The 57,671-nt window shown below is 56.2% G+C and carries 40 protein-coding genes and 2 pseudogenes (1 of these 42 running past the window's edge); 28 read left to right on the plus strand and 14 right to left on the minus strand.

What is annotated here, in order from left to right; all coding sequences use genetic code 11:
* The first annotated feature begins 667 nt into the window (after positions 1-667).
* The 13 genes and pseudogenes from sigW (at position 668) to ACFOTD_RS30595 (ending at position 16,710) form a co-directional block, all read left to right on the plus strand.
* Positions 668-1,225: an RNA polymerase sigma factor SigW gene (sigW, locus tag ACFOTD_RS30535; RefSeq protein WP_378123771.1), complete on the plus strand. Its 558-nt coding sequence runs from the start codon at positions 668-670 to the stop codon at positions 1,223-1,225.
* A gap of 115 nt (positions 1,226-1,340) precedes the next feature.
* A complete protein-coding gene (locus ACFOTD_RS30540) occupies positions 1,341-1,949 on the plus strand; it encodes a zf-HC2 domain-containing protein (RefSeq protein ID WP_378123718.1) in 609 nt (202 codons plus the stop codon).
* 182 nt (positions 1,950-2,131) lie between these two features.
* Entirely contained in the window at positions 2,132-2,977 is an 846-nt protein-coding gene (cdaA, locus tag ACFOTD_RS30545; RefSeq protein WP_378123719.1) for a diadenylate cyclase CdaA, read from the plus strand.
* Positions 2,970-4,427 (plus strand): CdaR family protein, encoded by a 1,458-nt coding sequence (locus tag ACFOTD_RS30550; RefSeq protein ID WP_378123720.1) that lies wholly within the window; start codon positions 2,970-2,972, stop codon positions 4,425-4,427. Before cdaA ends, ACFOTD_RS30550 begins: the two co-directional genes overlap by 8 nt.
* Positions 4,428-4,495: 68 nt before the next feature.
* A complete protein-coding gene (gene glmM / locus ACFOTD_RS30555; protein ID WP_378123721.1) occupies positions 4,496-5,836 on the plus strand; it encodes a phosphoglucosamine mutase in 1,341 nt (446 codons plus the stop codon).
* Between the two features lie 638 nt (positions 5,837-6,474).
* Positions 6,475-8,307: a glutamine--fructose-6-phosphate transaminase (isomerizing) gene (gene glmS / locus ACFOTD_RS30560; RefSeq protein ID WP_378123722.1), complete on the plus strand. Its 1,833-nt coding sequence runs from the start codon at positions 6,475-6,477 to the stop codon at positions 8,305-8,307.
* Between the two features lie 276 nt (positions 8,308-8,583).
* Positions 8,584-8,805 (plus strand): hypothetical protein, encoded by a 222-nt coding sequence (locus ACFOTD_RS30565; protein ID WP_378123723.1) that lies wholly within the window; start codon positions 8,584-8,586, stop codon positions 8,803-8,805.
* Complete coding sequence (locus ACFOTD_RS30570; protein WP_378123724.1) at positions 8,772-10,004, plus strand: hypothetical protein; 1,233 nt, start codon at positions 8,772-8,774, stop codon at positions 10,002-10,004. The genes ACFOTD_RS30565 and ACFOTD_RS30570 overlap by 34 nt, the downstream gene beginning before the upstream one ends.
* 93 nt (positions 10,005-10,097) lie before the next feature.
* Positions 10,098-11,711 (plus strand): discoidin domain-containing protein, encoded by a 1,614-nt coding sequence (locus ACFOTD_RS30575; RefSeq protein ID WP_378123725.1) that lies wholly within the window; start codon positions 10,098-10,100, stop codon positions 11,709-11,711.
* A 159-nt stretch (positions 11,712-11,870) separates the two neighbouring features.
* A pseudogene (locus ACFOTD_RS30580) lies at positions 11,871-11,966 on the plus strand (hypothetical protein); the annotation flags it as partial.
* 178 nt (positions 11,967-12,144) lie between these two features.
* Positions 12,145-12,264 (plus strand): S-layer homology domain-containing protein, encoded by a 120-nt coding sequence (locus tag ACFOTD_RS30585; protein WP_378123726.1) that lies wholly within the window; start codon positions 12,145-12,147, stop codon positions 12,262-12,264.
* A gap of 247 nt (positions 12,265-12,511) precedes the next feature.
* The gene (locus ACFOTD_RS30590; RefSeq protein ID WP_378123727.1) at positions 12,512-15,595 is read left to right on the plus strand and encodes a hybrid sensor histidine kinase/response regulator; all 3,084 of its coding nucleotides are present in this window, start codon (positions 12,512-12,514) and stop codon (positions 15,593-15,595) included.
* Positions 15,596-15,618: 23 nt separating this feature from the next.
* Positions 15,619-16,710 (plus strand): response regulator, encoded by a 1,092-nt coding sequence (locus ACFOTD_RS30595; RefSeq protein ID WP_378123728.1) that lies wholly within the window; start codon positions 15,619-15,621, stop codon positions 16,708-16,710.
* A 115-nt stretch (positions 16,711-16,825) separates the two neighbouring features.
* On the opposite strand, the gene ACFOTD_RS30600 is transcribed toward ACFOTD_RS30595, so the two are convergent.
* A complete protein-coding gene (locus tag ACFOTD_RS30600) occupies positions 16,826-17,659 on the minus strand; it encodes a phytanoyl-CoA dioxygenase family protein (protein WP_378123729.1) in 834 nt (277 codons plus the stop codon).
* Positions 17,660-17,764: 105 nt separating this feature from the next.
* Complete coding sequence (locus ACFOTD_RS30605; RefSeq protein ID WP_378123730.1) at positions 17,765-18,655, minus strand: AraC family transcriptional regulator; 891 nt, start codon at positions 18,653-18,655, stop codon at positions 17,765-17,767.
* Between the two features lie 230 nt (positions 18,656-18,885).
* Between ACFOTD_RS30605 and ACFOTD_RS30610 the strand changes: the two genes are divergently transcribed.
* Entirely contained in the window at positions 18,886-20,700 is a 1,815-nt protein-coding gene (locus ACFOTD_RS30610) for a family 43 glycosylhydrolase (RefSeq protein WP_378123731.1), read from the plus strand.
* Between the two features lie 95 nt (positions 20,701-20,795).
* Here ACFOTD_RS30610 and ACFOTD_RS30615 read toward each other — a convergent pair whose 3' ends face one another.
* The 5 genes from ACFOTD_RS30615 to ACFOTD_RS30635 all read right to left on the minus strand — a co-directional run bounded on the left by ACFOTD_RS30615 (position 20,796) and on the right by ACFOTD_RS30635 (position 24,483).
* Positions 20,796-21,086 carry a Dabb family protein gene (locus ACFOTD_RS30615; protein ID WP_378123732.1) on the minus strand — a complete coding sequence of 97 codons (291 nt, stop codon included), beginning with the start codon at positions 21,084-21,086 and terminating at the stop codon, positions 20,796-20,798.
* Positions 21,083-21,436, minus strand: coding sequence for a nuclear transport factor 2 family protein (locus ACFOTD_RS30620; RefSeq protein ID WP_378123733.1), 354 nt, complete (start codon positions 21,434-21,436; stop codon positions 21,083-21,085). The genes ACFOTD_RS30615 and ACFOTD_RS30620 overlap by 4 nt, the downstream gene beginning before the upstream one ends.
* A gap of 23 nt (positions 21,437-21,459) precedes the next feature.
* A complete protein-coding gene (locus ACFOTD_RS30625) occupies positions 21,460-22,233 on the minus strand; it encodes an SDR family oxidoreductase (RefSeq protein ID WP_378123772.1) in 774 nt (257 codons plus the stop codon).
* 102 nt (positions 22,234-22,335) lie between these two features.
* On the minus strand, positions 22,336-23,259 hold the full coding sequence (locus ACFOTD_RS30630) for a helix-turn-helix transcriptional regulator (RefSeq protein WP_378123734.1): 924 nt from the start codon (positions 23,257-23,259) through the stop codon (positions 22,336-22,338).
* A 207-nt stretch (positions 23,260-23,466) separates the two neighbouring features.
* Positions 23,467-24,483 (minus strand): LacI family DNA-binding transcriptional regulator, encoded by a 1,017-nt coding sequence (locus tag ACFOTD_RS30635; RefSeq protein WP_378123735.1) that lies wholly within the window; start codon positions 24,481-24,483, stop codon positions 23,467-23,469.
* 312 nt (positions 24,484-24,795) lie between these two features.
* On the opposite strand from ACFOTD_RS30635, the gene ACFOTD_RS30640 reads away from it, so the two are divergent.
* The 12 genes and pseudogenes from ACFOTD_RS30640 (at position 24,796) to ACFOTD_RS30695 (ending at position 47,758) form a co-directional block, all read left to right on the plus strand.
* Positions 24,796-26,253: an ABC transporter substrate-binding protein gene (locus tag ACFOTD_RS30640; RefSeq protein WP_378123736.1), complete on the plus strand. Its 1,458-nt coding sequence runs from the start codon at positions 24,796-24,798 to the stop codon at positions 26,251-26,253.
* Positions 26,254-26,336: 83 nt separating this feature from the next.
* Positions 26,337-27,221 (plus strand): carbohydrate ABC transporter permease, encoded by an 885-nt coding sequence (locus ACFOTD_RS30645; protein WP_378123737.1) that lies wholly within the window; start codon positions 26,337-26,339, stop codon positions 27,219-27,221.
* A 41-nt stretch (positions 27,222-27,262) separates the two neighbouring features.
* Positions 27,263-28,048, plus strand: coding sequence for a carbohydrate ABC transporter permease (locus ACFOTD_RS30650; protein ID WP_378123738.1), 786 nt, complete (start codon positions 27,263-27,265; stop codon positions 28,046-28,048).
* A 24-nt stretch (positions 28,049-28,072) separates the two neighbouring features.
* A complete protein-coding gene (locus ACFOTD_RS30655) occupies positions 28,073-30,814 on the plus strand; it encodes an alpha-mannosidase (protein WP_378123739.1) in 2,742 nt (913 codons plus the stop codon).
* A gap of 5 nt (positions 30,815-30,819) precedes the next feature.
* Entirely contained in the window at positions 30,820-32,685 is a 1,866-nt protein-coding gene (locus ACFOTD_RS30660; RefSeq protein ID WP_378123741.1) for an MGH1-like glycoside hydrolase domain-containing protein, read from the plus strand.
* Positions 32,686-32,730: 45 nt separating this feature from the next.
* Positions 32,731-36,435 carry a hypothetical protein gene (locus tag ACFOTD_RS30665; protein ID WP_378123742.1) on the plus strand — a complete coding sequence of 1,235 codons (3,705 nt, stop codon included), beginning with the start codon at positions 32,731-32,733 and terminating at the stop codon, positions 36,433-36,435.
* 175 nt (positions 36,436-36,610) lie between these two features.
* Positions 36,611-39,640, plus strand: a complete 3,030-nt coding sequence (locus tag ACFOTD_RS30670; RefSeq protein ID WP_378123743.1) for a hybrid sensor histidine kinase/response regulator — start codon at positions 36,611-36,613, stop codon at positions 39,638-39,640.
* Entirely contained in the window at positions 39,633-40,751 is a 1,119-nt protein-coding gene (locus ACFOTD_RS30675) for a response regulator (RefSeq protein WP_378123744.1), read from the plus strand. Before ACFOTD_RS30670 ends, ACFOTD_RS30675 begins: the two co-directional genes overlap by 8 nt.
* Positions 40,752-40,838: 87 nt before the next feature.
* Positions 40,839-45,059 carry an S-layer homology domain-containing protein gene (locus tag ACFOTD_RS30680; protein WP_378123745.1) on the plus strand — a complete coding sequence of 1,407 codons (4,221 nt, stop codon included), beginning with the start codon at positions 40,839-40,841 and terminating at the stop codon, positions 45,057-45,059.
* 251 nt (positions 45,060-45,310) lie between these two features.
* A pseudogene (locus tag ACFOTD_RS30685) lies at positions 45,311-45,376 on the plus strand (zinc-ribbon domain-containing protein); the annotation flags it as partial.
* Positions 45,377-45,451: 75 nt separating this feature from the next.
* Entirely contained in the window at positions 45,452-46,585 is a 1,134-nt protein-coding gene (locus ACFOTD_RS30690; RefSeq protein WP_378123774.1) for an FxLYD domain-containing protein, read from the plus strand.
* 24 nt (positions 46,586-46,609) lie between these two features.
* Complete coding sequence (locus ACFOTD_RS30695; protein WP_378123746.1) at positions 46,610-47,758, plus strand: S1C family serine protease; 1,149 nt, start codon at positions 46,610-46,612, stop codon at positions 47,756-47,758.
* A 164-nt stretch (positions 47,759-47,922) separates the two neighbouring features.
* Here ACFOTD_RS30695 and ACFOTD_RS30700 read toward each other — a convergent pair whose 3' ends face one another.
* Positions 47,923-48,930 carry an SEC-C metal-binding domain-containing protein gene (locus tag ACFOTD_RS30700; RefSeq protein ID WP_378123747.1) on the minus strand — a complete coding sequence of 336 codons (1,008 nt, stop codon included), beginning with the start codon at positions 48,928-48,930 and terminating at the stop codon, positions 47,923-47,925.
* Between the two features lie 118 nt (positions 48,931-49,048).
* Positions 49,049-49,984: a cation diffusion facilitator family transporter gene (locus ACFOTD_RS30705; protein ID WP_378123749.1), complete on the minus strand. Its 936-nt coding sequence runs from the start codon at positions 49,982-49,984 to the stop codon at positions 49,049-49,051.
* A gap of 316 nt (positions 49,985-50,300) precedes the next feature.
* On the opposite strand from ACFOTD_RS30705, the gene ACFOTD_RS30710 reads away from it, so the two are divergent.
* A complete protein-coding gene (locus tag ACFOTD_RS30710; RefSeq protein ID WP_378123750.1) occupies positions 50,301-50,489 on the plus strand; it encodes a hypothetical protein in 189 nt (62 codons plus the stop codon).
* Positions 50,490-51,135: 646 nt separating this feature from the next.
* Here ACFOTD_RS30710 and ACFOTD_RS30715 read toward each other — a convergent pair.
* From ACFOTD_RS30715 to ACFOTD_RS30735, 5 genes are all read right to left on the minus strand, one after another.
* A complete protein-coding gene (locus tag ACFOTD_RS30715; RefSeq protein ID WP_378123751.1) occupies positions 51,136-52,341 on the minus strand; it encodes a trans-sulfuration enzyme family protein in 1,206 nt (401 codons plus the stop codon).
* A 31-nt stretch (positions 52,342-52,372) separates the two neighbouring features.
* Entirely contained in the window at positions 52,373-53,203 is an 831-nt protein-coding gene (locus ACFOTD_RS30720) for a carbohydrate ABC transporter permease (RefSeq protein ID WP_378123752.1), read from the minus strand.
* Positions 53,203-54,078, minus strand: a complete 876-nt coding sequence (locus ACFOTD_RS30725; protein WP_378123753.1) for a carbohydrate ABC transporter permease — start codon at positions 54,076-54,078, stop codon at positions 53,203-53,205. Before ACFOTD_RS30725 ends, ACFOTD_RS30720 begins: the two co-directional genes overlap by 1 nt.
* A 90-nt stretch (positions 54,079-54,168) precedes the next feature.
* A complete protein-coding gene (locus ACFOTD_RS30730) occupies positions 54,169-55,527 on the minus strand; it encodes an ABC transporter substrate-binding protein (RefSeq protein WP_378123754.1) in 1,359 nt (452 codons plus the stop codon).
* A 170-nt stretch (positions 55,528-55,697) separates the two neighbouring features.
* Positions 55,698-56,381, minus strand: a complete 684-nt coding sequence (locus tag ACFOTD_RS30735; protein WP_282906614.1) for a FadR/GntR family transcriptional regulator — start codon at positions 56,379-56,381, stop codon at positions 55,698-55,700.
* A gap of 831 nt (positions 56,382-57,212) precedes the next feature.
* Between ACFOTD_RS30735 and ACFOTD_RS30740 the strand changes: the two genes are divergently transcribed.
* Positions 57,213-57,671 carry the 5' end (the start) of a sensor histidine kinase gene (locus tag ACFOTD_RS30740; RefSeq protein WP_378123755.1) on the plus strand. Its footprint extends 1,359 nt past the window's final position, so only the first 459 of its 1,818 coding nucleotides appear in the window; it begins with the start codon at positions 57,213-57,215; its stop codon lies beyond the right edge, outside the window.

Consider the following 57,671-nt stretch of genomic DNA (forward strand, 5'->3'; position numbering starts at 1 on the left):
GCAAGATGCACGGCAGTTTAAAGAACATGGCTCCAACAGAATTTGCGGCATGGGTCAAGACATTGGAAGACGCTTCAGACTATTACAGATCGGTGTAATCGCGCGAAATAAAGACCTACGCTGTAAAAATCTAATCATTGTAGGGCATGACTCCAGTTTTAGGGGGCCTAGCCGCATTTGCAGGTAAATGCAGAGCGCAATCCGAAAATCCGGCGATCGAAGGAAAATAACTGCACATTTGCATCTATATTGAAAAAACAGATCTGAGTCGGTAAAAAAGATGTATATTTGCAGGCAATGCTGCGAAAAAAGACGCTGGCGGGATAAGTTGGCCCATCGAAACGGTTGTCGGACGACGAGCCGTCGATGGGGGTTCCGCGCGGCGCCAGTTTCCCAAACTAAGTTGAACTGACCGATAGGGGCGAAAAGATGGATTGTGTAGGCGCGATGCATTTGAGCGTGCGAAGCAGAGAGGAATTCCGGACGCCCGCGTCTTGCTTTTTTCATACAGGTGCATTACCATTTTCTTGATCGCATCATGCGAAGGGTCTTCCCGACCCGACCGGGCCTTGGCGTCCTGCTCGCCGGCATCGCGATGCCGAGCGGACGAGACGGGCCGAGCGCCGGGCGACCGGCGAAGAAGGTGAGGGTTAACACGTTGAAGCCAATTGAGACGCGACTTGCGAAGCTGGCCCGCAAGGGGGATCAGCGCGCGTTCGCGGAGATCGTGGATTTATACAAGGACAAGCTGTACCATCTGGCTTACCGGATGATGAACAACCGCCAGGAGGCGGAGGACGTCGTCCAGGAGTGTTTTCTGCGCGTATACCGCAATCTGGACCGGTACGACGAGAACCAGAAGTTCTCGACCTGGATCTACCGGATCGCGACCAATCTGTGCATTGACCGATTGCGCAAGCGCCGTCCGATCTATTCGCTTGACGCCGAGTCTTCCGAGCACGAGGGACTCGACGGCTACGCAATGCTGCCGAGCGACGACCGGACGCCCGAGAGCGAGCTGATCCTGTCGGAGACGCAGCGCATCATTCGGGACGCGATCGACACGCTGCCGGTCAAGTACAAGTCGGTGATGGTGCTGCGCTATCTGCAGGACATGTCGCTGCAGGAGATCTCGGACGTGCTGGATATGCCGGTGACGACGATCAAGACGCGCGTGCATCGAGGCCGCGAATTCCTGCGCAAGAAGCTGGAGCACAAGCTTTAAGGATGCGGCCCATATTTTCGCCAAAGATGAAACCGTCTTAAGACGGGGAACGTACAGTATAGAAGCATTCGCAAAGGAGGCTTTATGTTCTCCTGTGCAGAAAGGGATGGCTATCATGAAGTGCAACGATGCCGTTAAGCGGATGCACGATTACCTCGACGGCGACCTGTCCCGCGAGGAGTCCGTGCTGCTGCAGCAACATCTTCGCGAATGTCCGGCCTGCGAGGCGCGTTACGGGGCGCTTGAGCGTACGGAAGCTTTGATATATGCCCATCCTGTCCCGGCTGCGCCGTCCCATCTGTCCGACGCCATCATGGGCGCGCTGCCCAAGAAGCGGAGTCCGAAGGCGTGGACCTCATGGGTGCAGCGGCATCCGGCGGCTTCGGCGGCGGCGATCTTCCTGGTCGTCATGCTGTCCAGCTTCGTCGTCATGTGGAATCAGGACGATCAGCTCAGCCTGAGCGGGGACCTGTCGCACGTCGTAATCGAGGGCAACAAGGTCATCGTGCCTGCGGGCCAGAAGGTCGAAGGCGATCTGACGATCAAGAACGGCGAAGCCGAGGTGCTCGGCGAAGTCGAGGGCAATCTGACCGTCATCGACGGCAATGTGACGCTCGCGTCGACCGCGCACATCGCGGGCAAGGTGAAGACCGTGGACCGGGCGCTCGACTGGGCATGGTATAAGGTGACGACCTGGTTCGACACGGTGGCCTACGGGACATGACGGCTGCCGTCCGGCGGCCTTGACAGACGGCCTCCCTGGACATCGGGGAGGTTTTTTTGTATTCTAAACAGGATCTGAACAGGATTTAGAAGTTCGTTTATAGAAAACAATATATACATATCCTAAGCGCAATCTGACAAGATTCGGGAAACCCGATCGAGACGCCAGACGGGGGGTGCGTCTTGGATTACTTCGAGAACTTAACGGTGTGGGGCGCCGTCAAGGACGCCGCCGACATCCTCATCGTCAGCTACCTTATATACCGGATGATCCTGCTGGTGCGCGGCACGAAGGCCGTCCAGCTTCTTAAAGGCATCCTGCTGCTCGTTATCACGTGGGCGCTGAGCACGTGGCTCAACCTGTATACGCTCAAATGGGTGATGAACCAGCTGTTCCCGTTCGGGATCATGACGATTCTGATCATATTCCAGCCGGAGCTTCGCAGAGCGCTGGAGCAGCTCGGACGCGGCACGCTGTTTAGCCGTTCCTCTCAGGAGGAGCACGATATCAGCCATCCGATCAACGAGGTCATTAAGGCCGTTCAATACCTCGCGCGGCGCAAGATCGGCGCGCTGATCGTATTCGAGCGGCGCACCGGACTCGGCGACTACATCGAGACCGGCATCAAGATGAAGTCCGCGATCAGCTCGGAGCTGCTCATCAACATTTTTATCCCGAACACGCCGCTGCACGACGGCGCCGTCATCGTAAGCGGCGGCGAGATCATGGCGGCGGGCTGTTATTTGCCGCTGTCGGAGAATCCGTTCATCTCCAAGGAGCTGGGCACCCGTCACCGCGCCGCGATCGGCATCAGCGAGGTGTGCGACGCGATCTCGGTCGTCGTCTCCGAGGAGACGGGACATGTGTCGCTCGCGCTGAACGGGCAGATCGTGCGGGATATCAAGGAAGAGTCGCTGATCTCCAAGCTGTTCGACGAGCTCCGTCAGACGAGCGCGAAGAAGGCGCGCCGGAGCTGGAACATTCGTTGGAAGTTCTGGCAGCGGAAAGGCGGTGACGGCCATGGATAAGTGGCTCAGCCATCCGAACGCCGTGCGTCTTATCTCGCTGGCTCTCGGCATTCTGCTGTGGGCCGTCGTCCACTTCAATCCCGATTCGACGCCGAACAACGTCGCTTCTCTCATCGAGACCCGCACGTTCACCGACGTGAAGGTGCAGGTGCGCGGACTGGACGACCAGAGCTATGTGCTGAAAAGCATGGACCCCGCCAAGGTTAAGCTGATCGTCCGGGGGACGCCAAGCGACCTGCTCGCCGCGCGTTCGGACGGCGGCTATATCGTGGAGGCCGATTTAAGCACAGTCAAGGCGGGTACGCATACGATAACGCTAAGAACGGATCTGCCCAGAAGCATTCAGACGATCCAGGTCGAGCCATCGACCGTGACGGTCGTGCTGGAGGAGCTGCAGACCAAGGAATTCGAGGTTCAAGTCACGACGACGGGAACGCCCAAGGAAGGCTACAAGGCAGGCGCGCCTGTCCTTCGTCCGACCAACCGGGCGCACGTGACGCTGCCGGCTAGCGAGATGGACCGCGTCGACCATGTTGGCGGCTCGATCTCCATCGACGGCGCGGACAAGACGCTCAAGGACAAGAGCGTCAAGCTTGTCGCCTACGACGGCTCCGGACAGGAGATCCCGGGGGCGGAGGTCGATCCCGCCGTGCTCGAGGTCGAGGTGCCGATCACCAACCCGTTCAAGCAGGTGCCGATCCAGCTCAAGCTGATCGGGCAGCTGCCGGCGGGGCTGAGCGTCGCGAACCTCACGCCGAGCGCGGAGCAGGCGACGATCTACGGACCGCAGACGGAGCTGGACAAGATCGACTTCATCGAAGCGGATCTGAACCTGTCCGAGGTGACCAAGTCGGGCAAGGTCGATATCAAGCTGAGCAAATCGGATGCGGTGACGGAGGTATCGCCGGCGGCGATCACCGTCGACGTGCAGGTCGTGCTCACGCAGACGCGGACGATTCAAGGCTTGCCGATCACGGTCAAGGGGCTGGGCAACGGCCTCAAGATGCAGATTACGAATCCGGCGAGCGGGCAGGCGGATATTACGTTTAAAGGCGCACCGGCCGTGCTCGACAAGCTGCAGCCGGGCGATGTCAGCGTCGAGGCCGATCTGAGCGGACGAGGTCCGGGCACCTATACGATCCCGCTGAATGTCAATTCGCCGCGATTCGTCGACCAGAGCGGCGGCAACACCTCGATCGAGGTCGAGATTACGAACATCGGTACGGAGCCGACGCCGACGCCGGGCTTGCCGACGACGGACGAAGCCGTTTCCGGCAGCGGCATCGAGCCGGACAGTGGCGAACCGACCGGGACGGAAGCCGAAGGGACGGGCGGCACTGGCGGGACAGCGAGCGGCTCGCCGACGGCAAGCCCGACGGTGACGCCGACACCGACCTCGACGGCGACATCGACGCCATCGTCATCGCCAACGTCGTCGGATGGCGCTTAGCTATCATTGCTTGAACGAACAGCAGTTCATGGGGAGTATGAATTGGGGACGAAGGGGTCAAGAGGAGCATGGGGAAATATTTCGGAACAGACGGCGTTCGGGGCGTAGCCAATCTGGAGCTCACCGCCGAGCTTGCTTATAAAATCGGCCGCTGCGGCGGTTATGTACTTGCAGGGGGCGCGCAGCGTCCGAAGGTCATCATCGGCCTAGACACGCGCGTATCGGGCGCCATGCTCGAGAATGCACTGGCAGCCGGGCTGCTCTCGATCGGCGCGGACGTGATCCGCCTCGGCGTCGTGAGCACGCCGGCGGTCGCCTATTTAACTCGCACGCTCGGCGCGGATGCCGGCGTCATGATCTCGGCCTCGCACAACCCGGTGCAGGATAACGGCATTAAGTTTTTTGGCGGCGACGGCTTTAAGCTGCTCGACGAGAAGGAAGCGGAGATCGAGCGCTTGCTCGACGCCGAAGAAGATACGCTGCCGCGGCCGGTCGGCAAGGACCTGGGCACGGTAACGACGGATCTGGCGCTCAAGCGGATGTACGTCGATTATTTGAAGCTGACGGTGAAGCACTCGTTCGCCGGCCTTAAGATCGTGCTGGACTGCGCGCACGGCGCCGCTTACGAGCTCGCGCCTACGATTTTCCGGGAGCTGGGCGCTGAAGTAGTGACGATGGGCGCGGAGCCCAACGGCCTGAACATCAATGAGGGCGTGGGATCGACGCATCCGGAGAAGCTGGCGGCCAAGGTGCGGGAGCTGGGCGCGGATCTCGGCCTCGCGTTCGATGGCGACGCCGATCGGCTCATCGCGATCGACGAGAGCGGTGAAGAGGTCGACGGCGACTACATCCTGCTCATCTGCGGCGAAGCGCTGCGCCAGCGCGGCAAGCTCAAGAACGACACGGTCGTGACGACAGTCATGGCGAACATCGGCTTCTTCAAAGCCGCCGACAAGCTCGGCCTGACGACGGCAAAGACGGCTGTCGGCGACCGCTACGTCATGGAAGAGATGGTCCGCGGGGGCTTTAACCTGGGCGGGGAGCAGTCCGGCCACGTTATTTTCCTCGATCACAATACGACGGGCGACGGCATCCTGACGGGCTTGCAGCTCGTAGACACGATTGCCGCTTCCGGCAAGAAGCTTGGCGAGCTCAAGCAGGTCATGCGCAAATATCCGCAGGTGCTCGTCAACGTTCGGGTCGCGGATAAGTCGAAGTATGACGGCAATGCGGAGATCGCAGCGGCCGTCGAGGCGGCGGAGTCGGCGCTCGGGGACAACGGACGCATCCTGGTGAGGCCTTCCGGCACGGAGTCGCTCATTCGCGTCATGGCCGAAGGGCCGGACAAGACCGAGATCGAAGGCCATGTCGAAGCGATTGCCGACGTCATTCGCGCGGAGCTCGTGTAATTGACAGCATGCTGGCATGCCCGGTGTCGAAGATGCCGGGCGATGTCATTTCCTGGGCAATACGGTCATTTGGCGGAAAGTCGCGGATAAAGGTTGCACCGAATTTTCAAAACGAATATGATGAGTTAGATTATCGGCGCGAGCCGCGGGTAATAAGTAAGGAACGCGAACGTCATTCGAGAAGGAAAGGCAGGGTTGGGGTCGCAAAAGCTTCATAAGCGCCAGAACTTGCCGCCGGCGCGCGGCGAGTTGACGAGGTGGAGGTGTTCGGATGATCGGCGGGGACCTCCCGGCCCAATCGGGGCCGTCAGCCGGAAGACAAAACGCTCAGGGCAACCGGGCGCACAATACGCCGGCACGATAAGAACAACCAATTAAGAACAACCAATCGGAATCATACTATAGCGGAATGTCCGGCGAACCGGAGCACGGGGACCTCGACATGTCGTGGATATCGGGTAATGCTTATCCTGCGCAAGGCTGCGGCCGGCGGGACGCCTGCGAGGCGTTCGGGCCAGACTTGGCTAAGGGGATCTGCATGCATACCCCTGGTTGTCCGCGGTCTGCTATAGGCGTGCGGCAGCCTGACCGGCTCCGGTACGTCCATCGGACGTTGACCGAAGCGGAGGCATATATCAATGTGCGGAATTGTCGGATATATCGGATTTAGAGAGTCTCAGCCCATTTTGATCGAAGGGCTCAAGAAGCTGGAATACCGCGGATACGACTCGGCGGGCATCGCCGTGCATACGGAACGCGGTCTTGAAGTAACCAAGGCGGTAGGGCGTCTGGTCAACCTGGAAAATCGTCTGACGGGCGATCCGCTGTGCGGCACGATCGGCATCGGGCACACGCGCTGGGCGACGCACGGCAAGCCTTCGGATGCCAACTCGCATCCGCATACGGACAACTCGCTCAAGTTCTCCGTCGTGCACAACGGCATTATCGAGAACTATCTGGAGCTCAAGGAAGAGCTGATGCTAGCAGGTCACCGCTTCTTGTCCGAGACGGACACGGAGGTCATCTCGCACCTGATCGCCGTCGAATACGAAGGCGATATCGTGAAGGCCGTGCAGAAGGCCGTCCGCAAGATGCGCGGCGCGTTCGCGCTGGGCGTGCTGACCGAGCACGAGCCGGACCGCCTGGTGGCTGTCCGTTACGCGAGCCCGCTCATTATCGGCGTCGGCGATGGCGAGAAGTTCATCGCGTCGGATATTCCGGCGATCCTGGAGTATACGCGCGACATCTATATCCTTGAGGACGGCGAGATGGCGGTGCTGACGCGAGATGGCGTCGAGCTGCTGACGGTCGAAGGGAACCCGGTCACGAAGGAAGTTTTCCGCGTGAACTGGGACCTGATGACGGCGGAAAAGGGCGGCTACGATCACTTCATGCTGAAGGAGATCTACGAGCAGCCGCGCGCGTACCGCGACACGATGCGCGGACGCATCAGCGAGGACGGACGCTCGGTCGTCCTGCCTGAGCTGTCGATCACGCCCGAGCAGCTGCGCGCCGTGAGCCGCGTGCACATCGTCGCGTGCGGCACTGCGATGCATGCCGGCATGGTCGGCAAGACGGTCATCGAGCGCCTGGCGCGCATTCCCGTCGAGGTCGACGTGGCATCGGAGTACCGCTACCGTTCGCCGATCATCACCAAGGATACGCTCGTTATCGTCGTGAGCCAATCCGGCGAGACGGCCGACACGCTGGCAGCGCTCCGGGAAGCCAAGCGCTGCGGCGCCCGCGTGCTGGCGATTACCAATGTCGTCGGCAGCTCGGTCGCGCGCGAAGCGGATGACGTCATCATCACGCTGGCGGGCCCGGAGATCGCAGTCGCATCGACCAAGGCGTACTCCACGATGCTTATCGCGTTTTTCCTGCTCGGGCTGTATATGGCCCAGACGCTGGGCACGCAGGAAGAGGCGGAGATCGCGCACGTCCTGGCAGCGATGGACTCGCTGCCGGAGCAGGTCGAGCGCATTCTCGCGCAGGCCGATACGGTCAAGGGCATCGCCGAGTCGATCGCGAAGTCGAGCAGCCTGTTCTTCATCGGCCGCGGCATCGACTACGCCGTCGCGCTCGAGGGCTCACTCAAGCTGAAAGAGATCTCGTACATTCACTCCGAAGCGTATGCCGCAGGCGAACTCAAGCACGGCACGCTCGCGCTGATCGAGGACGGCGTTCCCGTTATCGCGCTGCTCACGCAGGAGGAGCTGTTCGAGAAGACCGTCAGCAACATCAAGGAAGTGAAGGCGCGCGGCGCAGAAGTGCTTGGCCTCGTCAACGAAGGCCACGAAGAGGCGTCGGCGAAGTCCGTCGACCGCCAATTCGCCATCCCGCGCACGCTGCCGCTGCTCACGCCTGCACTGTCGGTCATCCCGCTGCAGCTGCTGTCGTATTACGCTTCGCTGGCGCTTGGGCATGACGTGGATAAACCGCGGAATTTAGCGAAAAGCGTCACTGTCGAATAAGCTCGGGGCGAGTGGGTTAAGTTGGTGTTTTTAGGGATTAAAGTTATGTACTGAAAAATGAAGTTGAGTAACGTCATGTGGAACCATCCAAACATCACGGGCCGTCCTCGGTAAACAGGACGGCCTTATTTACTTATATGGAAAGTGAAAAAATGAACACTATAGTAAATGTATTAAAAAAAATTGTTTGTAACTGAAAAACAAACATTGTAACTGATGAATAAAGTCTGTTACTACGTTAATCTGGCCAATCGCGCCGTCACGGAAGGCACGGCCTTGAGCGATTGGATGATGGGCATCTCCGGTGGGACGGCGGCGACGACGACCTCGCGGCGATACGCGATCGTGGCCGCAAGCAAGCCTGCCTGGCTGACTTCCTTGCGGCCGGGGGAAGGCGCCAACTTCACGGTTTCCGACAGCGGCCAGGCTCAGGCATTCACCGCGCTGGCCGCCGGGGCGACGCCGTGCTGGTCGATGCCGACGGCAACGTCCTCATGAGCGAGTATGCGTACGGCAGCGGACGCGTGTTGTTCAGGACGATTCCGGTCAGCGACAGCGAAATGTTCAGGGACTCGTTCATGGGCCGGATTTTGCGCGATTTCGCCGATCATATCGGTATCGAACGCGAAGTCCGGTATGACGGCGACCGTTTTCACGCGGCCTATATGGGCACGAACAAACTGAACGACGAAAAAGTGGTTGCAGTAGCCAACGTCGGCGATACGTCCCAAGGACAGACATTCGTGCTCGGCAGCAGCTCGTCCTTTGCCGGCTCGTCGGTGCTGGCGGACATTCCCGCGCCGTGGAATACGGTGACCGGCGCCAAGCTGCGCGAGCTGTCGCTCAAATTGCCGCAGAAGCAAATGACGTACACCGCTTCCGCGTCGCAGCCGGTTACGCTTGGCGCCGAGCCGTACGGTATGCTGCCGGCGCAGTCGGCAACCGCGGGCATGTTCCGTTCCCCCTATTCGCCGGTCCGGGCCATCGACGGTTCGCGCAACGACGGCGACGCCTGGCAGGGCGGCAAACCGACGGCGGCGGCGCCGCAAACGTTGACCGTCGACTTCGGCGGCGTGTTCCCGGTCGGCGGCATGCAGCTGTTTCCGTATACGGACGGCGTCGACAGTCCGCTGTTCACGTTCGAGAATGGCCGGTACGCCGGCAACTGGAGCGCAACCGGGACGGCTTTCGGCGCGGCGCCGACCATCAGCTCGCACAACGGCGTCGTATCCGGCTGGAGCGGCTCGTTCTGGGCCGATTCGTTCCAGGGCGGCGAGACCGCGACAGGCACGTTGCGCAGCCGCAATTTCGTAATCGACAAAGAGCTGTTCAGCTTCAAGGCGGTCGGTTGGGACGGACAGTTCGGCGAGAATAACGAGAACCATTACTTTTTGCGGCGGGCTTCGGATAGCGCGATCCTGTTCTCGGCCAAACCGCCGCTGGGCGATTCGTTCGCGTCGATTCGTTGGGGCGTCGGGCACCTGATCGGCACCGAGGCGTATTTCGAAATCGTCGACGGCAACGACGATCCCGGCCATGCCTGGCTCGGCGCCGACGATATCACGCTAAGCGACTACAAAGAGAACAAAGAGACGGCCGACCTGTCGTTCGAATCCGGCACGTTCGCTGGCTGGAGTATGACCGGCGCGGCATTCGGCGCGACGCCTTCGAATTCAGACAACGGCGGCGTCGTCTGAACGCAAGGTACCGGTTGCCGTCTCGCCGGCCGTCAGCGAGTTCCCCCAGTACGTCCCGCGCCAGCCCTTGCCAACTTCGCCATCGAAGACAATTTGCTGTCTTTCCGCGCCGTCGGCTACGATGGCCAGTACGGCACGAGCAATAAAAACTATTTTTACCTGAAACGGGCTTCCGACGGCGCGGTCTTGCTGAGCACGAAGCCGCCGCTTAGCAACACGTTTACCGATGTCACCTGGGATGTTTCCACGTATAAGGGAGTCACGGCTTACCTGGAAGTGGTGGACAACAACAACGACAGCGGTTTTGCCTGGCTGGGGATCGACCATGTCGTGCTCGGACGCAACGACAACTTCGAACGCGGCAATTTCACCGGCTGGACGGCCACCGGCACGGCATTCGGGACGAATCCGATCACGTCCCGGCTGCATGAAGGCGTAATCGGCAACGAAGGCCGTTATTGGGCGGACTCGTTTATGGGCGGCGAATCGTCTACGGGGAGTCTGCGAGGCGCAAGCTTCATGGTTCAGAAGCCGGTGCTGGCGTTCCGCGGAGCCGGCTTCGACGGACAATTCGGCACGAACGGCGAGAATTGGTTTTACTTGAAACGGGCGTCGGACGGCGCCGTGCTGAAGAGCGGCAAACCGCCGCAAGGCTCGTTCCGCACGATCTATTGGGACGTGTCGGCCTATATCGGCACAAGCGTGTATTTCGAGGCCGTCGACGGCAACGACGATTCCGGATATGCGTGGTTGGCCTTCGACGATGTGTACCAGCTGTACAACTTCGATTTCGAGAACGCCGCTTACGGAGGTTGGACGACAACGGGCACGGCGTTCGGCGGCGGCCCGCTCGCTACCGGTCACGCCGACATGGGCGGCTGGCGCGGCCTCTACCATGCCGATTCGTTCGCCGGCGGCGAGGCGGCGACCGGCACGCTGCGAAGCGCGGATTTTATATTGGAGGAAAGCTTCTTTACGTTCCTGAAGGCGGGCTACGACGGTCAGAACGGAAACGCCAACCAGAACTTTTATTATTTGAAAAGAGCGTCGGACGGCGCGGTGCTGTTCAGCGCCAAGCCGCCGCAGAGCGACCGTTTCGTTGCGCATACGTGGGACGTTTCATCTTACGCAGGCACGAAAGTCTACTTCGAGGTTGTAGACGGCGTCGCCGCCAGCGGCTTCGCCTGGCTGGCCGTGGACGACATCAACTGGCGCGGGCTAGGACCGAAAAGCTTTACCGTTCAAACGTCCACCGACGCGGTCAACTGGAGCACCTTCCACACCGTGACCAGCCAAGGAAACCAGGCTGCGCAATATGCCTGGTCCCCGGTAAACGCCCGTTACGTCCGATTGAACGTGACGAGCGGGTATAACGGCAACGCTTTTATCAAGGAAGTGACGTTTAGCCGGCCGGTGACGGCATGGACGATCGTCTCCGCGGCCGCGTCTTCCCAGTTGACCGGCTTCGAAGCCGGCAAGACGATCGACGGCATTGTCGAGGCAGACAATAATTATTGGTCACCAAGCGGCAGTTTCCCGCATACATTGACGCTTGACCTTGGTAGTGCCAAAAACGTGACAAGCGTCGATCTATTCTCGCGCAACAACATGCTGGCACAAAAGCTTGGGCCGCAATCCTTCGATATTCTAGTGTCGGTAAATGGAACAGGCTCATCGCAGATTAAAGAGGTACGTATTTATCCTTAGTCTTATAAGCTGGACAGGGTCGATCCGAATCCGTCTGAGCGTACCGAAAACGGGAGGCGCATAGTCAAGGTTGAGTTCATAAGTAATTCGAAGACTTGCTCGCCTGCGCCGCGGAGATATGGCTGCTGATTCAAAAAATCCGGCGATCGGTTCAGCCCGGACCGGGACATCACCCGCGCCGAGTTTGCGGCGATTATCGTTCGCGGACTGGGGCTGAAACCGGAGAACGGCGCAACGTCCTTCCTGGATGTGAAAACGACGGACTGGTACAGCAGCGCAATCCAGACAGCTCATGCCTACGGTCTGATCGACGGGGATAGCGACGGCCGGGCTGCAAGACAAGCTGAACGCACCATCAGCGGAAGATACGCTGCGTTCTTTCGTAGATGCGACAGCGGTAGCATGATGGGCGAAAAACGGCGTTGCGGAAACCGTGCAAGCCGGAATCGTATCCGGCAGAAGCGCAACTGCGCTTGCGCCGAAAGGATACATGACCCGCGCCGAAGTTGCGGCGACGATTCAGCGGCTGCTGAAGCAATCCGGATTAATCTGAACGAGAGTGCGATCGGCCACGGCGAATGCTGCCGCGGCCGATTTTTTTCGAATGCCCCTGACCCGGATCCGGGTTGATTGTTGTTTCGATGATTGTTGTTTCAATGCGGCACATTCCGCCGGGGTAGAAAAGATCGCCGATCGCGTTCTACAATGAGAATACGAGAAACCCCCGGGTTTGTGAGATTTCCTTGAGCAGCGGATGATAGAATGGGGAGCATGAGTAGGGAGAGGTCTGGGGACATACGATGAGATTACGTCAGCATATAGCGATCGGCATGCTCTTTCTCCTTATCGCGGGCGCATTCCTGGCTATCTATTATCCGACCGTCCCTAGCCGGGAAGCTCCTCGCGCCGTTAGAGGAGAGCTGGATCTGAGCGGCTGGGATTTCGAGATGAGGGGCTTGGCCGTCCTCGATGGCGAATGGGCGTTCTATCCGGGTGAATTGGTGGCGCCAGAGCGCTTCCGTCAAGGCTCGATTCCTACTCCATCCTACTTAAAGGTTCCCGGGACTTGGCGCGGAACCGCCGAGAATGGCGAAGGCATGTCGCGGAGAGGCTACGGCACCTATCGTTTGCTCCTTCGCCTTAGCCCCTCGGATGACATCTACGGAATCAAGGTGACGAGCATCCGCATGGGGCACCGTCTCTATATCGACGGCAAGCTGCAGGGAGATAGCGGGCAGCCCTCCGAAGCCCGCGCGACGAACAAGCCGGGCAACACGCCTTATACGGCCTATTTTCAACCGAACGGCTCCGAGATCGAGATCGTTCTGCAGGTATCCAATTATGACTTCGTCACGGGCGGAATCGTCAATTCCCTGCAATTCGGACTAAGCTCGGACATGACGAAGCTGAATAGCGTCCAAATCGGCACCGATCTCGCGATTTGCCTGGTTCTTGTCATTCTCGGAGCGTACCACATCAGCGTTTACGTGCTCGGGAGGAAGGAGAAGGCTTATCTGCTCCTCGGGTCGTACATGCTTATGCTCGGCTTGCAGATGTCGATCTACGGGGAGAAAATCACCCAGCGGATGCTTCCCGATCTGCCGTTCGACCTGGTTTATAAAGCGCTTGAATTGTTCCAGTTCCTTGGCGTGGTTCTGATCATCCGGTTATTCTCGATCGTCGAGAACCGGTTGTTCAAGCCGAGAACGCGAAGATGGCTGGAGCTTCCGTTCGCGCTGTATCTTGCGTCCGTCGTGGTTCTTCCCTACCGGATTCATATCGATTACAAGTATCTCTTCGTCATGTACGAGTCGGTCGCTGTCTTGTGCCTGGCGTGCCGATTGATCTATCTCTACGCGCGCAATCCGGCCGAGAAGACGGAGAGAACCGAACGCTTCCTGCTGCTGGGCGGCCTGTTGACGCTGATGATCTTCTTGTTCGGCATTAGCCTGTACGGGGAGAACTTGGTGCCGACCGACCTGGTTGCCAAGTGCGCGCTGCTCGGCTTCATCCTCTTCATGAATCTGCTTCTGGCCGTCCGCGTGTCGAACGCGTACGCCAAGACGGAAGTGCTCTCGAAGCAGCTTGCGCTATCGAATCAATTGAAGGACGAATTCCTTATTCATACGTCGCACGAGCTCAAGACGCCCCTTAACGGGATCTTGAACCTGATCTCCGGCCTGCTGGAAGACGAGGACAGAAGCCTGGGCGCGAGGCAGAAGCAGAGCCTATGGCTCGTGAAGGATACCGCCTCCAAGCTGTCCATGCTGATTCGCGATTTAATCGACGTCACCCATCTGAGGCACGGGGAACTTCGCTTGTATCCGACGGTGGTGGACGTGCGGGTGGCGGTTCAGATCGTTCTCGATATGCTGGCTTTCGAATTGTCGGGCAAGCAGGTTCGCTTCGAGAACGAGGTTCAAGCGGAGACGTGGATGCTCGCGGACGAGAATCGGCTGCGGCAGGTGCTCTATAATCTCGTGCACAACGCGATCAAGCATACCGAGCGCGGGGCGGTCGTCATCAAGACGTCCATGGACAAGGATAAGGTCATCGTATTTGTGGAGGATACGGGGACAGGGATTAACCCCGAGAAGCGTGCGACGCTGTTCCGCGATTATGCCGATACGCAGTCAGCGCTTCTTCCCCGCGACGGTTACGAGAGCATGGGAGTCGGACTTTACATCAGCCGCAAGCTCATCGAGAGAATGGGCGGAGAGATCGACCTCGATTGGACGGAGCCCGGAAAGGGAACGCGTATGAGGTTTTCCCTGCCGGCAGCCAAACGGATGCCCGATTATCTGGAGGTCGCCGCATCGCGCGAGCTATCGAATCGAATCGAGCCGGAAGAAGGCCCGCTGGATCGGTTCGACGGGCATGAGCACACCGTGCTGGTTGTGGACGACGAGGCCTCCAATATTCTGACGCTGCGTCAGATGCTCAGGCGCCATAAGTTCAACGTAGTGACGGCTTTCTCGGCCGAGGAGGCCATAAGCAAGCTTCATCAGTACCCGGACGTCGACCTGGCGATCGTGGACGTCATGATGCCTCGCGTATCGGGAATCGAGCTGTGTCGGCTGATCCGGGAGCGGCGCTCGATTCTCGACCTGCCGATTCTCATCTCCACGGTCAAAGACTCGGCGCGGGACATCGCCCTCGGCTTTCGGTCCGGCGCCAACGATTACGTGACGAAGCCCTTCGACGGAGAAACGCTGATGGCCCGCATTCAGAACCTGATCTCGATGAAAATCTCGATACAGGAGGCGATGCTGAGCGAGCAGGCTTTCCACCAGGCGCAGATCAAGCCTCATTTTCTCTACAACGCACTCAGCAGCATTATCGGGTTCTGCTATACGGACGGGGAGAAGGCGGCCTCGCTGCTCTCCGTTCTGAGCCAATACATCCGGCACATCCTGGAGACGGATCGGCAGAAGTCGCTCGTTCCCTTGCAGAGAGAACTGGAGGTTATCGAAGCATACGTGGAGATCGAGAAAGCCCGATTCGGGGAGCGCTTCGACTTTCTCTGCGAGATCGGAGAAGGCTTGCAGGAATTCGAGGTGCCGTCCTTATCCGTCCAGCTGATCGTCGAAAACGCCATCCGGCATGGCCTGTTCGAGAAGGATGGACCGGGCACGGTCCGGCTCTCGGCGCGTATCGAAGAGAATTATGTCGTCCTGACGATCGAGGATAACGGCGTCGGCATTCCTTACGACAGGATGCAGAAGCTTGCCAAGGGAGAGCCAAGCGAGAGCAGGGGAGGGCACGGCATCGGAATCGCGAACATTCGCAAGCGGCTGGACGGCATTCCCGGGGCGGCGCTGACGCTGCATTCCGAGCGCGGAGCCGGCACGGTCGCGACAATCTACTTGCCCTATCATTCGTAGAAGGCTGGAAGGGAGCGCGTAAGGTGTATCGTGCCATCATCGTTGAAGACGAGAAACCCGTTCTGGAGCTGATGAAGGTGATCATCGGGCGGAACGGCAATTATGAGATCGTGGGGACGTTCGGCAGTCCGCTGGAGGCGTTGGAGCAGCTTCCGGGCCTCATGCCGGACGTCGCGTTCATCGACGTCGAGATGCCCAAGATGAACGGACTCGAGCTGGCTCAGCGAATCATGGACACTTCGAAGCGGACGGCCATCGTCTTTTCCACGGCTTACAAGCAATATGCACTGTCGGCGTTCGACGTGCAAGCGCTCGACTACGTGCTTAAGCCGGTCACGCCCGCTGCGATCGAGCGGGTGACAAGCCGGCTCCGGGAGAGGCTGCCGGCAGCCGCGCCTTCAGGCAAGCCGGACGCTCTGCCCATGATCCGCTGCCTGGGCGGCTTCGAGATCCGCAATTCGGCCGGCGCTCTGGTTCGCTGCCCGACGCGCAAGGCGGAGGAGCTGCTTGCGTACCTGCTCTGCCACGCTGGAACGGACGTCTCCAAGTGGCAGCTGACGGAGCTGCTCTGGCCGGAGATGTCCGAGGAGCGGGCGATGCCCAACCTGCATACCGCGATTTACCTGCTGAAGAAGATGGTCAAAGAGAACGGCCTGCCGCTCGACATCCTGAAGACGACCGAAGGCTACACGCTGGAGGCGAACGGAGAGCCTTATGACCAATTGACGTACCGGATTTACGCTTCCTCCAACGCGAGCGGAACCTTGAGCCCGGAGCAAGCGGAGCAGCTTCGCGCGGCCTACCGGGGACCTCTGCTCGACGGAAAGCCCTATTTGTGGAAAATAGGGCAGGAGCAGGCGCTCGAGAAGCAGTATACGGGGATCGTTCGGCGTCTTGTGCGGGAGGATCTGGAGCAGCGCAATTGGGAAAGAGCGGTGAGCCGCCTCGAGGCGTATCTCTCGATCTATCCGGTCAGCGAAGAGATGAACGACAGCTTGGTCGAGCTGTATGCCAGCCTCGGCCGGACGGAGAAGGCGGCGCGGCAATATGCGAGCTTCGAGCAGAAGTATATGGAGGAGTTCGGCTGCCTTCCTGCTGCTGGCCGGAGCAAATAAGCGGTTATGGATTCGGCCGGGAGAAAAGCTAACGAGCGCCCTGGCTGAATAAAACCAAAGCAAGATCCCTTATTCCGCCCGGTCGCCGGAATAAGGGATCTTTGTGCTGCGCCGCTCAGCGCCTCCGGAACAGCTCGGGAAATGCCTCTCCCGCGAACAGATCGCCGTCGCGTCCGCCCAGCAAGCCCACGTTCATATGGCTGTCGCCGCGCGTGCCGGCTTTGTAACGCGTATCTCCCGTCATCAGATGGACGGCCAGCGAGCGGCGCGGCCGCGAGGTCGTGTTGGGACCGCTGCCGTGGATGGCGAGCGCGTGATGGAAGCTCACCTGGCCGGCCTTCATGGCCATCGGGACGGGCTCGAACGAGGCATCCGCAGGAAGGTCCATGCCCTGGCGCTGCTTTTCCATATCCTGCTCGAAGAAATCGTTCACGTTAAGCAAGCCCCATCGATGGCTTCGCGGAACGACCTGCATGCAGCCGTTGTCCGGATTGACGTCGTCGAAGGCGACCCAGGCGGTAATGAGCGTCGGCTCGGCTGCGCCCTGCCAATAGGCGTAATCCTGGTGCCAGCCCACGTTGCCGCCCGCCCTGCGGTCGGGATTGCCCGGCTTGAACAGCAGCTGGTCGTGCCACAGGCGAATGGCGTCGGCCCCCATTAGTAGGGCGGCGATCTCGCCGATGACGGGATCGGCAGCGAGCGCGCGAAGCTCCAGGTCGGCCCAGTGGGAATTGTCGGTCTTTCGCAGTCCGTTGCCCTGCTCGGGCTTCCAATAGCCGTCGTACGGCGCGCGTCCCGTTTCGAATTGGCCGGCAAAGACCCGCTCCATATGCTCGCGCAGCCGTTCCAGCCGAGCATCGTCGATGAGCTGCGGCGCGATCCAATACCCGTTCTGTTCGTAAAAAGCGATGTCTGCCTCCGTCGGCAGCAGGCGGTTCCGATCCGACATGTCCGATTCCTCCCGTTACAATGGTTGCCGCACGATTTCCTCGTGCGATGCCTTCATTCTAACGCGGGCGATCGATTGCCGGCTTTGTCCGGCTTCCACCGAAAGTTAACGTTTTTCGTCATTCGGAGAAGCATGCCGATAGGCGTAAGGCGAGATCCCCGTCTGACGCTTGAAAAACACGCTGAAGGCATGCAGCGACGAGAAGCCTAATTTCTCCGCGATCGACGTGATCGTCTCGCTCGTCTCCGCCAGCCAATATTTGGCGCGGTCGGTACACAGCATTCGGATGTACTTCCCGAGCGGTATGCCGAAGGCGCGCTTGAATTCACGCTCCAGATGCGTCCGGCTGAGATGCTGTCTCTTGGCCAGGTCCGTCGCGTTGAAGTCCATGCTTGCATGCTCGTGAAGGTATTGAAGCAGCTCCTTCATCGCCGGAGCGAGCGGACCGTCTCCCGGATCGCCGTCCGGCAGGGCCGCCGCGCGATAAAGGCGGATGACGCGAATAAGCAGCTGCTGGAACAGGCTTTCCGCCATCAGCGCGGAATGCGGTCCGGGCTCTTCGATCTCGGCGAAGACGGCGTCGAACAACCGCTTCACCTCGCCGCTGGCGTCTCTTGCCGTGCGGGCCCGCCCGAGCCGGTAGAAATCCGTTTCGAGCTTCTGCCTGTACGCGAGCCGGAACCCGGTGTAGTACAACCGATAAGACTCCCCGAGAGAAGCGCCCTGATGTCCTTCTCCCGGCTTCGTCAAAAACAAGTCGCCTTCGCGAACACGATACAAATCCCCGTAGATGGAGAACCAGCCTTGGCCTTCATCTACGTAGCACAGCTCGAAGTGTTCGTGCGTATGCCTGTCCACCTGCCAGGTGCTCAGCATCTGGATGCCGATGTACGAGAGGTTGTCGAAATCGTGCCGAAAAGGCAGTTCCTCCCGCCGCTCCGAACAACTCTTGCAGCCATGGCTGGAGGCGGGAGGCGTTGTCGGATGTAGGGTCATCCCGATCCCCTCCTTGCATCGTGAGGTTCAGCTGTTCAATTATAGGCCCCGGTCAGTCGGACGAGCAACAGAGAATCTTCGCGTTAACGGACAGAGAAGGCGTTATCCGGCACGTCAACTGCGCTAAGATCGTCAGGAAAAGTTTATGATCGACTCGTCGCCGCGAAGGGCATCGATGAGGTACGCTAGTGTTGAAAATATTACAATATTAACCACTTGAGGAGGTAATGATGAAAAAAGTAAAGCTAGGCAAGTTGTTGCTGTCCGGAGCGATGCTGGCATCGGTCTTGTTCGGCTTCACGTCGGCCTCGTCGGCCGCGGATCCCGTCGTTATGTCGGGCAACCCGATTATTACGAGCGTATTTACCGCGGATCCTTCCGCCCATGTGTGGAGCGACGGCCGAATCTACCTGTATCCGTCGCATGATATTTTCCCGTCCCGGGGCAGCGATCTCATGGACAAGTATCACGTCTACTCGTCGGACAACATGGTTGACTGGGTGGACGAGGGAGAGATTCTTAGCGCGGACGACGTGCCGTGGGGACGGCCGGAGGGCGGCTTCATGTGGGCGCCGGACGCGGCGTACAAGAACGGGACGTATTACTTCTACTTCCCGCACCCGAGCGACACGAATTGGAACAGCTCATGGAAGATCGGCGTCGCGACCAGCAGCCAGCCCGATTCCGGCTTCACCGTGCAAGGCTATATACCGGGGCTGCCGGGCAGCAACATGATCGATCCGAACGTGTTCCGCGACGACGACGGCACCTACTACTTGTATGCCGGCGGCGGCGGGGTCAGCTATGGGGCGAAGCTCGGGGCCGACATGATGTCGATCGACGGCCCGATCGCGCAGTTCACCGAGCTTCAGGATTATCACGAGGCGCCGTGGGTATTCAAAAAGGACGGCCTGTACTACATGACTTACGCCGACGGCAATCCGGGCGCGAACCGGATGCGTTACGCGACGAGCGCGAATCCGCTCGGCCCGTGGACGAACCGCGGCGTTTTGCTGGATCCGGTTGCGGGCAGCGAGACGACGCATGGCTCGGTCGTGGCGTACAAAGGCAATTGGTACTTGTTCTATCATACCGCCAAGGTCTCGAACAACGGCACGCTGCGCAGCACGAGCGTGGACCGGCTGTACTTCAACGCCGACGGCACGATCCAGAAGGTCGTGCAGACGGAGGGCGGCGTGCCGGCGGTCGGACCGCGTTCGACGGCGACGGAAGTCAAGTACTACGATATCGTTAACGCGAACTATGGCGAGTATACCCAGAAGACGGACTACGCGATGACCGCGGGCAATGTGACCTTCGGGGGCGGAGCGACGCGGACGGGCAGCACGATCGAGAATTTACATTTGTCGGGGGCTTATATTCAACTTGGCGGCATTAACGGAGGTGCGAGCGGAGGCAAGGCGCTGTTGACGGTGGAGTATGCGTCGGCCGACGGAGGGCCGGCCTTCAAAGTCGACGCCAGCGGAGATCCGTACGGCGACGGCTACTATCTAGGTATGGCCAATACGGGTGGCTGGGGCAATTATACCGGCGTCGCGAAGCGGCTCATCGACCTTAATCCGGGCGCGAACAACGTGGTGAAGCTGACCGGGGGCATGGGCGGGGTCAACGTATCAAAAGTGAGCATTTCGCTGAAATCGTCTGTCCCGCAGACGGTGACGGAATATCCGGTGACCGGCAGCAATGTGACTGCAGGAGGCGGGGCGACGAAGAGCGGCTCCAGCATCGAGAACATGCACCTTTCGGGCGCGTACTTCCAGGTGTCCGGCGTGAACGGCGGGACGGGGGGCACTGCGCAAGTGACCGTCGTCTACGGCTCCGCTGACGCTATGTCGACGTTTGGCGTGGCGATCGGCAGCAACGCGTATTCAATGACATTGCCGGGAACCGGCGGCTGGAGCACTTACACCGGCAGCGTCAGCAAGCAAGTCGTACTCGCCGCCGGGACGAACAACGTCATCCGGTTCAACGGCGGCGCGGGCGGGGCGAACATGACGAAAGTGATCGTTACTTTGAATTCGTAAACGGCATAAATCGTATGTTGGGGATTTTGCGTATATATGCCTATTACTAAAAAGGGTCCCGACGGTCTTAATCATCGGGACCCTTTTTAACTTCTTCATCCAACCGAGCAGCAGACGGATGCCTGCGTGTCCAGAACCGTGCCGATAAACTTGGCGATATCCTGATGGTACGGATGCGCAAGGTATGCATCCATATCCTCCAGGGAGGCAAACTTGGTGATCAGGATCAAATCGTATCCTGAAGGGTCAGGGCGAACATTCACTTCTGCCTGTACGTCGAGAAGCGTATCGATGTTCCCTTTCATGCCGAGCAGAGTCGTTCGAACGTGATTGATATGGGCCGGGCTCCGTTCCTTCAGCTTCAGCATCAAGTGATTGACTATCATTCTTTAGTCAGCTGTATCGCCAGCTGCTTGATCTGATGGTCGCGGATCTGAAAATGGAAATCCAGATAGAGAGGATCCGGGAGGCCCGTTTTGTCGAAGTCGCCGTCGACCTTAAAAACCACCATGGTTTCAGCCTCGTGTTGCGTATATTTTTGCGGGTCAAGCGTTACATTTGCGCCAAAATGATGCGCGTCGCTCCATTTTTTAATAGCGTCTTTGCCTACCCATGTCTTGCCTTCGTCGCGGACCATGGCATCCTCCGAAAAACAGTCGACATAAGCCTCCGGATCGGGTTTATTGGAAGCGGCTATAAACGCTTGAATGACTTGCGGAAGCGGATTGAGTTCCATAGGATCGACTCCTTTATTTTTTGTTAAATCGTGCGAATGGTCCCGCCGTCGATGATATATTCGCAGCCCGTGATATAAGAGGCTCTGCCTGACGCAAGGAAAGCGGCAAGCTCGGCAATCTCCTCAGGCTTGGCGGGCCGGCCGAGCGGAATGCCGCCAAGCTCGTCCATGAGCTGCCGTCGCGCAGCCAGATAGTCGGTTCCGGCTTGTTCGGCCATTCTATCGATTAATCGCTCCGCAGCTTCCGTTTCGGTAAATCCCGGCGCTAATGCATTAATCCTTATCCCTTTAGGGCCGAACTGGGTCGCGATGTTCTTGCTGTAGTTAACGAGCGCAGCTTTGGCGGCGGAATAAGGCATGGTCATTTTACCCGGCAATGAGCGCTGAATAGAGGAAATATGGACAATGACGCCGTGTTCCTGTTCAACCATGTAAGGCAGAAATTCACGGTCAAGACGGACAGCTGAGAACAGATTGGCATTAAACGTCGTCTGCCAGTCCTCATCCGTTAACGCCAAAGCCCCCGCCGTGCTGGTCGAGGAGCCTCCCACGTTGTTAATCAAAATATCCAGACCGCCGAACGCTCGAAGCGTTTCCCGGACCAGATGATCCACGCCTTCCGGAAGGCTGACATCGGCCTGAATAAAGCCTGTCCCCTCCGGTATCGCTTCGGGCAGCGACCTTGCCGCTGCGATCACTTCGGCTCCTCCTGCCTGCAGGCGTTGGACGATCGCCTTGCCGATGCCTCGGGTTCCGCCGGTCACCAGGGCGCGTTGACCTGCAAATTCTTTGCGCATATCCAACGAGTACGGGCTGTTTTCTTTCACTCTGCTGAATCCTCCTTCGTATCTGGGTACAAGGATAGTTTAATCAGCAAAACCTGACAGCATCGTGTCCAGTTATCTAGAATATTTTTTAAACATGCTTTCGGTTTGTCTTTTGATTTCCATCCTGACAGACGCCGGTTCGATGACTTCCAGCAAGTCTCCGAAGGAAAGCAGGTATTGAAAAAGCCATTCGCCGGGAGGCAGATCCGCAGTGACCAGGAAGGAGCCGTCTTCTTGCTTCGAGATGTCCTCTTCCTTAAACTCATCCACGATGCGATAGGCTCCCGCCGGCTCTACTCTTAATACCAAAGCGATCCTCGGCGGTTTATCGGTCGGAACTTCCGTTCCCGCGGCCTCCACCTTGCTCTGCTGCAGTTTTTGAAGCTCAACCCCATCATCATGCTCAAATCGAACATTCAACATCCGGGTAATCTTAAAGGTTCTTAAAGCATTTTGCTCGAGGCTATGGGTCTCGACGTACCAGGCTCTATCCTTAAAAAGGAGTTTTAATGGCGCGGCTCTCCGGTTTTTGCGTTCTCCGGCCGCGCTTATGTAGGTAAACGAAATGACTTTATGCTCCAAAATGGCCTGTTTCAGCAGGGCATACAGCTCCTTTTGCTTTTGCCCGCTTCCCCAGGAGGAGAAATCCACCTCGATCCAGTTGGTGCTGCTCTTCCTGAACAAGCTGCTCAGCTTCGAGAACACCTCGTCCGAATCTGGAAATTGGGCTGCGGACCAACTTTGTAAGGCGAAGAGGATCTCATCCTGCTCTTTGTCCGAGAGCAAGGATTTGTTCAGGACAAAACGGTCGGCAAGGGAAATGCCGCCTCCTTTTCCTTGACTGGCGTAGATGGGAACGCCGGCCTGGCTTAAAGCCTCGACATCCCTGTAAATCGTTCTGACGGACACCTCGAACCGCTCGGCCAGCTCCGGTGCGGTAACGGTTCCTCTTTCTAATAAAATATAAATCACTTGAAATAGTCTGCTGACTTGCATCCGCCCCACCTCCAAGTTCCAGTATATCCTTTGAAACTAGACAATAGGATGTCAGGTATGAAGGCTGGATCACCGCGGAGCTGGACAGCTATGTCGACCCGTTGGATCTTGGCTTCAAGACAAGTCAGCACTTTGCGACCGTGTTCAGACGATATACCGGTGTCAGTCCGAGAAGCTGGAGACGGCAAAGGGCTGAACATCAGATCGTCATCGAACAGGTCCGCAAGACTGACCTTCCACCAGACGAACCTCCAGCAGCTCGGCAAGGTTAATGGGTTCTTCATTTAAAATATGGCGTGCCATATGCTGGGCCGCAATATCCCCCAACTTTTCGAACTGGGTATCGACATACGTTAATTTGAACGGCAAAATAAGTCCCCAGCCGTTTTGTACGCCGCTGATGATGGATAAATCTTCGGGTATGCGAAGATTTAATTCGTCGGCGGCTTTTTTGACGCCGACCGCCAATAGATCGTCCGCGGTGAAGATCGCCGTAGGGCGACGTTCCGACCGCAGAAGCTTCAGGGCCTCGGTATAGCCGCATTCCAGCGTCAGATTGGTCTCCGATTCCATGATCTCAAGTGCCGGAATAGATCGGGATATGGCGTTTGCACCCTCCCGGAGGTCAATGGAAAGCGTCATATTGGATGGACCATTCAGAAATCCGATCCTTCGATGCCCGAATTTTACTAAATGTTCGATCGCGATTGTGCCGGCTTTAACGTTATCAACGTCCACATAGGGAATTTGCGCGGTTAAGATGCCCGGCCGGCCGACGATGATGAACGGAACCTTCTCCGACCAAAGATAGATCAATTCTTCATTGCTGACGGAAGGACAAGTTAAAATCAGACCTCCGAACTGCCGTTCTTTGAACAACTTCACGAACAACCGGCTCGATTCCTCTCGCGACAAGGACGTAAACATCTGCATGATCAAATTGTTCTGGGAACAAAACTGGCAAATGGCGGCCGAAAGGGTGGAGAAAAACAGGCTTTGTTTGACCTGATCGCTCGAGAACGGCATAAAGAGGCCGATTGATCGCACTTTGTTGTTGACCAGAAGACGAGCGGTGATGTTGGGATGATAATCGAGCACATCGATGGCGCGTTGGACTTTGTCCAACGTTTTTTTGCTGACCAGTTCAGGCGTGTTAATCGTTCTGGATACCGTTTGCGCCGAAACGCCGGCCAGTTTGGCAACGTCGGTAATCGTACTCGCCATTTGCGAAAGACCCCAATCTATATTTGGTATCGTTAACATTTCTGTTTAAGCTTGTCGCTTTTCTGTATTAAGCTTACGACTTATGGCACGAAAACACAAGTATATGGGATTTATTCATGTGTATATAAGTTGCGCAGAGGATGTTGACAACGCTTTCTCCGGTTGCTATGATCAATCCGAGTGTTAACGTTAACATTTTGACAAAGCGAAAAGGGGAGGCAGACGAACGCATCAGAATTTTTGATCAGTACCCTGCCAGGTTCCAGAAACAAAGCTTAACAAGAGACATTATTCATAAGGGGATGACAGCCAATGAAAACGTTCGGTACGGTCTGTTTGACTTCTGCGCTGATCGTGACGACTTTGTCCGCATGCAGCGGCAACTCCGATTCAAACGAATCTCCGGCTCCGTCGGGGACTTCCGCTTCTTCCGCCGGCTCGACAGCCTCGGCGCCTGCCGCATCCAAAAAGCCCGTTGCTTTTACCGTCGTTCATAACCAAGGGGAATACGCTTGGCCATCCTACGATAAAATCGTAGCCGGTTACAATGAAAAATCCGGCAATAAAGCCGCCTTGAAGTATATTCCGGCGCAGGAATCGGAGAGCTGGTTACAGGCGCAATTCATCGCCCGTTCCGAGCCTGAGGTTGTAAGCGGTACCTCGAAGTTTGCGGACGCCTACAAGAACGGTTGGATTGTCGACCTGCTGCCTTACTTGGACGAGGTCAGCCCCTATACGAACAAGCCGTGGAAAGAATCGTTTCTCCCCGGGTTGATCGAATCGGCGATTGATAAGACCGATGCGAACAATCCCCATTTATTCGGCATTCCGACGCAGGTCGTCACGGTAAACTTGTATTACAACAAAGATATTTTTAACGAAATCGGCGTTACGCAGCCGCCGGCTACCATTTCGGAATTCCTTGAAGTCGCGCAGAAAGCAAAGGATGCGGGCTACATCCCGTTCAGCATCCAAAACTCCATGGATTGGAACCTGGGTTGGCTGGCTTCCGACGTATTCGGCTACTTGTGGAAATCGCGCTTGGCCGAGCTGGATACGAACGGTTCTGGCAAAGTGGAGCCGAAGGAATGGGCCGAAGCCGTCCTTGCGGACAAGGTGACGAAGGACAGCCCGGAACTGAGAGAATACTTGCGGCTGATGAACGACTTGAAACCTTTCTTTAACGAAGGCTTCAACAGTGCCAGCTGGGAGTTCGAAGGGATCTTCAACGACGGAAAATCCGCGATGGTGCTTAACGGCAGCTGGTATCCGAATCAGCATCAGCAAGGCGGCTATCCCGTCAATTACGGCGTAGCGCCGATGCCTTATCTGGACACGGCTTATTCGAAGTTCGGTCAAGATGTCCGCTATAAATACAAGATCGGTTCGACGCCGAGCTTTGCCGTCAGCCGAAATGCCAAAGACAATAAGGCGGACGGCGCGTCTGTCGAATTCTTGCAATACTTGACTGCCCCCGACGGAGGCGCCAAGGTACTCGCCGAGGATCTTAACCTCATTCCGGTCGTATCGGGCGTTGAAGTTCCCGACATTTTAAAGCCGATCATGGCGTCCTTTGGCAATGACGAGAACATGGGCTTCCATGCCAACGAATTCACGCCGGAGCAAAAAGACAGATGGCTCAAAAAGCAGCAGGACTTTTTGGCGGGCAAGGCGACGGCGGATGAGTTTTTGGCGGACTTCGGAAAAGACTTGAAGAAGTTCGCGAAAGAAGCCGTCAAAAATCATCCGGAATGGAACGCCGAACAGTAGTATTTTGAACTTGGGATCGAATCCGGCGCGATGGGCAGATGCAGCGTATGCCCATCGCGCCGGATTCGGCCGGGGAGGCAATCATGAGCAAGACGATGCGCTATATGTGGCTTTACGTTTGTTTAGTTCCTACCTTTTTCTTTGTCGGCGTGTTCCTGTTATACCCGTCTATAGAAGCTTTCAGAATGTCCTTTCTGGACTGGAACATGACCAATTATTTGAATCCGACATTCGCCGGCTTGGACAATTATGCGCAATTGCTGCAGGATCCCATCTTCCGGCGCAGCTTTATGATTTTGCTGGCTTTTCTTTTGTGGAACATCATCATCTTGCAAGGCGCATCCATTTTAGGAGCGTACCTGATCAATTATTTGGGCAATACCGGCTTGGCCGGATTTTTTAAAGTCTCTTTTACGATTCCGATGGTGCTCCCGGGCATGGTCACGACGATGTTTTGGTTGTTCTTCTACGAACCTGGAAACGGAATGCTGAATCATACGCTCGGCCTGCTAGGTTTGGAAAGCTGGCAAAAAATATGGCTGGGCGATAGCCAATTGACGGCGATGTTATCCATCATGATGAAGGGATTTCCGTGGGTAAGCGGACTGGGATTCCTCATCTATCTGGCCGGATTCCAAAATATCGACGAGTCGTTAAGGGAAGCTGCCAGGATCGACGGCGCCTCTGCATGGAAGATCTTCTGGACCGTGGATCTGCAATTGATCTTGCCGCAAATCAGATTGACAACCGTATTGGTATTGATCGGCGGAACGCAGCAGTTCGGCGATCAGTTGATCATGACCAAGGGCGGTCCGGGTTACGACACCATGGTTCCTGGACTGTACATGTTTAATAACGCATTTACTTACGGCAAGCTGGGAACCGGTTCGGCAATCGGCGTCATCTTATTCGTGATTACGCTCGGATTGACCTTGCTGAATATGAAGTTTATGCGGGAAAAGAGGTAACGCGGATGGCTCGCCAAAGGTTTGCGCGCATCATTGTCATTGTGTTCCTGTTCGCGCTGTTGTTTTTCACGCTGTTCCCCATGTATTTCATGCTCGTAACCGCGTTTAAAACGAACTATCAGTTATCGATCAACTATTTTGGTCTTCCCTTGACCCCGCATATGGAATTTATCGGCGACGCCGCATCTAAAATCGGTTTGTATTTGAAAAATTCCATTGTCGTGTCCGGGGGCACTGTCATTGGCGTTTTGGCGGTTTCCAGTCTTAGCGCTTATGTGTTTGCCCGCTTTGAATTTCCGCTAAAATCGGCTCTGTTTCTGGTATTGTTGTCTTTCTTGATGATACCGGGCATCTTGACGCTGATTCCGCAGTTCGTGCTGGTCACGAATTTAAATTTGATTAATAGCCCTTGGGCGGCCATTCTTCCTTATATCGCCAGCGGACAGCTGGTCGTCATTTTTGTATTCCGCACCTTCTTCGAAGAAATCCCCAGAGAGCTTACGGAGAGCATTCGAATGGACGGGGGCGGCGAACCGGTTGTCTTTTTTCGGCTGGTGCTGCCGCTTGCGTTTCCGATCTTTCTATCGATGGGTCTAGTGAATATTTTGTCTACATGGAACGATTTCATATGGCCGCTGCTGGTCCTGTCCGATCAAGCCAAGTTAACTGTCACTGTAGGCTTGTACCGGTTCATGGATCCCCAACAAATCATTTACGGCTCGATGTTCTCCGGGATGACACTCGCCTCGATTCCGTTGATGGTATTGTTCGCCTTCACCATGAAATATTTTGTACAAGGCATGACGTCCGGTGCGGTAAAAGCATAAGAAGCAGGAGGAAAGACCGTTTATATGAGCGCATACAAATCGATTCACGTCGTTGCCCATACCCACTGGGACAGGGAGTGGTATTTGCCGTTCGAAGCTTTTCGGTTTCGGCTTGTCGGCCTGATTGACCGTTTGCTGCGCACGATGGACGAGGACAAGGCCTATCGTTTTCATCTCGACGGCCAAGTTATCGCTTTGGAGGATTACCTTGAAATCAGGCCGGAGCGTCGGGCGGATCTTGAGCGGCTTATTCGGGAGGGCCGATTGACGATTGGGCCGTGGTACGTGCTCGTGGACGAATTTCTCGTCAGCGGGGAATCCATGATTCGCAATCTGGAGGAAGGCAGGCGAATCGGCTCGTCATTCGGACCGATGCTGGAGGTCGGCTACTTGCCGGATACCTTCGGCCACATTGCTCAAATGCCTCAGCTGTTGAAGGAATACGGGTTTGAGTACGCGCTGATCTGGCGCGGCTTGAACGGAACGCCAGAACAAGCGCCTGCCGAATTCGAGTGGGAGAGCCCGAGCGGCCACCGGGTCAAGACGGTACACCTGTCATACATGTACGGTTATACGAGTGCCATGAGCCTGCCCGTCGATCAGGAGCAAGCCGAGGACCGGCTTCGCGAGTTGATCGGCCATATCGGTCCGCATGCCAAGAGCGGTCACGTGCTGTTGATGAACGGCTTCGATCATATGGAACCCCAGCGGCATATTTCAGCCATGATCGACCAATGGAACGCCAAGCCGCAGGAAGCTCCGATGAAATTCTCTTCCATAACAAGCTACGTTCAAGACTGCTTTGGCGAACTGCCGGAGGTTCCTGTGCTGGGCGGAGAATTCAGGCGTACGAGCCATACCCCGGGGGGCGTTATCAACACGATCCTGCCGAACGTGCTATCGGCGAGAGTGTATCTCAAACAGCAGAACGCAACCGCGCAAAATTTGCTGGAACGGCTGGCTGAACCGCTGGAGGCATTGGCGCTCGCGACCGGAGCCGGACATCATCCGGCCTTTGTCCGGCAAGCCTGGAAATACGTTTTGCAGAATCATCCCCATGACAGCATCTGCGGCTGCAGCATCGACGATGTGCATGAGGAAATGGAGACGCGCAACCGCAAAGCCGGTCAGATCGGCGAACAGCTGGTCACGGAGGCGCTTGCGCGGATGTCCGACAAAGTCGACCTGTCGTGGCTGCCGCCGGACAGCAAGCCGGTGCTGCTGTTCAATCCGCTGCCATGGCGCAGAGACGCGCTTGCCGAGATCGAACTGGACGCGGATGACATCGCGCTTTACAGGTCCGTCAAAGTGATGGACGAGGCCGGCGAAACGTACGAGGCGGAAATCGTCGGATACGAGAAGGTTTGCCCGATTGAAACGGATTCGTTGCGATATCCGCTGAGCAAGGGAGAGGTTTACAGACACAAGGTCCGTATTCTCGTCCGCCATTTGCCGCCGCTCGGCTATAAGACGATTGCCGCTCAATTAAGAAAGATACCGGAATTTGCGCATGTCCCGGCGAGGGCGGCTTCTAATTCGATTGAAAACGAGTTTGTCCGGATTACGGCAGAGCCTGACGGAACCTTGACCTGGGTCGATATGGAGACGGGAGCGTCCATGCGCGGTCTGCATCGCTTCGAGGACAGCGGCGACGTCGGCGACGAATATTCGTACTCCTGCCCGCTGCTGAACGAACACTTCACGTCCGCGACCGTCCGAAGCGTTCGCGTGTCGGGAGAAAGCCGCGGCTGGCAGCGGCTGACCGTATCCTACGAGCTGCTCGTGCCGCGCTCGGCGGAGCCGGATGACAGAAGGAGAAGCTCGGAATTGGTTGCCCTGGACATTCGGACGGAAGTGAAACTCTTGTCGCGCAGCCGCACGGCTTCGGTCCGGACGACAGTGGACAACCGGGCGCTTGACCATCGCTTGCGTCTGCTGTTCCCGATGAAGAAAGGGGTACGGCCGATTCAGGCCGGAGGCGCGTTCGATGTTTCCGAGCGGCCGGATCGCGTGCAGCAGCCTCCCGAAGACGTCTGGGTGGAAAATGAACCGACGAGCTTTCCTTTCCATCATTACGTGTTTGCCGACCATGACGACACAAGAACGATCGTCAACGCGCATGGACTGCATGAATACGAATGGGTGCCTTCCGACCGCGCGAACGATGAAGGGACATTGGCGATTACCTTGCTGCGGAGTGTCGCCTATCTCGGTGGCGGCGATCGCGGGATGGCGACGAGCAATCGTCCCGGACCCGGCTTGAAGACGCCGGGAGGACAAGTACAAAGGTTGCTGACCTTCCACTATGGTTTGACCGTCGATCGTCGCGATCGCGCGATCGCGCCCTGGCGTGTGGCGGATGAACAGGCCATCGCCGTTCAAAGTCGCGGTATCCCCGTTCCGGATGCTAGCGAGGCAGGATTAACCGGCCGCCATGGGGAAGAGGCCGCTCCGGCGCTGGCGGCATATCGACAAAGCGGACAGCGCGGTTGGCTGGAGCTCGACAATCCGCTCTTGCATGTCACCAGCTTCCGCCCGGCACCGGATGACCGGGACGGCATCGAGCTTCGGTTAGTCAACCTCGGAGAAACGGCGGCCGGCGGCTGCATCCGTGTCCGACTGCCGATTATCGGCGCTCGCGCAATCGGGCTGAACGGCGAAGTGCGCCGAGAGCTATCGTTGAAGACGGACGGTGCCGACCGACTTGTGACTGTAGAGCTGAAGCCGAAGGAAATTTTCACGATCCAATTCACGACAAAGGAATGAATCGCATGTCAGATCTTAACGAAAGCCGGGTTCGACCGGCATCGGTATCCGAGTACAATCGGGTGCAAGAACGCTTGTCTTCCGGCTGGAACACCTGGTATACCCGCAGTGTCTTGACGCATGTGTTGCTGCCGGAGAGCGCCGCCGTCAAGCTCGGGGTCAAGGAATACCGGGAGGGCGGTTACTTGGCGGAGGCCTTGATCGGACGTCAAGGCAAGGATCAGGAAGTCGTTCGGCCCGGTTTGCGCAGCTACGACGGTTCTTATACCGAACTGACCTTGCAATGGCGCGACATCGAGCTGCGCGTTGAGAGCGCGGTAGAGGACGGAGAGCTTTTCCTGCTGGTCACTCCGCTGCGCAACCAGCGCAAGCCCGCTGTTTTGATCGCTGAATGCGGCATCCTGTGGAACAGCAAAGGCTATGTGCGGCACGCGAACGACGGAAGCATCGAAGCTGTCTTTCCGGATCGGAACGTTAGACTCTATCCGGCCGGCGCCGTCGTCGAGGAATATCACGTCCCCGCATCCGGACCCTATATCGCCTTGTCCCTCCATGAGACGATCGGCTTGTCGACCGGCAAGCCTCGCGAGTTGGCGGCCATCCAGTCGCTCATCGATGGGCGCCGCCTGGGAATGGCGGAAGCTCGCCAATCGGCATTCGGCGATGCGGCGGACTTGTACGCCTCCATGCAGGCTTGCCTGGCATGGGATACCATCTACGAACCTAAATATCAACGGGTCGTCACGCCGGTAAGCCGGATCTGGAACGATCAAGGCTACAAGCTTTTCTGCTGGGATACCTACTTTGCCGCTTACATGTGCATGGAGGACAATCGGGCTCTTGCGTACGCGAATGCGGTCGAGATCACGCGCGCGGCTGTAGCCGACGGCTTCGTGCCGAACTTCGATTGGTCGGGAACGGTCATTTCGCGGGATCGCTCGCAACCGCCAGTAGGCTCGTTTATTGTCCTGCAGCTCTATCGCAAGTACGGCGAGCGTTGGTTTTTGGAAGAGGTATACGAGCAGCTTTGCGCATGGAACGCTTGGTGGCCGGATAACCGGCAGATCGAGGAAGGTTTGCTGGCTTGGGGCTCGAATCCGATGACGCCGGCAGCGGATAACTTCTGGGAAACGGCCGGCGTTCACGACACGTTCGGCGCAGCGCTGGAATCCGGACTGGATAATTCGCCGATGTACGACGAAGTCCCGTTCGATAAAACCCGAAATGCGCTTAAACTTGCCGATGCCGGTCTGATGGGGCTGTATATATGGGATTGTCTCGCTTTGGCGGAGATCGCCGAAATTCTCCACGATTCCGAACGGGCTGAAGCGCTTCGCCGGGCGGCGGATCGGTTCGGTTCGGGCATGCAGCGTCTATGGGACGAGAAAACGGGTATTTTCCGTAATTTACGGACCGATACCGGCGCATTCAGCGAACGTTTGTCTCCGACGAATTTTTATCCGTTGCTGACGCCGTACGTTACCGACGCGCAAGTAAGGCGCATGATTGACGAGCACTTATTAAATCCGTCGGAGTTCTGGGGGGACTGGGTGCTGCCGTCTATCTCGCGGAATGATCCGGCCTATCCGGATCAGGAATATTGGCGCGGGCGAATATGGGCGCCGATGAATCTGCTCGTCTATCTCGGCCTGCGCAGCCAGGGCGAAGCAGAGACGGCCCGCCTTCTGGCGGACAAGTCGGCTGCGCTCATTCTCAAAGAATGGGGAGCGCACGGTCATGTCCATGAAAATTACAACGGCGATACCGGCGAGGGATGCGACGTAAAAAACAGCGACCGCTACTATCATTGGGGAGGCTTGCTTGCCCTGATCGCCTTGATGGATCGCGGTTATGCCGTTTCGCCTCAATAACTAGAACTAGCGACATGAAATGACAAAACTGAAGGAGGTTCTATCATGTATGGATCCAGGTTTTTAGTCAAATCGTGCATCATGGTTATGGTTGCGGCACTCCTCCTCACCTCGTTTGTTTACCCGGCCGGCAAGAGCGAAGCGATGGCGAGTGGCATCGATTTATTCGTGAATACGACTGTATCCTCGGCAAACACGACGGTCGTGAAGTCCGGGGCCGGTACAGTCGGAACCGCCATGACGATAACCGCGCAGATCGGCAATAACGGGGATACGCCTACGCCCGCCGGTCAGAACGTTACCGTGAAGCTTTATATTGACGGCGATTATATCAGCTCGCAGCAAATCGCCCCGCCCGGCAGCGGATTTAATATGGCGGTGAACGCCTCCGGCCAAGCCTGGAGCTTAAGATATTTGACTTGGACATGGACCCCGACCAAAGACGGCAATCATCTGATCCAATATGAGATTGTAAATAACTACGGCGACGTCTTGCCGCCGAACAATCATTGGATCTATACGGCTGCCGTCACAGACGCGACCGCCGCTGTGCTGGATACCGTCGATTTTGGCAACGGAGGCAGCGAGACGAGCCATGGGCTTTCCTCTAACGGGGGCGGAACGGGCGCTTATAATGAAAGCATCGGAAAAATAGCGGAGACCAATAATTACCACAATGCCGGCAGCAATGCGGGAGATTGGTTCGGCGTTAACATGGCCAACAACGCCAATCGTTACGGAACGCTCGCGATTCGGGAGATCCATCCGTCGGGTTCGGCGAATTATCGCAAGGTGTTAAACAATCCGGATCAGACAGGCTCGGGCAGCAGCGGCATTCCCATTGACGTCAACGCGACAGGTCAAACGTTTACGACCGGACCGAACACGACTTACATTCCTTCTATCGCGGTTCAGCTTGAGAAGGTCGGACTTGTCAACACTTCCGCAAGCATGGATTTGACGTTGACGCTATGGGATTCTCCCTACAAGCATCAACAGCTTGCTCAAAGCACCTTATTGGCTCAATCCGTACAAGGCGGATACGCATGGGAGATTTTCAACTTTGCCGAGGATGTGGGCGTGCTTCCGGGCAACGAGTATTATATGGAGTTTACGACGAGCAAGCCGTACGATACGAATAATCGGTACATTCTTTACGGCTACAACGCCAGCTCCTATGCGGGCGGTACGCTCTACGCCGGCGGAGCCGCGGTAAGCGGAAAAACGTTATCCTTCAAAACCGGTCCGAACATCCCCACGTCATACGATATACAGGTAGGCGGGCAACAAGTCGGAGGTACCGATCAATCGTCGACCGGCAGCGGATTCGCTGCGCTTGACGTTAACAACGCGACGCCTCCCGGTCAAACCTTTGCCGTGGGCAACACGACGGAACTGCAGGCCATCGCCCTGCAAGTGGAGAAGGCGGGGGCGATTCCGGCGGATAATGCCCTGGTGCTGACGCTCTATGACACGCCGACGACAAGCGACGGCTCTTATCTGGCGACGCAGCCTTGGAGTACGGGCGTCATCGGCCAAGCCGTTCTGTCCCCTGGCGAGGTGCCGGGCGGATATAACTGGGCCACCTTCGTATTTCCGCAAAAAGTGCTCGTCTATCCGGGAAGAACCTACTATTTCGAAGTGACGACCGTAAAAGCGTTCGATTCGTCCAAACGATTTGTATTGGGCTTTTATACGACGAGCGCTTACAACCGCGGCACGCTGTATACGAACCGTGCGCTGCAAAGCGGACAGGCGCTGTCTTTCAAAACGTCCCACAACCCGCTTTTCAAAACACGAAATCTGTACGATCGCGGAATCGGCGCGCTTACGCATTTTGTGGACTTGCCGCAGTTGTACGCCGGAAGCTCGATCGCGGTCAAAGTCGTCAACCAATTGCCGGGTTCGGTCAATAACGCATACATCGATAAAATGTGGAACTATGCCGGCTTTGACACCTATGCTTCGAGGTACGATGTTCCCATGTACTTCTCGCCCTTGCTCGGCCGTGCCAATGAGGATTCCACGACCCAGCATTTTCCGGAACAGGTTAATGTCATTAAAAACAACGTGATTACCCGTACCGACAATTATCTTGGCGGAAATGCAATAAAGCCCGGTTTTTCATTGGAAGAATGGTACGCCAAAAATACGTTAAACGTGCAAACCGATATCAATTATGTGCTGGGCGTAGCGAAAACCGCCGGAATACCCGTGAATCTCTATCTGAACTCGACTTGGGGCGGAACGCCGAACAGCCCTTACAATTCCATCCTCTATGATCAGATCCTGTTCAGCGGCACGGATAATTACGGCGATCCGGATATGAATCTGCTGGCGCCATCGCTGAACTACGCCACGGATCCGCATTACGGCAGGACCATTCCGAATATTTGGGGCAATACCTCGTGGCTTACTTTTAACAACGGCGGATTCGCGAATCCCGCCTCGGGTACCTTGAACCGCTTCAAGAAGGATCGGCTTGGATTAAGCACGGATCAATTAAACAAGAATATGCTCGATTTGGCGAACAGTAACCAGGACAACCTTTTACTGAGCGTATCCGGAGACAACGAACCGGCTTACTGGGCTTATCAGATGGACACGGATTCGGCTCCGGATCATGGGTATGCGTCCGTCAACGGCGGGAATATGCGCGTACGAGGCGCCGGCGATTTCGGACCGGATGCCGTTGCGCAAGCCGGCGCGGACGGCGTGACCCTGAATCCTTACACGGGCAATTGGGATACGATGAAGCAATGGTGGCAGACCAATCTGAATAATTACAATCAGTTTATATATGGCAATATGAATAGAGGCCTCTATAAACCGGTTACGAAGATCAATGACAACGCGATTACCTACGCGACGGATGGGGTTAAGCATAATCTGTTCACGCAAAATCCGACGTATCCGACGTATCCGTTATTCGATATCTATCACGCCGGCTATGAGGCTGCAGTCGTGAACGAAGCGGCCACCGGGATCGAGAGTTACTTTTTGAGTAATGACTACGCCCATGCGCAGCGAATTATCAATAATGTCGGCCGAACCGCCAACTTGAATCAGGAGCACAGCGGATTGCCGCTTGGCGGCTACGACAAAAATATGGCCGGTTCATTTATGCTGGGCCTCAGGTACGTAACGCTTTACAATGTCATGAGCATATCGAGTCCGTATTACGATACAAGCTTCACTGCCTTTAACGATAAAGCAAGCGCCTTTTCCGGCGACCCGATTCGCATCGCTACCTTAGTCAACCAGCGCAGAAAAAATCTGACGATTGCTGCCGAGCGAGACGCTGTTCGCTTGAAAAATGCGTTCACACTCCTGCCTGGCGACACGTTGGCCTCAACGAAGTTGACTGCCGGCAATACGGCCTATAACGCCGGCGATTTTCATGCAGCGTACAAAAATTATATTGAAGCAGAGAGCGCGGCGGCTTCCATCTTGCCGGCACCCTTTGTCGTATCGGGAACGCAGGGGACATTATCCCCATATCCGTTACAAGTTACGGCGGTTGCCGGTGCCAAGTCGAATATTGTGGTTACGGTGAACAGCGGTTCTGAACTGAAATTTACGGCAAGCGCTACGGCATCCGGTTCGGTGACTTATAAGACAACCAGTGCGATCGGCTCCAACCAGGTATACGTCAATGGATCGTTGGTTTCCTCGACGGCTAACGGTGCGGGAAGACAGTTCAGTTATTCCCATACCGCAGGAGCTACGGTTAGCGTGGAAATTAAATAGACACCATCGGAGAAAGTGGCGGTAAACCGATGGGCAAGGCAAGTGCCGAGAGCTTTCCTCTCGGCACTTTTTCTCTGAAATTCCGTTTTTCGCCGCAGCCATTCATTCAATGTTCATTCAATGCCGGCCGTTAACAGCCGATATTGATAGCATTGCTTAAAAAGACGGTGAAGCTATGGTTAGGAAAAACGCCCTGTTGCTCGGCATGATCGGCCTGTTCGTTATCGTCACGATCGTGAACGTAGTCCAATGGCTTAGCCCCGCGACGCAAGCCGAGAGGGCGAGCGGCGGATTGCTGAATGCGACGCATTGGGACTTTGCGGAGCGGGGCGTCCTCTCGCTGCGCGGGGAGTGGGAATTCTACGAAGGAAAATTGCTAGGGCCAGAAGACTTTCGAGCCGGCCGGATCGAAGGGCGTTCCGTTCAAGTGCCCGGAGGCTGGAAGAATAAGCTGGCTTCGTCGGACAAGAAGGGGTATGGCGCCGGCACGTACCGGTTGCTCGTCCGCACCGACGAAGAAGCATTGTACAGCATGCGGGCCAAAAAAATCCGCATGTCCAGCCGCATCTTCATGAACGGCGTCGATTTGGGCGGCAACGGCAAGCCTGCCTTGTCGGCGGACGGCTTCGTGGCCAGCAATGCGCCGTTCTTCGGCACCGTCCTGGCCGATTCGGGAACCGTCGAGATTATCATTCAGGTGGCCAGCTTCGACTACCTGGAAGGCGGGTTGGTGCAGCCGCCGGAATTCGGACTCACGGACGACGTGATGAAGCGGCGCGACGATTCCAAGCTGGCCGATATGATTCAGACGACGATCCTGCTGGGGTTCGGACTGTATTATGCGGGCATGTTCAGACAGTGGCGCCGGGAACCGCATCTGATGCATTTTTGCCTGTTCTGTCTGGCGCTCGGACTGTTCTTCAGCATCGACAATGAAATACTGGCGCTTGATTTCTTGCCCGGATTGACGTTCCCATGGCTTCAAAAGATGCTTTTTCTATTGCCGCTCTTTTCTTTTTACTTCTTCACGTATTATGTGTATCGGTACCTGAAGGAAAGGGATAACGTTTTTTTTACCTGGCTTCGCAGATTGACCTACGCATATCTTGCGACGATTGTGCTGCTTCCCAATCGATACCTGGTCAGCTTCCTGGACGTGGGAATCGCGATCGGAGCGGCCGCCTTCGGGGCGATGCTCTATGCCGTTTTCCGCAGCCGGAGCCGCGGCAACCACAGCAGCCACTATATTATGCTTGGCATTTTCTTTCTGTTTGTCAGTTGGCTCTATGCGCATCTGCGTTACCAGCTCGCGCTGGACAATCCCTATTATATGGTCGTGACGCCGGCGCTGCTCGTCTTGTCTCAGGCGCTGCTCATGTCCGACGAGCTTCAGCTGAGCTATCGAAGAAGCGAGCGGTTATCCCAGCGATTGCTGCGTTACGACCGCCAGAAAGACGAGTTTCTCGTGAAAACGTCGCACGAGCTGCGAACGCCGCTGCACGGCATCGTGAATTTGTCGCAGGCGCTGTTGGACAACAGGGCGATCCCGCTCCGGGCGGAACATCGGGACAATGTACATATGCTGCATTTGCTGGGCAGACGACTGGCGGGACTCGTGCACGATATTCTCGATCTGAACCGGATTCGTCACGGACAACTCCTGATCCGTACGACCTCGGTCAATTTGGGCCAGTCGGTTCGGTTCGTCATGGAGACGTTGTCCATCTCGCCGGTCAACAAAGAGGTGCGGCTCGTTAATGCGCTGCCGGCCAAGCTGCCGCTGCTCCTTGCGGACGAGAACCGGGTGAAGCAAATTTTGTACAACCTGCTGGAGAACGGGCTGAAATTCACGAAGCAAGGGACGGTGACCCTCTCCGCGGAGCGGCGGGGGGACGAGCTGGCCGTCTCGGTGACGGATACGGGAAGAGGGATTCCCGCGCATGAAATTGCCGGCTTGTTCCAGCCATTCGTCCAGTCGGAGGCGTTAGGGCAGGTCGGCGAAGGACTAGGTTTGGGGCTGAGCATCGCGAAGCAGCTGACGGAGCTGCAGGGCGGCCGGTTAGAGGCGGAATCCACAGTTGGCGTCGGCTCGCGGTTCACGTTCACTTTGCCGATCGATCCGGCATCGGAGGAAGCGGCTGCCGCGGTCGTCGAAGAGGCGCTGCCTTTGCCGTTAGCCGTGCCGATGCAGGACCATCAGACCGCAGAATTTCACCTGCTAATCGTAGACGACGAACCGTCCAATCTGAAAGTACTGATCGATGAAGTCTCTTCCATGGGATACGGGTATGCGGCGGTCGGAAGCGGAGAAGAGGCGCTCGAAGCGCTGCGGCGCCACGGGATCAAACCGGACTTGCTGCTGCTCGATCTCATGATGCCGGGCATCTCCGGCCTTGACGTATGCCGGGAGATCCGGCGGCTGCAAGGACTTGCCGAGCTTCCGATTCTGATGATGACCGCCTCCGGACAGACGGGGGATATCGTGGCCTCATTCGCCGCCGGCGCCAACGATATCGTGCAGAAGCCGTTCGAGCTGGCCGAGTTGCGGGCGAGGGTGCAATCGCTGCTGGCGATGAAGAGCTCCTCGGAACGCGCGGTGCGACGGGAGATGGATCTCCTGCAAGCCCAGATTACGCCGCATTTCCTGTACAACAGCATGAATGCGCTCGTCGGGCTCAGTTATAAGGACGTAGACAAGCTCAGAGAGACGATACACCACCTGTCGACGTACTTGCGGGCCAAGTTTACTTTCGTATTCTCCGAGGAGCTCGTCCCGTTCGAACGCGAGATGGAATTGGTGAAGGCGTATCTGGCAATCGAGCAGCTGCGCTTCGGCAGCAGGCTGGCTGTCGAGATCGAGATCGAGGCGGGCTTCCAATGCATGCTGCCGCCGCTAACGCTGCAGCCCATCGTAGAGAACGCGGTGCGTCATGGCATCGGGCCAAAAGCGTCGGGCGGATTGCTGCGGATTGCGGCATGCAGGCGCGACGACGGAGCGGAAATAACCGTGAATGACGATGGCGTCGGGATCGGCGAGGAATTGCTGCGCGCGCTGAAAGAAGGGCGAGCCGGCGGGGTCGGGGTCGGCAACGTCAACCGGCGCCTTCAGCTGGTGTGCGGCGGCGGATTGGACATTCGAAGCGGCAACGGTACAGGAACGTTGATCAAACTGCAAATCCCGGAGGCGAAAAAAAGCAATGGTTAGGGCGATTTTGATTGACGACGAGGAAATTGCGCTCGACGTGATGGAAATCTTGCTCCACGAGGTCGGCGGGGTTACGGTGCTCGGCAAATTCAGTCTCGTGTCCGATGCGATTGCGCAGGTGGATGCGATGCTGCCGGACCTGATCTTTCTCGATATCGAGATGCCGGAGACGAGCGGGCTTGCGGCTGCGGCCAAGCTTCTCGAGCGGTTTCCCGACGCGGATATCGTGTACGTGACCGCTCACAGTCAGTATGCGGTGGACGCATTCGATACGAAGGCGATCGGGTACTTGCTCAAGCCCGTAGCCAAGCCCCGACTCGTCGCAGCCCTGGAGAGACATGCGGAGCTTCGCGAGAAAGCGGCGCGACGGGCCGGGGCAGGAAGCTTGACGAGCGACCGGGACGGCGCGCAGTCTCCCGAGCCCTCAAGACGAACGCTGTCTCTGAAATTGCTCGAAAGCATCGAGCTTTACGATGCCGACGGTCGATTGTTCACCTGGCGGACGAAGAAGACGAAAGAGATGTTCGTTTATTTGTGGCACCATGGGGGAACCCCCGTGTACCGGGATCGCATCCTCGAGCATTTGTGGCCGGAATTGGATGCCGAACGCGCGCAAGCGCTTTTTCATACGACGATGTATTACGTGCGGAATACGCTGAAGTCCGCCGGTTATCCCGAGATGATCGGTTCCGGAGACGAGCGTTACTGGATGCGAACGGACGAAGTCGCCTGCGACGTGACGCGGCTGGAAGCGTTGATCGGGACGGGGAGACGGACTAGCGATGCGGAGGAGCTGCTGTCGCTCTATCGCGGCGATTATTGCGAGACGGAAAATTACGGTTGGGCCTATAGCAGAAGATACGAGCTGCGCGCGGCCGTCGTACGTCATCTGGAGCAATGGGCGGAGCATGCGGCCGGCGATTCGCTGAAGGAACGCATGCTGCGCAAGCTGATCGAACTGCATCCGTACGAGGAGAAATATTACGACCGGCTGGCGCGGCATTTGACGTTCATGGGGGACACTTCGGCAGCGGACGAGGTGGATTTACTTAAAGAAACGGCGTTTCGTGCCGACCTGGGACTGCAGATCGCCGACAATATTCGCGAATAATCGATTTTGTTTGGAAAATGTTTAGCGTTCAATTGTTACGCTTCTCCTATGCAGTCTACGATTTTATTGCAGAAAGGGAGAGTAACATTGAAAGCACGATCGATGTTCGCTTTGTTGTCCAAAATAAAGCTTCAATTGCTGCTGGCCTTTGCGCTGGCGATTCCGCCCATCGCGATGGCCGGAACCGCGAGCGCGGAGCCGGATTCGCCGGGTACGTTTTCCGCCGCGTTTTTAGCAGGCTGCGAGTACAAAAGCGACATGGAGGATTGGAGCACAACCGCTTCTTGTCCAAGCGCGATATCGATCGGCGCAAATGAGGATAACGCGTATGTGGGCGTACTCAAGTTCGATCTGAGCGGTCTCGGCGGAACGGCGCTTGAGGCCGATCTGAAATTGTATGTAACCGCTAATAATGCCGATGAAGAAGCCAGTCCCGAGCTGACGGTCTATCAGCATGACGGGAACTGGACGGAGCCAACTACCGGAGCCGCGGATCGGCCTTCCTACGGCATTGGATTGCATGCGCGAGCGGTTACCGTAAAGGATAAAGATGGCGTATGGGTCACATTCAATATTGCTTCGCTGGTGCGCGACAATATCAATAAAGGAAAAACCGAACTTGTTCTCGTACTGGCAAATATGAGGTGGGATGCTGCGGGACAGCGGATTTTCCAATTTGCAGCGTCCGGTTCGAATAACCCGAAGCTGGATATTTCCTATACGACAACTCCCGTTCAGCTCCCGGCCCCGCATATGCGAATTGCGGCAGGGGACGGATTTACGCTGTCGCTCCAGGATGACGGCACGGTCAAAGCCTACGGTTGGATTAACGGTCGTAAGATTGATGTGCCCGACGACTTGACCGGCGTACAGTCGGTGTATGCGTCCAGGAGCTGCGGCTATGCGATTAAGACGGACGGTTCCGTTGCGGCCTTGGGCGACGGCTGCACGGTGCCGGCCGGTATCCCGGACGGCAATATCGTCGGACTCGTACTCGACGGCTCTGCCTCTACCGTCTTGAAGAATGACGGGACGATAACCGGTTTGGAATCGGGCTATTACAAGATGCCGGAGGAATGGAAACCTGTTTATGGACCGTTCAAGTCCGTCTCGGGAGGAGCTAACCATGCGGCCGCACTGACGTGGGATGGCAACGTGGTCAGTTGGGGCTCTGGATCAATGGGGGCGACCTCGGTGCCCGATGATCTGCCGAAAACGGTAGCCATCGCTTCGGGCGTCAATCATACGCTGGCGCTCCTTGCGGACGGCAGTGTCAGACAATGGGGTTACTGGTACGTAGACCTCCCGCCGGAAGACCTGCCTAAAGCAGTGGCGATCGGCGCGAACGAGAATTACTCCGTCATCGTTACGACTGACGGGTCTGTCGTCGTATGGGGGGACGATCGACTGAAACCGCCGGCCGGGCTTAGCGGCGTCGTAGCCGTGGCGGCAGGGAGTTCGCATATCGTCGCCCTGAAGTCGGACGGCACCTTGGTCGGCTGGGGCATCAGTCAACGTGGCGAGACGGTAACGCCGGCGCCGTCCGTGAGCGGGTTGTCCTGGTCGGCCGGCAGCGAGATCGGCACGACGAAGGCGATCATCGCGGACGGAAGTCTGAACGACGAGAACTACGGCGAGCTGACGCTGAAATATCGGATCGAGGCCCCGGGCAGCGTTAGACATCCTTATATCGGCGAAGATACGGCCGATCTCGGCTACGATACGGAGCTTCACGACGGCGACGAGCTGACGGTCCCATCGGGACAGCATGTTTATGTCATGGCGGAATACGAAGAGAAAGATAAATACGACAACACACCGACAGGCATCAGGAAAGTTGCCTACTGGTCGGAGGCCGACCCAGTCGTAGCGGTAGCGCCTCCCGAAGCGCCAAACGTGAGCGCCAATGATGCGACCAACACGATCGTCGGTCTCACGACGGCGATGGAGTTCCAGGTCGATGACGGAGCTTACGTGAGATACGACGGGACGAATGCACCGGATCTCACCGGCACGCATACGGTCAAAGTCAGAGTCGCGGCCGATCCGGCAACGGGCACGCCGGCCGGTGCAGCAGCCACGTTGAGCTTTACGCCGAATCCGCCAGCACCTGCTGCGCCAAGCGTGAGCGCCAATGATGCGACCAACACGATCGTCGGCCTCACGACGGCGATGGAGTTCCAGGTCGATGACGGAGCATACGTGAGATACGACGGCACGAATGCGCCAGATCTCTCGGGCACGCATACAGTCAAAGTCAGAGTCGCAGCCGATCCGGGAACGGGAACGCCCGCCGGTGCGGCAGCCACGCTGAGCTTTACGACGAACCCCCCTGCCCCTGGAGCGCCAAGCGTGAGCGCCAACGATGCCACGAACACGATCGTCGGCCTTACGACAGCGATGGAGTTCCAAGTCGATGACGGAGCTTACGTGAAATACGACGGCACGAATGCGCCAGATCTCTCGGGCACGCATACAGTCAAAGTCAGAGTCGCAGCCGATCCGGGAACGGGAACGCCCGCCGGTGCGGCAGCTACGCTGAGCTTTACGACGAACCTGCCTGCCCCTGGAGCGCCAAGCGTGAGCGCCAACGATGCAACCAACACGATCGTCGGTCTCACGACGGCGATGGAGTTCCAAGTCGATGACGGAGCTTACGTGAAATACGACGGCACGAATGCGCCAGATCTCTCGGGCACGCATACGGTCAAAGTCAGAGTCGCGGCCGATCCGGCCACGGGAACACCTGCCGGTGCGGTAGCCACGCTAAGCTTTACGACGAATCCGCCAGCTCCTGAGGCTCCGAGCGTGAGCGCCAACGATGCGACGAACACGATCACAGGCCTTACGACGGCGATGGAGTTCCAGGTCGATGACGGAGCATACGTAAGATACGACGGCACGAATGCGCCTGATCTCTCGGGCACGCATACGGTCAAAGTCAGAGTCGCGGCCGATCCAGCAACGGGCACGCCGGCCGGTGCAGCAGCCACGTTGAGCTTTACGACGCCATCAACTTACGTACCGCCTGCTTCCACGCCATCGGCGCCGCAGAATCAGGGCGTGGATGTACTCGTCAACGGTAAGGCGGAAAGTATCGGCGCCGCCACCACGTCAACGAGAAGCAACCAGACCGTAACGACCGTAATCGTGGACGAGGGTAAGCTTGAACAAAAACTTGCAGCAGAAGGCCAAAAGTCCGTTTTAACGATACCGGTTAACAAGAAGTCCGATATCGTAATCGGACAACTTAGCGGCCGAATGGTCCAGAGCATGGAGCAGAAGCAAGCGATTATTGAAATCAAGACGGATGATGCAACCTACACGATTCCGGCGCGGCAAATCAATATTGGCGCGATCTCCGAACAACTCGGAAAAACTATCGAGCTGCAGGATATTACCATTCAAATCGAAGTGGCAGCTCCAAATGAAGATACCGTGAAACGCGTGGAGAGCGCGGCTAAGAATGGCAATTTTTCCATTACCGTTCCACCCGTTGAATTCACGATCAGAGCCGTCTACGGAGATCAAAAGATCGAGCTTACCCGTTTTGAAGCTTATGTAGAAAGAATGATCGCGATCCCGGACGGCGTTGATCCGAGTAAAATAACAACGGGTATCGTCGTGGAACCTGATGGGACGGTTCGCCATGTGCCAACCCAAATCGTCGTGATCGGGACCCAATATTTTGCGAAGATAAACAGCTTAACGAATAGTACGTATTCCCTTGTCTACAACCCGATCGCGTTCGACGATGTAGATGGGCATTGGGCGAAGACGGAAGTAAACGACATGGGCTCGAGAATGGTTGTTAACGGCAACGGCAATGGTTTGTTTAATCCCGATCAAGCGATTACGCGGGCCGAGTTTGCCGCCATTATGGTTCGTGGATTGGGCTTGAAATTAGCTGACGGCGCGACTACATTCAGTGATGTAAAGTCGACGGATTGGTTCAGCGGAGCTGTTCAAACCTTGTATCAGTACAAGCTGATCGACGGGTTCGAAGACGGAACCTTCAGACCGGCGGATACGATTACTCGGGAGCAGGCCATGAAGATCATTGCGCAAGCGATGTTGCTGACCGGTCTCGAATCCAAGCTCTCAGTCGAAGGATCGGCAGAAACGTTAAAACCATTCGCAGATGGAAATACAATTGCGGAATGGGCTAAAGCTAGCGTGGCCGACGCCATTCAGGCGAGGATCGTTTCGGGCAGAAGCAGCACGACCCTTGCTCCGAAAGCGAATATTTCAAGAGCGGAAGTCGCGGTTATGATTCGGAAACTGCTTCAAAGTTCGGGATTGATTTAAGTAATGAAAGAAGCTCTTCTCCTAAGGGGGACGAGCTTTACCTTGACTGGCTAAGTGCCATTCAAGGTTTTTTTATGCCTATAGCGGTAGCCGCCTTAAAGCTTCGACAAATAAAATGTCTATTGTTTCGTCACCGCACACCTCGTTTATATGACAAGAAGGAAATAGAAGGAAATGATATGATATTGTCGAAATTATAGCTTTCGTGTTGCGTTTCATTCTTCCATTCATGCTTAAAAGGAGTAACCGGAATGTTTTGCTCGAATTGTGGTACGAAGCTTCAGGAGGACAGCAAATTTTGCAATCGCTGCGGTGCCAGTGTCAGCCCCGTAGAGCCCGTTGCGCAGGCCGAAATCGTGGAATGGGAAGCGCCGGGGAGAGCGCCCGCTGCCATGTCCGCAGGGACGGAGATCGCCGCCGCTTATGAGATCGGTTCGCCCGTGCCGGCTGTTGCCGTTTCCGGCGTGCCTGTCGCAAGGCGTCGGATCGGTCTTTTTGTCTGGCTGCTGCCGACGCTTAGCCTGATTCTCGCCGCGGCGCTGATCGGCTCGGTATACCTGTATCAGAACAATATCAACCGTCAAGTGGACCGGCTGCTTCAGGAGGGGGAGAAGCTGGCGCTGGAAGGCAAGCTGGCCGAAGGCAAAGCGGTCATCGAAGACGCGCTCGAAAAGCGGCCGGATCATCGGATCTTGCTTGCGGACCGCGATTTGCTCACGGATGCGATCAGCCTGCAGTCCCGTTTGTCCGATACGGAGGGTCAACTGAAGAACAAAAAATACGAGGATGCCCTCAAGGAAGCCGATAAGCTGAAGTCGGCGCTTGCCGCCCGCTCGGGCCCTGTGTATGAGAAGCTTGCCTCCTCTGCCGCCAATATGGAAGAGCGGATTGTCGTCGCACAGGTCAATGCCGGCGCGGCGGTGAAGAAAACGGTGGAGGAGCTCGTTCCGCTGCTAAATAACGTGAAAGCATACAAAGGCGAAGAAGCGCAAAAATCGATGAAGCAAATCAAGCAGAAAATCGTCGATATCTCCTATGAGGAAGCCACGGCCCAGCTCAAAGAAAAGCAATTCGCCGAAGCCATGTCCACCATTGAGGAAGCGTTGAAATATGATGAAGCGAACCAAAAGCTGACGACGCTGAAGACGGAAGTCGAAAAGCAGAGGCAAACGTTCGAAGACGCCGAGAACAGCCGCATTCAGCAAGCTATCGAAGCGGCCGAGCAGGAGGACACTAAAAATCGTACGCAGGCGGTCAAGCTGATTTCCATTAACGCCTATACTGACGCCGATGGCTATTTCAATATAGAAGGTACTGTCAAAAATACAGCGACGCGTTCGATCAGCGATGTGGTCCTTTATATCGATATTTTGGATGCCGACAAAAACATCGTAGACCAAGCGACTGTCTATGTTACGCCGAATGAATTGGATACAGGGGAAACGGGGACTTTTTATGATTATTACTACAACCTCGGCAGCATGGACACGGTCAGCGTGACCCGCACCGAATGGCATCTAAATTAAAAGAAAGGAGGCATCTGGAGCGCCATGAAAAATTGGATTACGGTCATCGTCTCTGTCTTGATTCTCGCTGCGGGAGGCTTTTCTGCTTATGAACTGAACGGACGTTGGGATACACCCGTAGTCAACGCGGAGTCGAAGCTGGGGGTGCCGGGCAGCACGGTCAAAGCAAACGCCAAGCCGGATCTCAAGGAAATGATTCGCGAGGACCAGAAGCACGTCGTATCCGTCGAAGTTACCTTGGAGGACGGTTCGTCGTTGGGCTCCGGATTTCTGTACAACGACAAGGGCGACATCATCACCAACGCCCACGTGGTTAGCGGCGCGCTCAAAATCCGCGTAAAAACGAACGACATGAGCATCTACTCCGGTAAACTGATCGGCATGAACGAGGAAAAAGACGTTGCCGTGGTGCGGGTAGATGCGTTGGCCGGCAAGGAGCCGATCGTCGTCGATAAAGAAACGAAGGCGGAGATCGGGGACACGGTGCTGGCATTCGGCAGTCCGCTGGGCTTGGATAATACGGTAACGACGGGCATCATCAGCGGCGTGGACCGCGATATGGATATCGATGACATCAAGTATCGGGGCATCTATCAAATTTCCGCTCCCATCACGCACGGCAACAGCGGAGGTCCGCTCGTATTGGAAAGCAGCGGCAAGGTCATCGGCATCAACTCGGCGGGGAACGATCAAGGCAGCATCGGCTTCAGCATTCCTTTTTACCAAATTGCAGCGATGGCCGAGGATTGGAGCGCACACCCGGATGAGCAGCTCGCAAACGAATCCTTCAGTTTGGACAATGAAGAGATAACATCCGCGTCCGGGTATACCAAGGAATCGCTGTCTGCGGACGCCCAATACCTGGTTCAATACTTTTACGATTGCGTGAGCGGCGGCGATTACGTGTCGGCCTATAGCGTACTGGGCAGCAACTGGCAGACTAAAACCGCTTACGAGAAATTTCGTGAAGGCTATCTGAATACGCAAAGCGTGTCCATCACCGATATTTCCGTCACCTCGGCAACCGAGAAGGAAGCGCAGGTCGCCGTTATCCTGGAGGCTTGGGAAAACAAAAACGGAGAGTCGGTACTCAGCAAATACAGCAGCACCTATACGGTCAAGTTAGAGAACGATACGCTCAAAATCGTGTCCGGCAAAGGGAAGAAGCTGTAGACTGTGAAAAATCGCTCAACGGAATCGTCACGACTGGCGCGGCCGGCAGACTTAGGCCTGCTTCAGCATAAACGCTTTTCCATAATCTCCGTGATCGTGCAGAATAATCGCATTGATGCTTAAAGAGGCGACCCGGTGTCGGGTCGCCTTGTGTGCACGCAAGGTTATTGTTGGGACATTATGGCAAGACGATTCTTCAGATCCTTAAGATCCTGCGAATTGTCAGCATTCATCTGGCATCGTTCCATCCCAAGGTTGTAGATCGACACCGCTTTGGAGCGGTCGCTGTCTATGTATAGATCTCCCCAGTGGATGTACGCCCATACAGAATCCGGGTAGTCCGCTATTATTTTTTCGAATTCCATATCCGATCTGGAGAAATCATCCATTAACCCGTATGATTCTGCGATTTCTAAACGCAAGGTCAATCGTTGACCTGGCTCGGTATCCGAAAAAAGCTCCTCCTGCTCGCGGTTGAGCGCGATTCTTTCTTCCAGTAGCGCCATTCTTTGAGCGACTTCCAGGCTTACAGCTGCATTGCGAAGCGTCAGCGAATAATCGTCAAGTATCCATGCAAAGTCCGTAAAAGACGGGAATCGCTCATAAAGTTCATCCCATGAACGAATGCCCAACTGGAGAATGAACCTCGTTTTTAATCGGTCCCATATCGTACGCTGAAGTACCAGACGTTCTTGCTCCTGTTGAGGAGAGCCGTATTCAATCATACGATCGGCCAGATATTCAAGCTTGTCGAAGCTGATTATATCCGATGCCCAACGCTTACTGAACTGTTTTGCCGCGAGAATGGGGAAGATCGAATCTTTACTGTCAACAGGCGCGCCAATGCGTTCCTGCCACACCTGGGCTACCCGATCGGAATACATCGTTTCCTGAAGGTCTCGCAGGAAGCCCTCCCGGTCTACGGTTATACCCATTCGACTTAATTGGCTCAAGATGTCGTCATCCGACATTCGTTCCACGGCATCCGGTTGCCATCGGTTTTTTTGATTGAGCTTGTGCGCCAATACTTTTTCCAAGCTCCGCAAGCTGGGCGGAGGCGCTGCGGGAATAGGCTTATCGTATTTGGGAATACAGCATTTTTTGTATTTCTTTCCGCTGCCGCAAGGGCAGGCATCGTTACGGCCGAGCATGCGCCAACTTTCCCCTTTCATGTCCTAATAAGTTCCTCCTCATTCACTTTAACATATCTCCTGCGAGCGACAGGATAAAAACTTCCTGATCTCAGATCCAAGCGCTTGCGGCAGCAAGATGGCTTGCGAGGCCGCAGACTTAGGCCTGCTTCAGCACAAACGCTCTTCCATACTCTCCGTGATCATGCAGAATCGGGTGTTCAATCTGGATCGTCGAATGCTCGATTCCGTATTTGCTTTTCAAAACATGATTAATCGCCAAAATCGCGCAGAAGGGTTCGACGTCTTTTTTGACAAATACATGCGCGGTCAGCGAATAATGCTCGGTGGTCACCGCCCACAGATGAAGCTCGTGAACGTCCGTGACGATATCGAGGTCGTTGATGTCTGCGCGAATCGCATCGAGATCGAACTTTTCGGGGACGGTCTCCATCAGGACGAGATAGGATTCGCGAATGATTTTGAACCCGCCCAAGAAAATAATCGCGCCGACGACCATGCTGATCAAGGGATCAAAGATCAAGAAGCCGGTAAAGTGGATCAGAATAGCGGAAACGATAATGCCGACGGAGCTAAGCAGGTCACCGACAAAGTGCCAGAGCGCGCTTTTCACGTTCAGATTTTCTTCCTTCTTGGCGCTGCGGCTGAGTACGATCGTCAAAACGACGTTTACGACCAAGCCGATGGAGGCGATCGTTAACATGATGGGCATATCGACTGCTTGCGGCTGAATGATGCGTCTGATCCCTTCCGCAAAAATGCCGACGGCAATGATGGCCAGCGCCAGACCGTTCAGAAACGAGGCGATAATCTCGAAGCGGAGGAAGCCGAACGTGTACTTCCGGTTGGGCTTGCGGGTTGCCATATAGATGGCTGCCATGCTCAAACCCAATGCCAGCACGTCGGATATCATATGCGCCGAATCGGAGAGCAGGGCGAGGGAGTTGGAAACCAGCCCCCCTACGATTTCTACGATGGTGAAAAACAAGGTTAATGTCAGCGTGATCCAAAGTGTCTTTTTGGATGTCTTTTGCTCTTTGACGTGATCAAGGTGATGAAAATCGTAATTGTTCATTCCGATCTTCCTTTCGCTTTCCTACATTAGAATAATTATTATCTAATGATTAATTAAAACTTATCACGATTTGTTCCTGCGCGCAAATGAACATTTTATGGATCCTATTAAAGATATTCATTATCAACGGGAGGAGTTAGTATCGGCGGATCGGGTGCAACTTCCGGGAAATTAAAGGCTGGATAAAAGCAAAGAGCCGCCCCAGCGTCATTTTCATGACTTTTGGGGCAGCTCTTTGTTGTAAAGAGACGCTGTACAGCGTTACATGGCGGGATCGAGCAGACATTCGGCGCAAAGAGGCGCTGTACAGCGTTACATGGCGGGACCGAGTGGCATCCGGCGAAAAGAGACGCTGCACAGCGCTACATGGCGGGAGCGAGCGGTCATCCGGCGCAAAGAGGCGCTGTACAGCGTTACATGGCGGGACCAAGCGCTCATCCGGCGCAAAGAGGCGCTGTACAGCGTTACATGGCGGGATCGAGCGGGCATCCAGGAGCAGAGTTAGCAGGAAAAACCGTGTATCTCCGTACAAATCGCCGCTCAGGAGCAGAATTAGCAGGAAAAACCGTGTATCTCCGTACAAATCGCCGCCCAGGAGCGGAGTTAGCAGGAAAAACCGTGCATCTCCGCACAAATCCCCGCCCTGGAGCGGAGTTAGCAGGAAAAACCGTGTATCTCCGCACAAATCCCCGCCCAGGGGCAAAGTTAGCAGGAAAAACCGTGTATCTCCTCACCAAAACAGCGCCACGGAAGCGCCGATGCCCAGACAAACGGTGCATCTCTCCGCCATTCGCAGCTCTTGAGTACTATTCCCACTATGCATCGTAGCCACAAAAATTGCGCTGTACAGCGCTACATTTCGGGACCGAGCGGTCAATCGGCGCAAAGAGACGCTGTACAGCGTTACATAGCGGGGCCAAGCGCTCATCCGGGGCAAAGAGGCGCTGTACAGCGTTACATGGCGGGACCGGGCAGGCAATCGGGCCAAAGAGGCGCTGTACAGCGTTACATAGCGGGACCGAGCGGCCACACGGCGAAAAGAGGCGCTGTACAGCGTTACCTTACGGGACCGAGCGGCCACACGGCGCAAAGAGGCGCTGTATAGTGTTACCTTACGGGACCGCCACACATGGCGGGAGCGAGCGGTCTTTTTATAAAGACCGGCCTTCCAGCTCAAGCATAGGCTCGTATAGCTTCGCCCAATTCCGCTCGATATCCGCGATCAGCTCGTCCGGGTCCTCGATGCCGATATACATGCGCACGCTTGCTAGCGGGCTGCCGTCTTCGATGTCTTGGGCGGGGGCTGCGCCGACGGTGACGAGACTCTCGTAGCCGCCCCAGCTGACGCCGATCCGGAAGTAGTCGAGGTCGGTCGCCCATTGCTTCATTTTCTCCACGCTATGTCGCGTCACGAACGAGAACAGGCCGCCGTAACCGCTCAGTTGACGGTCGGCCAGCTCTTTCTGCGGGTAGCCTGCCAGCCCCGGATGGTTGATGCGTACGACGTCCGGCTTGGACGCGAGATGCGCCGCGATCTTGAGCGCGCTGGCCTGGTGGCGTTCGAGCCGCAGCGGCAGCGTGCGTAGGCCGCGCGTAATCAGGGACGCGGTCTGCGGCGCCATGGCGGCACCGAGATTCAGGTAGCTGCGGTGCCCGATCAGGTTGATCAGCTCGCGGCTGCCGATGGCGACGCCGCCGAGACTGTCGCTGTGGCCCGAGAAATATTTGGTGAGCGAGTGCATGACCAGATCGATGCCCATGGCAAGGGGCTTCTGGAAATACGGCGTCGCCCAGGAGTTGTCGATAGCCGTGATGATGCCGTGCGCCTTTGCCAGGCTGGCGAGCGCGGGGAGGTCCTGCATTTCAAATAAGCCGGACGTCGGGCTCTCCAGGTAGAACAGCTTGGTATTCGGGCGGATCGCATCCGCGAAGCCTCCCGTATCTTTGCCGTCGATGAAGGTGACTTCGACGCCGAAGCGCGCCGACAGGTCGGCGAGCAGCTCGCGGGTAGGCCCGTAAGCCTGATCGACGCAGACGATATGCTCGCCCGATCCGACCAGCGCGAAGATCACGGCGGAGATGGCGCCCATGCCCGAGGCGAAGCAGCGCGCGCTTTCTCCGCCTTCGAGCCGCGCGATCTTTTCCTCCAGGTACATGACCGTCGGATTGTTGCCCCGCGAGTAGACGGAGGCGGCCAATACGTCCTGCATCGCCTCGTCGAACTTCTGGTGCGTCTCGAACGCGAACAGACTGCTCTGGTAGACAGGCATCGTGATGGCGCCTTGATGGCGGCTGTCTACCGAATCGTGCGATACTTCCGTATAAAAATGATTTTTGTCTCTCTCGCTAGTTGTCATATATACCTGCTCCTATCCTGCAAGAACTGGCTCAGCCCTTCTCTGCCCCTTGCGTCAAGCCCTCGACGATATAACGCTGGGCGAAGGCGAACATGATGATCGTAGGGATAACAGAGATTACGGTTCCGGCCGACATGGATCCCCAATCGATATCGAACTTGAGTACGAATGAATTCATCCCGACAGGCAGCGTCTTTAGCGAATTCGTATCGATGAACATGACGGCCTGGAACAATTCGTTCCAGTTCTGAACGAAGGCGAATATAAACGTTGATGCAATCCCCGGCAGCATGACCGGGATAATGATGCGGAACAGCGACGTAATCCGCGAGCAGCCGTCAATCATGGCGGCTTCCTCGAGACTGGCCGGGATACGCTGGAAGAAGCCCCTGAGCATAATGGTCGAGAAGGCGATGGAGCCCGTCGTGTACAGCAGGATGAGCGACATCCGCGTGTTCGTCAGCCCCATGTCCGACATCATCAGGTACAGCGGCGCCAGCGACACGAAGCCCGGCAGCATCTGGGTGAGGAAAAACGCGAGCATGATCTGCTTGTGGCCGCGGAACGAGAATCGCGCCATGACGTACGCGCACAAAATCGAAATGATGATGACGGCGACGGCGGACACGATCGACACGATCAAGCTGTTCATGATATAAACATGAAACTTGGAAACCGTAAAAATGCGGTCGAAGTTACTGAGAGAAAAATGAGTCGGCCAATACGAGATCGGCAGCTTGAAGATTTCGCCTTTGGGCTTGAAGGCCGTGATGACGATCCAGTACAGCGGGAATACGACCACGGCCAGGTGCAGCGCCAGATAGAAGATCTTTAATCCCTTGAGGGTCGCTTTGACGGCCATCAGAAGTCACCCACTTTCTCGGACTTCGTCACGAACAGGTAGAAAATCGTGTACAGCATCAGAATCGCGAGCATGATGACGCCGATCGCGGAGGCCATGCCGTAATTGCCGGCGAGCAGCTTCTCCATGAGGAGAGAGGACAGCACATGCGTGCTCCCGGCCGGACCGCCGTTGGTCATCCCGTAGATGAGCGTCGGGTCGTTGAAGATCCAGATCACGCGCAGCAGCGTCGTGGCGATGATCGTCGGCATAATGTAGGGCAGGGTCACGTTAAAAAACTGGCGGAACGCGTTGGCGCCATCGATGTCCGCGGCTTCGTACAATTCGCCGGGCACGGACTGGAGGGCGGCAAGCAGCATGATGGCGAAGAAGGCGATGCCGTACCATACGTTCGCGACGATGACCGAGAACATGGCCCAATGCGGGTCCGATAAGAACCCGATCCGCTCGTGGATAATGCCGGTCTTAAGCAGCAGGTCGTTGATGACGCCGTATTGGGAATTGAACAGCCATTTCCAGATCAGGCCGATCAGGAACCCGGACAGCGCCCAGGAGTAGAACACGAAGCCTTGATAAACGCCGCGTCCGCGGAACTGCTTCTTGAGCATCAGCGCGAGCGCGAGTCCGAAAAAAAATTGAAAGACAAGAGAGAAGAAAACCCAGTATACGCTGTTCTGAAGCGCGGTGAGGAATTTGCTGTCGCGAAAGGCCGCCTCGAAGTTCTGGAGTCCGACGAAATCGACATTATTGAGGTTGAACAACTCGTAATTCTGAAAGGCCATGATCACGCCGCGTAGAAACGGATAGAACGTGAAGACGCCAAGCAGCAGAAATGCGGGAAATAGGCTGAGCCATATAAATGTACGCTGTTTCATCCGGAATCACCGCCTTATGATGCAGGGAATATGGCTTGCGATGTTGGCCGCCCGCCATATTCCCTTTGTGGTTAACAGTCGTTCTGCAGCTTATTTCGCGCCAAGCTCCGCTTTTGCGTCGACCCAGAACTTGTCCCATTTGGCCAGCGTTTCCTCTACGGTCGCCTTGCCAAGCAGCATTTGTTGGCCGGTCTCCATGGACACCGTGCCGAACTTGCTGTTCGCCGGGTAGTTGAACGGAGGCTTGTAGTTGACGAACGTCTTGGGATCGGCCGTCATATCCAGCAGCGTCTTGTACGGACCGTCATTGAAGTATGCGTCTTCGGTCGCGGTGCTGTGGATCGGAATCGTGCCGTAGCTCTTGGACCATTCGACGTTCTGCTCGTTGGAGCTCAGGAATTCGATCAGCTTCCAGGCCGCTTCCTTGTGCTCGGAGAAGGACGTAATGCCCCAGCCTGCGCCGCCTGCGCTGATCAGCGCGACGCCGCTCGGGCCGGTCGGCATCGGAGCCGTCGCCCAGGTTCCTTCTTCCATGCCTTCCTTCAGCGTATTGATGACGTCCGGATCCTGAAGCAGGAAGGCGGTTACGCCCGAAGTGAACGCTTGTACCTGCTCCGAGAAGCCCCAGCCGACGGAGTCTGCAGGCGAGCCTTCCTTAAAGAGCTTGACGTACAGGTCGAGCGCTTGCTTGGCTTCGGGGGAAGCATAGATCGACTTGCCGTCGTTCAGGAACATCGCGTCGTTCGTGTTGACGTTAGCGCCGTTGTACGCCAGAACCATCGTGTCCGGCACGGAGTTGGCGCCCGGGCCGCCGCGGAACGAGAAGCCGTAGCGATTCTTGGACTTGTCGGTCAGCTTGATCGAGGCGTCGACCAGCTCCTGGTAGGTCTTCGGCACGGCGATTCCCGCATCTTTGAGCCAATCTGAACGGTAGAACATTTGCCGCTGATAGAGGCCGTTGGAGACGAAGTACAGCTTGTCGCCGATGCTGCCGACGTCGAGGGCCGTTTTCGTGACCGTGGAGAACTCGCTCCAATTTTTTGTATATTCATTAAGCGGTTCCAGATATCCGTTGTTCACGAATTCCGCTACGTTCAAGTCGCGGGCTTCGACGATATCGATGTTTTCTTTAGCGGAGAGCATCGTGCGGATCTTGTTGTCGGCTTGGTCGAAGGGAGGCGAGATCAATTCAACATCGATATTGGAATTGGCTTTCTTAAAAGCATCGATCATCTTTTGAAGCTCGGCGGTCCGGGTGTCGGAGGTCAAGCTTTCGATCATGCGGAGTTTAACTTTCTCTCCGCCGGCGGAATTGCCCGCAGAGGCACCGGCCGAAGCGCCCGACGAATTGTTGTTGTCGTTGCCGCCGCATGCGGACAAGACGAGAGCCAACGCTACAGAAGATACCGCCAATTTTGAAATCGTTTTCATTCCACTTTGTGTGAACATTCGATTCCCCTCCTCTATGGATATCATACCGGCAGACTGTCTAACTATCAACCTGTATGATAGGTATAATCGTAATCTCTGGCCCTATTTTTTGTCAACAGTTTTGTTACCTGGGTGTTAATATTTCTTACAAGAAAATTACTTGCATCGTAAACGCTTATTTTACGCGATTAAATTTCATAGGTTTTAATGATTTCTTCGAGGGAGTTCATCAACTTGTCGAACTCGGACAGCGCCGCCCGCACATCGTGTGCCGCGATCGCTTCGAACATCGTGAAATGGAAAGGGTAGGTCGCATCGAATAATCCCGCGTTGCCTAGCGGCTTGTCGAAAAACTTGTTATAAAGGACGGAAAATGAATCTAAAACGCTTTCTAAAATGGGATTAGCCGCCGCCTTGTTGACGAGTTGATGAAAGGTAAAATCGATCCTGGACGTGCTTTGGCCGTTTTCCTTGAGCCTGCGGTATTCGTTCAGGCACGCTTGGATTTCTTTGATTTGCTTGGGGGTTATGCGCTGCGCGGCCAATTCGATCGCCTTGCCTTCAAGCGCGCGGCGGACGTCGAGGGTCGCGAGGAGCGAGCTGCGCTCAACCTCGATCTTCACCTTGCCGGAGAAGCGGAAGGTGTCCATGTCTCTCACGAAAACGCCTTTGCCGTTTTCGATACGGACCACTTCGTTGGCTTCCAGGTAACGCAGCGCTTCGCGAAGCGAAGAGCGGCCGACGCCGAACATTTCCGTCAATCGATCGACCGAAGGGAGCTTGTCGCCTTCCTTCAGTTCTTTCTCCTGAATATAGTTCTGAAGCTCCTCGGAAACCTGCTCATAGAGATGAATTTTCTGTATCTTCTTCATGAACCTTTCCTTCTTCCCTATTCACCTATCAGACAGGTCAATCATAGTGAAAATGCCCATTAATGTCAATGGAAAATTGGACTACGAACCTCCGGATCGTATCGATAGAGTCGGGCGCAGATTCGGCGGACAGGCGATCCTTTATCTTTATAAAATCGCATGTTTTTGCCGTTCCGCGGACACAGCTTCCGCTATTCATCGCTTCAGGTAACCCGTAGATCCTTTTTTTTTAAAATAGCGGCTTCTCGGTCCGGAACCTCGGCTTCAAGCACGCAAACCCCTCAAATAGCGGCCGCTGAGTACGTCGCTGTATGGGGCGATAGTTGTTAAAAGGCAGTTATTTCGACGGTTAATCGCGGTATAGAGTCGATAGTAGTTAAAAGGCAGTTATTTCGGTGAATTTCTTGCGCGCGGAGTCTTTTTTCCAGAATTAACTGCCTTTTGACCCTTATGTGGAAATTTTAATCATGGATTAAAGAAATAAATGTCTTTTAACACTTATTTGAAATGTTGCCGACTGCGGATACTTGAAAAGGACCGCGATCTGCGGGGTTACTTGGCCACTTGAGGTCACTCGAGGTCACTCGAGGTCACTCGAGGTCACTCGGAGTAACGCGGCTTTACTCGGTCGTTGTACGCACCGGATTCCCGCAGTGCAGTCAATGAACGCAGGGGGCCACGACCGGCCGACCGATATCAAAATCATAAAAATGCCCTTATTAATCCTATAAAATGTACCTTTGACGAAACGGAAAGGGTCTTGTATATTGGCGTGTAAACGCATTCAAGCTAGTGTGCTTGAACTTGCAAGATTAAAGGGATGATTGAAGGATGAGAAGCATCGGTTGGATAAGCGGCGTTGCCTCCATAATAAAAAACATGAAGCTGCAGAACAAATTAATGGCAAGCTTCCTGCTCGCCTGCGTCGTTCCGCTGATTGTCGTCAGCGTCCTAATTTTTCGCCAGTCGGCTGCGGGGCTTGAAGAATCTTCGGAGGAATTCGCAGCCTTATATACGTCTCAAATCAGGACCTCGCTTAACGAATTCCTCAAGGAATACGACAAGGTGACGAAGTCGGTTTTGGTGGACAACGAGCTGATCTACAGCCTCGGTGACAAGCAAAGCAAGTCCATCGACGAGCAGATCATCCAGAGCGTTGCGGTGCAGCGGCTGCTGATGCGGGTTGCCTTGCTGAAGCCGGAGATCGGCGCCGCGATGCTGATCAGCAGGGACAACGCCGTGTATCAATATACGAACACGACAAGCAAGGTGAACGAAAAATTGCTTTTA

The sequence above is a fragment of the Cohnella sp. GCM10012308 genome (assembly GCF_042649185.1).
Lineage (GTDB): Bacteria > Bacillota > Bacilli > Paenibacillales > Paenibacillaceae > Cohnella.

Coding starts and splice junctions, on each gene's coding strand:
- ACFOTD_RS30540 (WP_378123718.1), top strand. CDS start 1,341: ATGAAGTGCAACGATGCCGTTAAGCGGATGCACGATTACCTCGACGGC.
- ACFOTD_RS30550 (WP_378123720.1), top strand. CDS start 2,970: ATGGATAAGTGGCTCAGCCATCCGAACGCCGTGCGTCTTATCTCGCTG.
- glmM (WP_378123721.1), top strand. CDS start 4,496: ATGGGGAAATATTTCGGAACAGACGGCGTTCGGGGCGTAGCCAATCTG.
- glmS (WP_378123722.1), top strand. CDS start 6,475: ATGTGCGGAATTGTCGGATATATCGGATTTAGAGAGTCTCAGCCCATT.
- ACFOTD_RS30590 (WP_378123727.1), top strand. CDS start 12,512: ATGAGATTACGTCAGCATATAGCGATCGGCATGCTCTTTCTCCTTATC.
- ACFOTD_RS30600 (WP_378123729.1), bottom strand. CDS start 17,659: ATGTCGGATCGGAACCGCCTGCTGCCGACGGAGGCAGACATCGCTTTT.
- ACFOTD_RS30605 (WP_378123730.1), bottom strand. CDS start 18,655: ATGACCCTACATCCGACAACGCCTCCCGCCTCCAGCCATGGCTGCAAG.
- ACFOTD_RS30610 (WP_378123731.1), top strand. CDS start 18,886: ATGAAAAAAGTAAAGCTAGGCAAGTTGTTGCTGTCCGGAGCGATGCTG.
- ACFOTD_RS30615 (WP_378123732.1), bottom strand. CDS start 21,086: ATGATAGTCAATCACTTGATGCTGAAGCTGAAGGAACGGAGCCCGGCC.
- ACFOTD_RS30620 (WP_378123733.1), bottom strand. CDS start 21,436: ATGGAACTCAATCCGCTTCCGCAAGTCATTCAAGCGTTTATAGCCGCT.
- ACFOTD_RS30625 (WP_378123772.1), bottom strand. CDS start 22,233: ATGCGCAAAGAATTTGCAGGTCAACGCGCCCTGGTGACCGGCGGAACC.
- ACFOTD_RS30630 (WP_378123734.1), bottom strand. CDS start 23,259: ATGCAAGTCAGCAGACTATTTCAAGTGATTTATATTTTATTAGAAAGA.
- ACFOTD_RS30635 (WP_378123735.1), bottom strand. CDS start 24,483: ATGGCGAGTACGATTACCGACGTTGCCAAACTGGCCGGCGTTTCGGCG.
- ACFOTD_RS30640 (WP_378123736.1), top strand. CDS start 24,796: ATGAAAACGTTCGGTACGGTCTGTTTGACTTCTGCGCTGATCGTGACG.
- ACFOTD_RS30645 (WP_378123737.1), top strand. CDS start 26,337: ATGAGCAAGACGATGCGCTATATGTGGCTTTACGTTTGTTTAGTTCCT.
- ACFOTD_RS30655 (WP_378123739.1), top strand. CDS start 28,073: ATGAGCGCATACAAATCGATTCACGTCGTTGCCCATACCCACTGGGAC.
- ACFOTD_RS30660 (WP_378123741.1), top strand. CDS start 30,820: ATGTCAGATCTTAACGAAAGCCGGGTTCGACCGGCATCGGTATCCGAG.
- ACFOTD_RS30665 (WP_378123742.1), top strand. CDS start 32,731: ATGTATGGATCCAGGTTTTTAGTCAAATCGTGCATCATGGTTATGGTT.
- ACFOTD_RS30670 (WP_378123743.1), top strand. CDS start 36,611: ATGGTTAGGAAAAACGCCCTGTTGCTCGGCATGATCGGCCTGTTCGTT.
- ACFOTD_RS30675 (WP_378123744.1), top strand. CDS start 39,633: ATGGTTAGGGCGATTTTGATTGACGACGAGGAAATTGCGCTCGACGTG.
- ACFOTD_RS30690 (WP_378123774.1), top strand. CDS start 45,452: ATGTCCGCAGGGACGGAGATCGCCGCCGCTTATGAGATCGGTTCGCCC.
- ACFOTD_RS30695 (WP_378123746.1), top strand. CDS start 46,610: ATGAAAAATTGGATTACGGTCATCGTCTCTGTCTTGATTCTCGCTGCG.
- ACFOTD_RS30700 (WP_378123747.1), bottom strand. CDS start 48,930: ATGAAAGGGGAAAGTTGGCGCATGCTCGGCCGTAACGATGCCTGCCCT.
- ACFOTD_RS30705 (WP_378123749.1), bottom strand. CDS start 49,984: ATGAACAATTACGATTTTCATCACCTTGATCACGTCAAAGAGCAAAAG.
- ACFOTD_RS30710 (WP_378123750.1), top strand. CDS start 50,301: ATGGCGGGACCGAGTGGCATCCGGCGAAAAGAGACGCTGCACAGCGCT.
- ACFOTD_RS30715 (WP_378123751.1), bottom strand. CDS start 52,341: ATGACAACTAGCGAGAGAGACAAAAATCATTTTTATACGGAAGTATCG.
- ACFOTD_RS30720 (WP_378123752.1), bottom strand. CDS start 53,203: ATGGCCGTCAAAGCGACCCTCAAGGGATTAAAGATCTTCTATCTGGCG.
- ACFOTD_RS30725 (WP_378123753.1), bottom strand. CDS start 54,078: ATGAAACAGCGTACATTTATATGGCTCAGCCTATTTCCCGCATTTCTG.
- ACFOTD_RS30730 (WP_378123754.1), bottom strand. CDS start 55,527: ATGTTCACACAAAGTGGAATGAAAACGATTTCAAAATTGGCGGTATCT.
- ACFOTD_RS30735 (WP_282906614.1), bottom strand. CDS start 56,381: ATGAAGAAGATACAGAAAATTCATCTCTATGAGCAGGTTTCCGAGGAG.